Below are 57671 nucleotides of genomic sequence, written 5' to 3' on the forward strand. Positions count from 1 at the left end.
TTCGTGATTAATATAATATCTGTGAATGTATATTGTTCTTTGTTTTTCTGTCGCTATTACATCGCCATGTAATAGCGAGGGTGGAAATTAAACAGAAATTTAATTTATTGGTAGATCTGTCGCGTAATTGACTATGTGATAATTCAAAGGAGTTGGAATGAAAAGAACTGTCGTTGCCAGCATGATCGGATTGGCTCTATGTGCCGGGAGTGCATTATCAACCGTACAAGCCGCTGCGGATAAACGCCCTAACTTAGTCATCATTCTTGCAGATGATTTAGGTTATGGCGATCTGGCGACTTATGGCCATCGAATCGTTAAAACGCCTAATATCGACAAACTGGCTCAGGACGGGGTGAAATTTACCGATTATTATGCGCCAGCTCCTCTGTGTTCTCCCTCTCGAGCTGGGTTGCTTACTGGCCGAATGCCGTTTCGTACAGGGATTCGCTCCTGGATCCCTGAAGGCACTAATGTTGCGTTAGGTCGAAATGAACTGACTATTGCTAACTTGCTGAAGCAACAGGGCTACGATACGGCGATGATGGGTAAGCTGCATCTTAATGCTGGTGGCGACCGTACTGACCAACCACAGGCAAAAGATATGGGCTTTGACTATGGTCTGGTCAATGCTTCCGGCTTTGTGACCGATTCTACGTTGGATAATGCCAAAGAACGTCCACGCTATGGCACCGTGCATCCCACTGGGTTTGTGCGTAATGGCAAATCGATTGGCAGAGCGGACACCTATAGCGGTGAACTGGTCAGCTCCGAAGTTGTGAACTGGCTGGATAATAAGAAAGATGATAAACCGTTCTTTCTATATGTTGCGTTTACAGAGGTTCACAGCCCACTGGCTTCACCCCAAAAATACCTTGATATGTACTCGCAATACATGAGTGATTATCAAAAACAGCATCCGGATCTGTTCTATGGTGACTGGGCAGATAAACCGTGGCGCGGTACGGGAGAGTATTACGCTAACATCAGCTATATGGATGCTCAGGTCGGTAAAGTGATGGATAAGATCAAGGCGATGGGCGAAGAAGATAACACCATTGTCATCTTTACCAGCGATAACGGACCGGTAACCCGCGAGGCACGTAAAGTGTATGAGCTGAATCTGGCGGGTGAGACCGATGGCTTGCGTGGCCGTAAAGATAACTTGTGGGAAGGTGGGATCCGCGTTCCGGCAATCATCAAATATGGCAAACATATTCCACAAGGGATGGTCTCTGATACGCCGGTTTACGGTCTTGATTGGTTGCCGACGTTGGCCAACATGATGAATTTCAAACTCCCAACAGATCGTTCCTACGATGGGCAGTCTCTGGTGCCGCTGCTTGAGCAGAAAACGTTAAACCGTGAAAAACCGCTGATCTTCGGTATTGATATGCCATTCCAGGACGACCCTACCGATGAGTGGGCTATGCGTGATGGTGACTGGAAAATGATCATCGATCGTGAGAATAAGCCGAAGTATCTCTATAACCTGAAACAGGATCGGTTTGAAACGCTTAACTTGATTGGCAAACAGCCTGATATTGAAAAACAGATGTACGGTAAATTCCTGAAGTACAAAAAGGATATTGATAACGATTCATTGATGAAAGCTCGAGGCGAGAAACCGACTCCGGTCACCTGGGGCTAACCGGATAATAATAAAAATACAGTGTATGCCACTTAGGGCTATGCCCGCCTGGCTCAGCACTTTGGTGCTGGGCTGGGTTCTTTTATTTATGGACCTTCGCGATGTACAGGAAAAGTTGCCAGGTAATGATTAAGCCGACAGGGTCGGTATGCAATCTGGACTGTAAATACTGCTTTTACCTGGAGAAAGAAAAACTGTATCCAGACAGAAAAGGTAATTACAGGATGTCAGATTCCATGCTGGAATTATTCATCAAACAACACATTGCCGCACAGGATGTGGATGAAGTCATTTTTGCATGGCAAGGTGGAGAACCGACACTGATGGGGCGCGCATTTTATCAGCGAGCGGTTGAGTTTCAGCAACATTACGCGAGAGGGAAGAGCATTGTTAATACTTTCCAGACGAACGGTATTTTAATCGATGATGAATGGGCTGTTTTTTTCCGGCAGAATGATTTCCTGGTCGGGATCTCTGTTGATGGTGATGCCGCGCTACATGATGAATGGCGTGTGACTCGTTCGGGTAAACCGACGCACAGAAAAGTTGAACAGGCCATTGAATGTCTGGTACGCCATGGCGTCGAATTTAATACACTGACGGTTGTTAATCACACTAATATGCGTTTCCCACTGCAGGTCTATCAATACCTGAAAAGTATTGGCAGCCGATATATGCAATTTATCCCGCTCGTTGAACGATGCAGCGCTAGCGAGGATGGCAGGTTGGCACATCCTGATGATAAACAGATAACCATGATGCCGTGGTCTGTGGATTCCCTTGAGTTCGGCCACTTCCTCAATGCCATTTTTGATGTCTGGATCCGTGAGGACATTGGTAATATTGGCATACAACTCTTTGAGCAGACGCTTGGGGCCTGGTGTGGGCTACCTCCGCAAGTCTGCGTGTTTGCTCCCACATGCGGTAGTGCGTTCGCGATGGAAATGAACGGTGATGTCTATAACTGCGATCACTTTGTCTATCCACAGTACAAGTTGGGAAATATTCAGCATACGACGCTACGCGCAATGAACAATAGCGAGCAGAACCGGCAATTCGGCAATGATAAAAACCGTACAATGGCGCAAGAATGCTACTCCTGTCAGTGGCAATTTGCCTGTCATGGGGGATGCCCCAAACACCGTTTTTTACCTTCGGCCTCAGGGATGTTGAATCAGAACTATTTATGCGCTGGTTATCAGGCATTCTTTGCCCATACAGCATTGGCGATGGGGGCGATGAAGACGCTCTGTGAAAATAATATTTCACCCGCAGAGATAAAAACAATATTTGTATGACAGTAATATTCGCAGGGAGTGAATATGTTTTTCCAAATCAATGTCGATGCTTGTAAAACGCCTGAGTGCAAAAATATGGGTATCCTCAACAGCCCGGATTATTTGGTGCAAGGTAAGGACATTTTGTGCAGAGAATGTGGATTCTCATTCCCGGTCATTTCTGAACGTTCGCTCAATCTTTTCCGTCTGTCGGCTAACCTGCCCTGGAGAGGGCTAATTAAGGCTTGTCCTGGTTGTGGCAGTTCGTCATTGAAAAAGTACGGTTTTTCCGCCCAGGGAGAGGCCCGACTGTACTGTCTTCAGTGTCATAAAACCTTTGTTTTCCTTGGTCGGCATAAAGCGGATGTCCGCCAGGAAAGCCTTGCCAGACTTATCCTGGAAGGTGCCTCATTGGCAGATATCAGAACGACGCTTTCATTAGACAGCACAGGACTGAACCGTGCATTACAAAAATTATCTCGCAGCGTAAATCAATCCGAACGAGAATTCACATTTCCAGCATTCGATTTGGCCATGAGCACACGCGCTTTTCGGGTTAAATTTAACGGTGGCGACCACAGCCTGTATGTTCTGGTTACGGCAGAGGAAAACAGTGGTAGAGTTATTGCTGTGACAACCAATTATTCCACTCAGGCCGTAGAAGAAGAATATCAGTATATTTCTGACTATGAAGAACGCCTACCATCCGGCACGCTAGCGCATCTTGTCCAACGTAAAGAACTCATGACAATGCGACGAAACACATTATTTGATGTGGATTATGGTCCCGCCGCGTTGCACAAAAACGATCCCGGAATGTTGGTAAAACCCGTCCTCCCTGCATATCGACATTTTGAGTTGGTCAAAGAACTTACAGATGAACGAACCCTTAATGTTCAGCACTACATTGATCATGAATGTTTTATATTAGGGGGATGTATGATGGCGAATTTGAAATCTATTCGACAAAGCCGTTGTCATATCTCATTTGTAAGAGAAATGGGTGACTTGCCATCGGATGCAAACTTTCCCTATCGTGTATTTCGTAGCGGTGGAATACGTAATAATGTCTGGCGTTCTTTTTCGTCTCGCGGTTATGCTAAAGCCGTATGTAATCTAACAGGGAATAAAAAAACGAGTATGCTGCGTTATGCAACCCTAACCGGAGCAACAAAATTCATCCAGTTTTTACAGGTACATCCATTTTTCTTACAACTCAGTCGTTTGTCGCCAGCAAATGTCACAATGGTATTGAATTACTTAAAGTTTGAATATAACAAAAACATCACACTATAACATATTTTCCATTGATAGTAATTGATGCCTTTTTATTATCTGATTGATGATTTTCCATGTATTTGTTTTATTGTTCCGCTGTGGAACGGTGAAATGAATACAATGGAGATTTATAATGGAAAATATTCCTGCGCAGAATCTTAAGTTACCGACTCCTCGCCCGGCAGTGAATCAGGGTATCGACACTAATAATGAGATAGTTCTCAGTCATACAGCTATTTACCAAGATTGTCTGGCGCAGATCACTGACGAGAATACACTAGATAATGCACTTATTATTCTCAATCCTTATGGCACCGCTCCCTTAAGTGCTTATGCCGGTGTTTGGAGCGATGAAGTACGCACCATTACGTTAAACATTCAGGATTTGGCGCAAAATGCGATGTTGATTACCCAAGAGGTTACGTTGAGTGTGGGGGAAAATTTGCTGCCTGTACTGGGTCTGGTGGCTGATACCGATAACCAACTTACCCTATTGGTTGACGAGGAGGTCAATGCGACTTACACGATTGCAACTCAACCTTTGCCTGAAACAGATTCTGCAGATGTGCAGCTTGGGTTCCCCATTGTTAATGTGACGCAATCAGCGACTGACACAGATATGCTTGCGCCGGGCTGTTATTTTATTACACATTTCGATCGTTATAATTACGCTCTGGATCAGGATGGCGTGGTGCGCTGGTATGTTACACAAGACTTCCCATCCTTCAATTTGGTTCGTGTGGATAATGGTCATTTCCTGGCAACCTCAGAAGCCAAAAATACCTATCTGGATATGTATGAGTTTGACATGATGGGGCGGCTGTATACATTTTATATGTTGGACAACCAGTTCCACCATTCAATTTGGCAGTGGGACAGTAATACTATTGTTGCGCCCTCTGAATATACTTCTGGTCGCCCTGATTCGCTGAAAACGAATGAGGATGGCGTATCTGTGGTTGATCTTTCAACGGGACAGGAGATTGCTTATTACGATATGGCAACGATTCTGGATACCTCCCGTACAGCGCGTCCAACAGGGACCGCTCCAGGTGAAGACGCGACCGTTCAGGACTGGCTGCATATCAACCAGAGCTATGTTAATGAAACGAATAATTTGCTAATTGCCTCAGGACGCCATCAGAGTGCTGTTTTTGGTATCGATCTGGAAACTGAAGCGCTGCAGTTTATTATGTCCACGCATGAGGATTGGACAGAGGATTATCAGCCTTATCTTCTTACTCCTGTCGACAGCGAAGGCATTCCTCTTTACGACCTCAGTAATCAAGATGATGTGGATGCTGCAAACCGAGATTTTTGGTCGTGGGGGCAGCATAACGTGGTTGAGGTGGCTAATGACGAACCGGGAATTGTTGAGTTTATGGTCTTTGACAACGGTAACTTTCGCTCCCGTGAAGACAGTAAAAGTCTTCTCCCGCCAGATAACTACAGCCAGGTTGTGCATTTCATCGTTGATCTGAATTTGATGACGGTTATGCGTCCTTTCGCGTATGGGAAAGAGTTGGGATCTCGCGGTTATAGCAGCTGTGTGAGCGCTAAAGAAGTACAGCAAAACGGGAATATTGTGGTGCATTTTGGCGACTGTACGTTTGATGAAAATGGACTCGCTATTTCTTGCCAGCCGGGAGACAGTGATATTGATGACCCACGAGCGGGAAGTGAAGCAATGGGTAACTTGCTCCTGCAGGAGATCGATCCAGAGACGAAGTCGGTGCTTTTTGAAGCGACGATGACCTCCGGTTACTATAAGAGTGAAGACGTTAATGGCGCAGGTTATCGCTATGACATCACCAGTTTCCGTGTGTACAAAATGAATCTCTATGCTTAAGTGTGTGTTTTACGCTCCAGCGTGAATTTTTCTCAGCCCAACGAACAGTTGGGCTTTTTTGTTCGTAAAAACCGATCTATTCATCATGAATAATCTAATATTAACGATGAATTATGCGGAGTAAGATAGTAATTACGAAGTATTCACCCAATAGAGAGAATAAAAGTGAAACATCTACATCGTTTTTTTAGTAGCGACGCCTCGGGCGGCATAATTCTGATCATCGCTGCAGCGGTAGCCATGTTGATGGCCAATATCGGGGTCACCAGTGGATGGTACCACGCCTTTCTGGAGACGCCTGTTCAACTGCGGGTTGGCGCGCTTGAGATCAACAAAAATATGCTGTTGTGGATCAACGATGCCTTGATGGCGGTGTTTTTCCTGCTGATCGGTCTGGAAGTGAAGCGTGAGCTGATGCAGGGATCGCTTGCCAGTTTGCGTCAGGCAGCGTTCCCGATCATTGCGGCGATTGGCGGCATGATTGTCCCGGCGTTGCTGTATCTGGCATTTAACTATGCCGATCCCGTCACTCGTGAAGGGTGGGCTATCCCTGCCGCAACGGATATCGCTTTTGCGTTAGGCGTGCTGGCGCTGCTGGGCAGTCGTGTCCCGCTGGCGCTGAAAATCTTCCTGATGGCGCTGGCGATTATTGATGACCTCGGCGCCATTGTGATTATTGCATTGTTCTACACCAGCGATCTTTCACTGCTTTCGTTGGGGGTTGCCGCTCTGGCCATTGTTATTCTGGCTGCGTTGAATCTGTGTGGTGTAAGGCGGACGGGGATTTACATTCTGGTCGGCGTGGTGCTGTGGACTGCGGTACTGAAATCTGGCGTGCATGCGACTCTGGCCGGGGTGATTGTGGGCTTCTTCATTCCGTTAAAGGAAAAACATGGGCGCTCACCGGCGAAGCGTCTGGAGCACGTCCTGCATCCGTGGGTGGCTTACCTGATTCTGCCACTGTTCGCTTTTGCTAATGCAGGTGTTTCGCTGCAGGGCGTTACGCTGGATGGATTGACCTCGATTCTGCCGCTGGGAATTATCGCTGGCCTGCTCATCGGTAAGCCGCTGGGGATTAGCCTGTTCTGCTGGCTGGCGCTTCGCCTGAAGTTGGCACAGCTGCCAGAAGGCACGAATTTCCAGCAGATCATGGCGGTAGGTATTCTGTGCGGCATTGGTTTCACCATGTCGATTTTCATTGCCAGCCTGGCGTTCGGCAGCGTTGATCCAGAGCTGATTAACTGGGCAAAACTGGGGATTCTGATCGGTTCTTTGCTGTCGGCAGTGATCGGCTATTGCTGGTTACGCACTCGATTGAACGTGTCAGCCTGATCGGCTGACGCTTTTGTGACAATTTTCAGGGAGAGAGTATGTCTCATATCAATTACAACCACCTGTATTACTTCTGGCATGTGTATAAGGAAGGTTCGGTGGTTGGTGCAGCAGAAGCGCTTTATCTGACGCCACAGACCATTACCGGGCAGATTAAAGCGCTTGAGGAACGCTTACAGGGAAAACTGTTCAAGCGTAAGGGGCGCGGACTGGAGCCCAGTGAACTGGGAGAATTAGTCTTTCGCTATGCGGATAAAATGTTCACGTTAAGCCAGGAGATGCTGGATATCGTGAACTATCGCAAAGAGTCTAATTTATTGTTCGATGTCGGTGTGGCGGATGCGTTGTCTAAACAGCTGGTCAGCAGTGTGCTGGATGCCGCTGTGGTGGAAGATGAACAAATCCACCTGCGCTGCTTTGAATCTACGCACGAGATGCTGCTAGAGCAGCTCAGTCAGCACAAGCTGGATATGATTATCTCAGATTGTCCGATTGATTCGACGCAGCAGGAAGGTCTGTTCTCGGTGAAAATAGGCGAGTGCTGTGTCAGTTTTTGGTGCACGAATCCCTTACCTGAGAAGCCATTTCCGGCCTGTCTTGAAGAGCGGCGATTGCTGATTCCAGGCCGTCGTTCAATGCTGGGGCGTAAGTTGCTGAACTGGATTAACTCTCAGGGGCTGAATGTTGAAATCCTCGGGGAGTTTGATGATGCCGCATTGATGAAAGCCTTCGGTGCCACGCACAATGCTATTTTCGTTGCCCCAACGCTCTATTCGAACAATTTCTATGCCGATGATTCGATTGTGGAGATTGGACGTGTGGAGAATGTGATGGAGGAATACCATGCCATTTTTGCGGAGAGAATGATCCAGCACCCGGCGGTGCAGCGTATTTGTAATGCGGACTATTCCGCGCTCTTTACGCCAGTGAGCAAATAAGCAGACATAAAAAAACCCGCTTACGCGGGTTTTTTCACAAAGCGACAACAAGCAGACGATTAAGCCAGTTTGTTGATCTGTGCAGTCAGGTTTGCTTTATGACGTGCAGCTTTGTTTTTGTGGATCAGACCTTTAGCAGCCTGACGGTCCACGATTGGTTGCATTTCGTTAAATGCTTTCAGTGCAGTAGCTTTGTCGCCAGCTTCGATAGCTGCGTATACTTTCTTGATGAAAGTACGCATCATAGAGCGACGGCTAGCGTTGTGCTTGCGGGCCTTTTCAGACTGAACGGCGCGCTTCTTAGCTGATTTGATATTAGCCAAGGTCCAACTCCCAAATGTGTTCTATATGGACAATTCAAAGGCCGAGGAATATGCCCTTTTAGCCTTCTTTTGTCAATGGATTTGTGCAAATAAGCGCCGTTTAAATTGCAGCACTCGTTGCGTAGTGATGGCGCAGGATTCTACCAGCTTGCGTGGCGTGAATACAGCTTTTCGATGAGAAAAATTGAATTGGTTTACCGGTGAAGGGCATCAATTTGTTTCATAACAATGAAAACAATCTTCTTTCTGTTTCGAGGAAACAATCGCCGGTTAACCTTGACCGCTGTACAGGGTATACTTTCACGATTTTCACTGTTTTGAGCCAGACATGAAGCTGATACGAGGCATACATAATCTCAGTCAGGCCCCGCATGGGTGTGTGCTGACTATTGGTAATTTCGACGGCGTGCACCGTGGCCACCGTGCCTTGTTGCAGGGCTTGCAGGAAGAAGGGCGCAAACGCGGTCTGCCAGTGATGGTGATGATTTTCGAGCCACAGCCGCTGGAACTGTTTGCGACGGATAAGTCACCTGCGCGACTTACCCGCCTGCGGGAAAAACTGCGTTATCTGGCCGAATGCGGCGTGGATTACGTGCTGTGCGTGCGTTTTGACAGGCGTTTCGCCGCATTAACGGCACAGACCTTTATCAGCGACCTGCTGGTGAAGCGCCTTGGTGTACAATTTCTTGCTGTTGGTGATGATTTCCGCTTTGGCGCTAGCCGCGCGGGCGATTTCTTGTTATTACAGGAAGCGGGCGCTGAGTATGGTTTTGATATCACCAGTACCCAAACCTTCTGTGAAGGCGGTGTGCGGATCAGCAGCACCGCTGTGCGTCAGGCGCTGGCAGACGATAACCTGCAACTGGCCGAAAGTTTGCTTGGACACCCTTTTACCATTTCAGGACGCGTCGTACATGGCGATGAACTGGGGCGAACTATCGGTTTCCCGACGGCAAATTTACCGCTGCGTCGCCAGGTTTCCCCAGTGAAAGGGGTATATGCGGTTGAAGTGATGGGATTGGGTGAAAAGCCTTTTCCCGGCGTAGCTAACATTGGCACCCGTCCGACGGTTGCCGGTGTACGTCAGCAGTTGGAAGTGCATCTACTGGATGTTGCAATGGACCTCTACGGTCGCCATATAGATGTAGTACTGCGTAAAAAGATACGCAACGAACAGCGATTTGCTTCGCTGGATGAACTAAAAGCGCAGATTGCGCGTGATGAGTTAACTGCCCGCGATTTTTTTGGGCTAACAAAACCGGCTTAATGCCTATACGAGTTTTAAATACGGAACCGAGAATCTGATGAGTGACTATAAATCAACCCTGAATTTGCCGGAAACAGGGTTCCCGATGCGCGGCGATCTCGCCAAGCGTGAACCGGGAATGCTGGCGCGTTGGACTGATGATGACCTGTACGGCATCATTCGTGCGGCCAAAAAAGGCAAAAAAACCTTCATTCTGCATGATGGCCCTCCTTATGCGAATGGCAGCATTCATATTGGTCACTCGGTTAACAAGATTCTGAAAGACATTATCGTGAAGTCCAAAGGACTCACGGGTTATGACTCGCCTTACGTTCCGGGCTGGGACTGCCACGGTCTGCCTATCGAGCTGAAAGTGGAGCAGGAATACGGTAAACCCGGTGAGAAGTTCACCGCTGCGGAGTTCCGTGCTAAGTGCCGCGAATATGCTGCAACGCAGGTTGACGGTCAGCGTAAAGACTTTATTCGTCTTGGCGTGCTGGGCGACTGGTCGCATCCGTATCTGACCATGGACTTCAAAACTGAAGCCAACATTATTCGTGCGTTGGGCAAAATCATCGGTAACGGCCACCTGCATAAAGGCGCGAAACCCGTGCACTGGTGCGTTGACTGTCGTTCTGCGCTGGCGGAAGCGGAAGTTGAGTATTATGACAAAACGTCTCCATCTATCGACGTTGCGTTCCATGCGGCCGACCCGGACGCAGTAAAAGCAAAATTTGGCGTCTCTGATGTCAATGGCCCAATCTCTCTGGTTATCTGGACCACCACCCCGTGGACGTTACCGGCTAACCGTGCGATCTCTCTGGCACCTGACTTTGACTATGCGCTGGTACAGATGGACGGCCAGGCGGTAATTCTGGCAAAAGATCTGGTTGAAAGCGTCATGCAGCGTATTGGCGCGGCTGAATACACTATCCTTGGCACCGTAAAAGGCGCTGAGCTGGAACTGCTGCGCTTTACCCATCCGTTTATGGGCTTTGACGTGCCGGCTATCCTTGGCGATCACGTTACGCTGGATGCGGGTACCGGTGCGGTCCATACCGCTGGCGGCCACGGCCCGGATGACTACGTCATCAGCCAGAAATACGGTCTGGAAATCGCTAACCCGGTTGGCCCGGACGGCGCATACCTGGCGGGCACCTACCCGGAACTCGATGGTGTGAACGTCTTTAAAGCTAACGACAAAATTGTTGCGCTGCTGAGTGAAAAAGGCGCGCTGCTGCACGTTGAGAAGATGCAGCACAGCTATCCATGCTGCTGGCGTCACAAGTCGCCGATCATCTTCCGCGCAACTCCGCAGTGGTTCGTCAGCATGGATCAGAAAGGCCTGCGCGCGCAGTCGCTGAAAGAGATCAAAGGCGTACAGTGGATCCCTGACTGGGGCCAGGCGCGTATTGAATCGATGGTTGCTAACCGTCCTGACTGGTGTATCTCCCGTCAGCGTACGTGGGGCGTGCCGATGTCTCTGTTTGTCCACAAAGACACCGAAGAGCTGCACCCGCGCGCTATCGAACTGATGGAAGAAGTTGCCAAACGTGTTGAGGTAGACGGTATCCAGGCGTGGTGGGATCTCGACCCGAAAGATATCCTCGGCGATGAAGCTGATCAGTACGTCAAAGTACCGGATACGCTGGACGTGTGGTTTGACTCCGGTTCAACCCATTCATCCGTCGTTGACGTGCGTCCTGAGTTTGCAGGCCATGCGGCAGATATGTATCTGGAAGGCTCTGACCAGCACCGTGGTTGGTTCATGTCTTCTTTGATGATCTCCACCGCCATGAAAGGCAAAGCGCCTTACCGCCAGGTACTGACTCATGGTTTCACCGTTGATGGTCAGGGCCGTAAGATGTCCAAGTCTATCGGTAACACTGTTTCTCCGCAGGATGTGATGAACAAACTGGGCGCGGATATTCTGCGTCTGTGGGTGGCATCGACCGACTATACCGGTGAAATGGCTGTTTCCGATGAAATTCTGAAACGTGCCGCTGACAGCTATCGTCGTATCCGTAACACCGCGCGCTTCCTGCTGGCGAACCTGAACGGGTTCGATCCGGTGAAAGACATGGTGAAACCGGAAGATATGGTGGTACTGGACAGGTGGGCGGTAGGTTGTGCGCAAGCGGCTCAGGAAGAGATCCTGAAAGCTTACGAAGCCTATGACTTCCACGAAGTGGTACAGCGTCTGATGCGCTTCTGCTCCGTAGAAATGGGGTCGTTCTACCTTGATATCATCAAAGACCGTCAGTACACCGCGAAAGCAGACAGCGTGGCGCGTCGTAGCTGCCAGACTGCGCTGTTCCATATTGCGGAAGCGCTGGTTCGTTGGATGGCACCGATCATGTCCTTCACCGCAGACGAAATCTGGGGTTACCTGCCGGGTTCCCGCGAGAAATACGTCTTCACTGGTGAATGGTACGACGGTCTGTTTGGCTTAGGCGAAACCGAAGCCATGAACGACGCATTCTGGGACGAGCTGCTGAAAGTACGTGGCGAAGTGAACAAGGTTATCGAGCAGGCGCGTGCGGATAAGAAAGTCGGCGGTTCTCTGGAAGCGGCAGTGACCCTGTACGCCGAACCTGAACTGGCGGCGAAACTGACCGCACTAGGCGAAGAGTTGCGTTTTGTCCTGTTGACCTCCGGTGCGACTGTTGCGGATTATGCCGCAGCACCTGCTGATGCTCAGCAGAGCGAATTGCTCAAAGGGCTGAAGATCGTACTGAGTAAAGCCGAAGGTGAGAAGTGCCCGCGCTGCTGGCATTACACCACCGACGTCGGCCAGGTGGCGGAACACGCAGATATCTGCGGACGCTGTGTCAGCAACATCGCCGGTGATGGCGAACAACGTAAGTTTGCCTGATGAGTAAGCCTCTTTGTTCAACAGGGCTACGCTGGCTGTGGCTGGTGGTAGCCGTGCTGATTATTGACTTAGGCAGCAAATACCTGATCCTCCAGAACTTTGCTCTGGGGGATACGGTGTCGCTGTTCCCGTCGCTTAATCTGCACTATGCACGTAACTACGGTGCGGCGTTCAGCTTCTTAGCCGATAGCGGTGGCTGGCAGCGTTGGTTCTTTGCCGGCATTGCCATCGGTATTTGCGTCATCCTGATGGTGATGATGTATCGCTCGAAGGCGACGCAGAAGCTGAATAACATCGCGTATGCGTTAATCATTGGCGGTGCGCTGGGCAACTTGTTCGACCGCCTGTGGCACGGCTTTGTGGTTGATATGATTGACTTTTACGTCGGAGACTGGCATTTCGCGACCTTCAACCTGGCAGATACGGCGATTTGTATCGGCGCGGCGTTGATTGTTCTTGAAGGCTTCTTACCGTCGAAAGAGAAAAAAGCCGCATAAAAAATGCCGGATGGCGCTATGCTAATCCGGCCTACAATATACTGCGATCCTTGTAGGCCCGGTAAGCGTAGCGCCACCGGGCAAACAGTCGGCAGCAATTTTAAAGAGCAACCTGCATGTCTAAATCAGTACAGAGTAACAGTGCGGTGCTGGTGCACTTCACCCTCAAGCTCGACGATGGCTCCACCGCAGAGTCAACCCGCAATAACGGCAAGCCTGCGCTGTTTCGCCTGGGCGATGGTTCTCTGTCTGAAGGACTGGAGCAGCACCTGCTGGGGTTAAGAGAGGGCGATAAAACCACGTTCTCCCTGGAACCGGATGCGGCCTTTGGCATCACCAGCCCGGACTTAATTCAGTATTTCTCGCGTCGGGAATTTATGGACGCGGGTGAGCCAGAAATTGGCGCAATCATGCTCTTTACCGCAATGGACGGCAGTGAGATGCCAGGTGTTATCCGCGAAATCAACGGTGATTCGATCACGGTTGATTTCAACCATCCGCTGGCTGGGCATACCGTTCATTTTGATATTGAAGTGCTGGAAGTCGAACCAGTACTGGAGGCGTAAAATGCAGATCCTGTTGGCCAACCCGCGCGGTTTCTGCGCTGGCGTAGACCGCGCTATCAGCATTGTAGAAAACGCGCTGGCTATTTACGGCGCGCCGATTTATGTCCGTCACGAAGTGGTGCATAACCGCTACGTGGTGGATAGCCTGCGTGAGCGCGGCGCTATTTTTATTGAGCAAATCAGTGAAGTGCCAGACGGCTCAATTTTGATTTTCTCAGCCCACGGCGTATCTCAGGCAGTGCGTAACGAAGCCAAAGGCCGCGACCTTACAGTTTTTGATGCGACCTGTCCGTTGGTGACCAAGGTGCACATGGAAGTCGCCCGGGCCAGCCGTCGCGGCGAAGAGTCGATCCTGATCGGTCACGCCGGGCACCCGGAAGTTGAAGGTACGATGGGCCAATACAGCAACCCGCAAGGGGGGATGTATCTGGTTGAATCACCGGAAGATGTGCTGAAACTGGACGTGAAAAATGAAGGTAAACTTTCCTTCATGACGCAGACCACGCTCTCCGTTGACGATACTTCGGATGTCATCGACGCGCTGCGCCAACGCTTCCCGAAAATCGTCGGGCCGCGAAAAGACGATATCTGCTATGCCACCACTAACCGTCAGGAAGCGGTACGTGCGCTGGCGGAGCTGGCGGATGTTGTGTTGGTTGTCGGCTCGAAAAACTCGTCTAACTCTAACCGTCTGGCTGAACTGGCGCAGCGGATGGGGAAAGCCGCGTATCTGATTGATGATGCGACTGATATCCAGGAAGAGTGGGTGAAAGCCGCGAAATGTGTGGGCGTAACGGCCGGTGCTTCGGCACCCGATATTCTGGTTCAGAATGTGATTGCTCGTCTGCAGGAGTTGGGCGGTGGAGAAGCTATCCCGCTTGAAGGCCGTGAAGAGAATATCGTTTTCGAAGTGCCTAAAGAACTGCGTGTGGATGTTCGTGAAGTAGAGTAAGTCTTTCACGTCACGATTATGCGAAGATGCCAGACTTAACGTCTGGCATTTTTTTTGGAGAAACCATGCGCTTACCGATCATTCTTGATACCGATCCCGGCATTGATGATGCCGCTGCAATTGCCGCTGCGTTGTTTGCCCCTGAGTTGGATCTACAACTAATGACCACGGTAGCAGGCAATGTTTCGGTGGAAAAAACCACCCGTAACGCATTGCAGTTGCTGCATTTCTGGAATGCGGATATTCCCCTGGCGCAGGGCGCATCCATGCCGCTGGTGCGCCCGTTGCGCGATGCTGCTTCTGTACACGGGGAGTCCGGCATGGAAGGGTACGAATTTGTCGAGCACGACCGCCAGCCGCTGGCAAAACCTGCTTTTCAGGCTATCCGTGACGCGTTGATGCATGCCCCACAACCGGTGACGTTGGTCGCCATTGGCCCCTTAACGAATATTGCGTTGCTCCTCACTCATTATCCTGAGTGTACCTTCAATATTCACCGCCTGGTGATTATGGGCGGTTCGGCTGGGCGCGGGAACTTCACGCCAAACGCTGAGTTTAATATTGCTATCGACCCGGAAGCGGCAGCGAAAGTATTCCAGAGTGGGCTGGAGATTGTAATGTGCGGGCTGGACGTGACCAACCAGGCCATGCTTGCGCCGGATTATCTGGCGACGTTACCAGGGCTTAATCAGACCGGAAAAATGCTGCATGCGCTGTTCAGTCATTACCGTAGCGGTAGCATGAATACGGGGCTGCGAATGCACGACCTCTGTGCGATTGCCTGGCTGGTGCGCCCGGATCTCTTTACGCTCAAGCCCTGTTTTGTCGCCGTTGAAACGCAGGGGGAATATACCGCTGGTACAACGGTAGTAGATATCGAAGGGCGGCTGGGGCAACCCGCTAATGCCCAGGTGGCACTGGGGCTGAACGTTGAGGGATTCCAGCAGTGGGTGGCGCACGTTCTGGCACTGGCCCCCTGATTTCCACGCTATATAACGATATGACGCTGCTTATTCTGTGGCGTCATGCCTTTTACTGATATCTTTCCCTGTTTATCATTAAATTCTAATTATCGACGTTTTCGGCTGGCGGCGCAGCGATACGCTGGTTAATCTGAAAACGATTTACGTAAAATTAACAAAAGAGAATAGCTATGCATGATGCACAAATCCGCGTTGCCATCGCGGGAGTCGGAGGACGCATGGGGCGTCAGTTGATTCAGGCCACGCTGGGTATGGATGGCGTACAGCTTGGTGCGGCGCTGGAACGTGAAGGCTCTTCCTTACTGGGTAGCGATGCCGGGGAACTGGCGGGCGCAGGAAAGACGGGCGTGACCGTGCAAAGCAGCCTTGAAGCGATAAAAGATGATTTTGATGTTTTTATCGATTTTACCCGTCCTGAAGGTACGCTGACACATCTGGCGTTTTGTCGCCAGCACGGCAAAGGCATGGTAATTGGTACCACAGGTTTTGATGATGCGGGAAAACAGGCTATTCACGATGCCGCACAGGATATTGGCATCGTCTTCGCCGCTAACTTTAGCGTCGGCGTTAACGTCATGCTGAAGTTGCTGGAGAAAGCCGCGAAAGTCATGGGTGACTATACCGACATTGAAATTATTGAAGCTCACCACCGCCATAAAGTGGATGCGCCGTCTGGTACCGCGCTGGCGATGGGGGAGGCGATAGCCGGGGCACTGGATAAAGATTTAAAAGACTGTGCCGTCTATGCGCGTGAAGGTTATACCGGTGAACGTGTGCCGGGCACTATCGGTTTTGCTACGGTGCGTGCGGGAGATATCGTTGGGGAACATACCGCGATGTTTGCTGATATTGGTGAGCGCATCGAGATTACGCATAAAGCCTCCAGTCGTATGACATTCGCCAACGGTGCTGTGAGATCGGCGATTTGGCTGAAATCTAAATCAAATGGTCTTTTTGATATGCGAGATGTGCTTGATTTACGCAATTTGTAAGGTTTATTACCCTTCGTGATGTGGTTATTGTAGTCGTAATTATTTGATTACATAGGGCAATATTTTATTGCCCTTTATTTTATCTGTTTAGTGTTGTTTTTAAATCGAGTTTCTTGTTTTTATAAGTTTTATTGCCTTTTTTTGTTGGTTAAATGTAAATTTTGACCATTTGGTCTGCTTTTTATCTCTTGTTTCTGAGATTTGATACTCTTCCTGCTCCGCAAGCGTTTTCTACTCTAAGTTAGTTGATCTTTTTGATGCCTGGAGGCGGGTTAATTCGTCAATGGCGCAAAATAATAATAAAAATTGTCCTTTTGGGTAGACTTTTACGTGGGCTATCTCTAGAATGCCGCCGTTTGCCAGAAATCCATAGGTAAGCAAATTTGCATTGATTCATGGTGTGTTAATGAATTAATATGCAAATAAAGTGAGTGAATATTCTCTGGAGGGTGTTTTGATTAAGTCAGCGCTATTGGTTCTGGAAGACGGAACCCAGTTTCACGGTCGGGCCATAGGGGCAACAGGTTCGGCGGTTGGGGAAGTCGTTTTCAATACTTCAATGACCGGTTATCAAGAAATCCTCACTGATCCTTCCTATTCCCGCCAAATCGTCACTCTTACTTATCCTCATATCGGTAATGTCGGCACCAATGAAGCCGATGCAGAATCTTCTCAGGTACATGCGCAAGGCCTGGTCATTCGCGACCTGCCGCTGATTGCCAGCAACTTCCGCGATACTGAAGACCTTTCTTCTTACCTGAAGCGCCATAACATCGTGGCGATTGCCGATATCGATACCCGTAAGCTGACGCGCCTGCTGCGTGAGAAGGGCGCACAGAACGGCTGCATTATTGCGGGTGACAACCCGGATGCGGCACTGGCGCTGGAAAAAGCCAAAGCATTTCCGGGCCTGAACGGTATGGATCTGGCGAAAGAAGTGACCACTGCGGAGCCGTATAGTTGGACGCAGGGTAGCTGGACGCTGGCAGGTGACTTACCGGAAGCAAAATCTGCTGATGAACTCCCGTTCCACGTTGTGGCTTATGATTTTGGTGCCAAGCGCAACATTCTGCGTATGTTAGCGGATCGCGGCTGTCGCCTGACGGTAGTACCGGCGCAGACCTCTGCAGAAGAGGTCCTGAAGATGAATCCGGACGGTATCTTCTTGTCCAACGGTCCTGGCGACCCGGCGCCGTGCGATTACGCGATTACCGCGATTCAGAAATTCCTCGAAACCGATATTCCGGTATTTGGCATCTGCCTCGGTCATCAACTGCTGGCGCTGGCGAGCGGTGCAAAAACCATCAAGATGAAGTTTGGCCACCACGGCGGCAACCATCCGGTGAAAGATATTGATAACAATACCGTGATGATCACCGCGCAGAACCACGGTTTTGCGGTTGATGAGGCCTCCATGCCTGCCAACCTGCGCGTGACCCACAAGTCACTGTTCGACGGCACCCTGCAGGGGATTCATCGTACCGATAAACCGGCATTCAGCTTCCAGGGACACCCGGAGGCGAGCCCAGGTCCGCACGACGCTGCGCCGTTGTTTGACCACTTTATCGAGCTTATTGAGCAATACCGTCAGTCCGCGAAATAATCAGGAGTATAAGAGCCATGCCAAAACGTACAGACATAAAAAGTATCCTGATTCTGGGCGCGGGTCCGATTGTAATCGGTCAGGCGTGTGAGTTTGACTATTCCGGTGCGCAGGCGTGTAAAGCGCTGCGTGAAGAGGGTTACCGCGTCATTCTGGTGAACTCCAACCCGGCAACCATCATGACCGACCCGGAAATGGCCGATGCAACCTATATCGAGCCTATTCACTGGGAAGTGGTACGCAAAATTATCGAAAAAGAGCGCCCGGATGCGGTGCTGCCGACCATGGGCGGCCAGACGGCGCTGAACTGTGCGCTGGAACTGGAACGCCAGGGCGTACTGGCTGAGTTCGGCGTGACCATGATTGGCGCGACGGCAGATGCCATTGATAAAGCAGAAGATCGTCGTCGCTTCGACATCGCGATGAAAAAAATCGGCCTCGACACCGCGCGTTCAGGCATCGCCCACACCATGGAAGAAGCGTTGGCGGTTGCCGCTGATGTTGGCTTCCCGTGCATTATCCGTCCCAGCTTCACCATGGGCGGCACCGGCGGCGGTATCGCCTATAACCGCGAAGAGTTCGAAGAAATCTGCGAACGCGGTCTGGATCTTTCCCCAACCAACGAGCTGCTGATTGATGAATCACTGATTGGCTGGAAAGAGTACGAGATGGAAGTGGTGCGTGATAAAAACGACAACTGCATCATCGTCTGCTCCATCGAAAACTTCGACGCGATGGGCATCCATACCGGTGACTCCATCACCGTAGCACCTGCCCAGACGCTGACCGACAAAGAATATCAAATCATGCGTAACGCCTCGATGGCTGTACTGCGTGAAATCGGCGTTGAAACCGGTGGTTCCAACGTGCAATTTGCGGTGAATCCGAAAAATGGTCGCCTGATTGTCATCGAAATGAACCCGCGCGTTTCCCGCTCTTCAGCGCTGGCGTCTAAAGCAACAGGCTTCCCGATTGCGAAAGTAGCGGCGAAACTGGCGGTGGGTTACACCCTCGATGAGCTGGTGAACGACATCACTGGCGGTCGTACTCCGGCATCTTTCGAGCCGTCCATCGACTACGTTGTGACGAAGATTCCACGTTTTAACTTCGAGAAATTTGCGGGCGCAAACGACCGTCTGACTACCCAGATGAAATCTGTTGGTGAAGTGATGGCGATTGGCCGCACCCAGCAGGAATCACTGCAGAAAGCGCTGCGTGGCCTGGAAGTGGGCGCGACCGGTTTTGACCCGAAAGTAAGCCTGGATGACCCGGAAGCACTGACTAAAATCCGCCGTGAGCTGAAAGACGCAGGCGCTGAGCGTATCTGGTACATCGCTGATGCGTTCCGTGCTGGCCTGTCCGTCGATGGTGTGTTCAACCTGACCAACATTGACCGCTGGTTCCTGGTGCAGATTGAAGAACTGGTGCGTCTGGAAGAAAAAGTGGCAGACGTGGGCATTAACGGCCTCGACGCTGACTTCCTGCGTATGCTTAAACGCAAAGGCTTCGCCGATGCGCGTCTGGCTAAACTGGCTGGCGTGCGCGAAGCAGAAATTCGCAAACTGCGTGAACAGTATAAGCTGCACCCGGTTTACAAGCGCGTTGACACCTGTGCCGCAGAATTTGCTACCGATACTGCTTACATGTACTCCACGTATGAAGAAGAGTGTGAAGCGAATCCGTCCGTAGACCGCGATAAAATTATGGTTCTGGGTGGTGGTCCGAACCGTATCGGCCAGGGGATTGAATTCGACTACTGCTGTGTACACGCTTCATTGGCGCTGCGTGAAGACGGTTACGAGACCATCATGGTCAACTGTAACCCGGAAACCGTTTCAACCGACTACGACACGTCTGACCGTCTGTACTTCGAGCCGGTGACGCTGGAAGATGTGCTGGAAATCGTGCGTATCGAGAAGCCGAAAGGCGTTATCGTTCAGTACGGTGGTCAGACTCCGCTGAAACTGGCTCGTGCGCTGGAAGCTGCAGGTGTTCCGGTTATCGGTACCAGCCCGGATGCGATTGACCGTGCCGAAGACCGTGAACGTTTCCAGCAGGCGGTTGACCGTCTGAAGCTGAAGCAACCGGCCAACGCCACCGTAACCGCTATCGAGCAAGCTGTTGAGAAAGCAAAAGAAATCGGTTATCCGTTGGTGGTGCGTCCGTCCTACGTTCTCGGCGGCCGCGCGATGGAAATTGTCTACGACGAAGCCGACCTGCGTCGTTACTTCCAGACGGCAGTTAGCGTGTCCAACGACGCGCCAGTGCTGCTGGACCGCTTCCTCGACGATGCGGTAGAAGTTGACGTGGATGCTATTTGTGACGGTGAAATGGTGCTGATTGGCGGCATTATGGAACACATCGAACAGGCGGGTGTGCACTCTGGTGACTCCGCATGTTCTCTGCCTGCTTATACGCTGAGTCAGGAAATTCAGGACGTCATGCGTCAACAGGTGCAGAAACTGGCCTTCGAACTGCAGGTGCGTGGCCTGATGAACGTCCAGTTTGCCGTGAAGAACAACGAAGTTTACCTGATTGAAGTTAACCCACGTGCAGCGCGTACTGTACCGTTCGTCTCTAAAGCCACTGGTGTACCGCTGGCGAAAGTGGCGGCACGTGTGATGGCGGGTAAAACATTGGCACAGCAGGGCGTAACCAAAGAAATTATCCCGCCGTACTACTCCGTGAAAGAAGTGGTGCTGCCGTTCAACAAATTCCCAGGTGTTGACCCGCTGTTAGGGCCAGAAATGCGCTCTACCGGTGAAGTCATGGGCGTGGGGCGTACCTTTGCCGAAGCGTTCGCTAAGGCACAGTTGGGCAGCAGTTCTACCATGAAAAAACAGGGCCGTGCGCTGCTCTCCGTACGTGAAGGCGATAAAGAACGTGTAGTAGACCTGGCGGCGAAACTGTTGAAGTTTGGTTTCGAGCTGGATGCTACACACGGCACGGCGATTGTGCTGGGTGAAGCGGGTATTAATCCACGTTTGGTAAACAAAGTGCATGAAGGCCGTCCGCACATTCAGGACCGTATCAAGAATGGCGAATACACCTACATCATCAACACCACTGAAGGTCGTCAGGCGATTGAGGACTCCAAGCTGATTCGCCGCAGTGCGCTGCAGTATAAGGTGCATTACGACACAACGCTGAACGGCGGTTTTGCCACGGCGATGGCGCTGAATGCAGATGCGACCGAGAAGGTGACTTCTGTCCAGGAAATGCACGCGCAGATCAAAAAGTCATAAAAAATAGGTTCGGTGATAATTGCGTTAACCTGACCTGCAATATAATTTTGAAAGGGTTTCTGTAAAGAAACCCTTTTTTAAATTCGAGTAAGGTCATTCCTGGCCAAATGCACTTTCATAACCACATTTTCAATGTAATAAGCACGATATAGCTCACACTAATCAACATTCAAGTCGCATACTATCCTTTATATCCACAATTTTAATATGGCTTAGTTTTTATTAATTTGGACAGGCCGTAGCCAGATTTTTAATTTGTGAAATGGTGTGCTTATGTGTGAAAAATATGTTGAAAGACCGCTTTATTTGTTAATTGCTGACTGGATGATGGCTGAGGATCGTTGGATCACTGCAAAGGAAATTTCCCGCCATTTTGATATTGAACACTGCAAAGCGATTAATACGCTCTCCTATATTCTGTCCGAAGTGGGGGAAATCGTTTGTGAAGTTAAGATGATCCCTAACCAGATTGCCGGTCGGGGCTGTCAGTGCCAGCGACTGGTGAAAGTTGTGAGTATTGATTCTCATCTTTACAGCAGGTTGAATCACAATTTGCAGGAAAAAAAGGTGAGCATGGCGAAAACGCCGCGCCTGTCAGCGGTTCCTCCAACAGAACTTAACCGTGAGCAGAAATGGCAAATGATGCTCTCCAAGAGTATGCGTCGCTAATGATCAGTTTGCCTGATGGCGGTACAAACGGTGATTGACGCGTAGGCCGGATTAGCGTGAGCGCATCCGGCATCAATTACTGTGCTGATTTCGGCTTCACATCCGTCGTGCCTTTCAGGCGCGGTCGGTTTTTTTCGACCTGCGTTAGTGGCTGCGTTTCGTGTAAGCCAGTCTGACAGCGAATGGCAAGATCCTGATACTCTTTGGTGTTCAGCCGTTTCCAGTGTAGTTCCTGATCGGTGACTTCGCGCAGTACGCGAGCCGGTGAGCCAACCAGCATCTGTCTTGCCTCCCCCTGAAATCCGGCTTTGACAAAGCTCATGGCGGCAACAATGCTCTCTTCGCCAATCACTGCGCCGTCCATAATGACGCTGTTCATGCCAATCAAAGCATCCCGACCGACCACGCAGCCATGTAAAATAGCGCCATGGCCGATGTGTCCATTCTCATGCACGATGGTATCGGTGTCGCAATAGCCGTGCATGATACAGCCATCCTGCAGATTAGAGCCTGCCTCGAGGATCAGACGACCATAATCACCACGCAGTGACGCGTGCGGGCCTATATACACACCGGCCCCCACAATGACATCGCCAATCAGCACGGCGCTGGGGTGGACATACGCATCCGGGTGTACGACCGGAATCAGTCCTTCAAAGGCGTAATAGCTCATGGTTGTTCCTCGCTTTTTTGCCGGATGGCGCTTATCGGGCTGAGATGCCGTGTTCGTAGGCCGGATAAGGCGTTTATACCGCTATCCGGCATGTCTTGATTAACGGCCCTTCCACACCGGATCGCGTTTTTCCGCAAATGCCTGTGGCCCTTCCAGCGCATCTTCAGAGTGCAGGACAGCCGGATAGTGTTTCAGTACGCCGCTACGGATGTAACGGTAGCCTTCTTCCACCGGCATTTCGCTGGTCGCACGGTAAATCTCTTTCAGCGCGGCGATAGCCAGCGGGGCGCTATTAACCAGTTGTTGCGCCAGTTCGCGGGCGCTGTTCATCAATTCACTCTGGCTAACGACACGGTTCACAATCCCCCAACGCAGCGCTTCTTCGGCGCTCATGCGTCTGCCGGTCATCACCATTTCGTTGACGATAGCCGGCGGCAGCAGTTTCGGCAGACGCAGTACGCCGCCACTGTCCGGCACGATACCGAGTTTTGCTTCCGGCAGGGCGAAGCTGGCGTTCTCTGCGCAGACGATAAAATCGGCCGCCAGCGCCAGTTCGAAACCACCACCAAATGCATAGCCGTTTACCGCAGCGATGACCGGTTTATCGAGATCGAATATTTCGGTTAAACCGGCAAAGCCGCCTGGGCCAAAATCGGCATCAGGTGCTTCACCTTCCGCTGCGGCTTTTAAGTCCCAACCTGCGGAAAAAAACTTCTCACCGCCACCAGTGATGATGGCGACGCGTAATTCAGGATCGTCACGGAAATTAAGAAAAACTTCGCCCATTTTAAAGCTGGTTTTGGCGTCAATGGCATTTGCTTTGGGCCTGTCCAGCGTAATTTCCAGAATCGGGCCATTGCGGGTCAGATGTAATGATTCACTCATGGTTCATCTCCAGATAAATAGGTTTTCAGGCAGGAGATATTCCTGCCAGAGAGGTTATTTCAGATTTTTTTTAATTATTTTCCCTGAACAATTTCGCGGCAGGTCGGTTCTGATCTCCATAAAAGAGGGAACCTTAAATTTCGCCATATTGTGTTCGCAGAAGCTGAAAAACTCGGCCTCGCTTAATGTTTCACCTTCATTCAGGACAATAAATGCTTTAATCGCTTCATCACGGATAGTGTCCTTGATACCGACAACAACAATGTCCTGAATTTTCGGATGTGCAGAAATGATATTTTCCAGCTCAACGCAGGAGACATTTTCTCCGCCGCGTTTAATCATATTGCAGCGTCTGTCGACAAAATAAAAAAAGCCATCCTCATCCTGGTAACCCGAATCACCCGTATGTAGCCAGCCCTCCGGCTCCAGCGCTTTAGCCGTTGCTTCTGGCTGAGCGTAATACTCTTTAAAAATCGTTTTACCCGGCACGCCTTTAATGCATATTTCACCAATTTCACCGGCGGGCAGGGGGAGGTTTTGGTCGTCGCGGATTTCTGCTTCATAGCTAAAGCCGACACGACCAATTGAAGGCCAGCGCCGTTTGTCTCCTGGACGGTCGCCAATAATGCCGACGATAGTTTCTGTCATACCGTAGGAGGTCAGCAGCCTGACACCAAAGCGACCGGTAAAGTCGTCTTTTTCCTGCTCTGATAAGTTGAGGTAGAACATCACTTCACGCAGATGATGTTGCCTGTCCGTCGGTGAGGCGGGCTGTACCATCAGCGTTCTGATCATCATCGGGATGCATTCCGTCACCGTCGCTTGATATTTACGTACCTGGTCCCAGAAGCCCCGGGCGCTGTACTTCTCAATCAGCACGAAGGTGCTCCCTGATGAAAATGCCGGCATTGCAGCCGTGCACTGGCAGTCGATATGGAAGGCGGGCATCACCGTCATGTACACATCATCATCGCGCAGGGCGATCTGCCAGGCAGAGTAGTAACCTGCAAAACGCAGGTTGTAGTGGGTAATCACCACCCCTTTAGGCCGCGAGGTGGTGCCTGAGGTAAACAGAATTTCTGCCGTGTCGTCAGTGGATAGCGCGGGTGTATAGCATAGCGTGGCCGACTGTCGGTCTTTCAGGAGGGAAAAGTGGCTCACGCCGTCATCCGCCGGAAGCCGATCGCCAATCAGACAGATGTGATTCAGTGGTGTCTCGTTTTCCAGGCGTATCTGGCGGTACATAGGATAAAACTGGGCGCTGGTGACCAGCAGGCGCACCTGACTGTTTCGCAGGATCCAGGCGCTTTCTTCACCCAGCAGACGGGCATTGATCGGGACCATAATGGCACCGATTTTTGCCAGTCCAAACCAGCAAAAAATAAACTCCGGACAGTTATCCAGATGCAATGCGACCTTATCGCCCTTGCGAACCCCTAAGGAATGGAACAGGTTTGCCGTGCGGTTAATCTCTTCATTGAGCGAGGCATAGCTAAACTGCTGAACGTTTCCTTCGCAGGATTCGAAAATAAGTGCCGTTTTATCTCCGTACGCCCCGGCCAGGTCGTCCCACATCTGACGTAAGTTTTGTCCGCCAACGATATCCATATTGCTTTATCCACTGAAAACAGGCGTGAGCGCTAACCAAACCCGTGGGTTAGCGCGTCGCGTTTATTCCTCAACCCTGGCCAGGCCTTTGCCGACCAGCTCATTTATGTCTGCTTCGCTATAACCGATATTTTTCAGAATGGCGGCGGTATCCATGCCGTGTGATGGCATGCCACGCCAGATTTTCCCCGGATTATTTTTGAATTTCGGCATGATGTTTGGCCCTTTGCAGGTGCGACCATCCATCGTTTGCCACTGAGTAATGGATTCACGGGCAACGTACTGCGGGTTGCCTTCCAGTTCTGGAATAGTCAGTACTTTCGCGCAAGCGATGTTCAGCTCGGCAAAGCGTGCCTGGACCTCGGCAATCGTGTGTTCCGCCAGCCAGGCATCCAGTTTTTCTTCGACTAATGGGCCGTATGGGCATTCAACGCGATGGATAAGCTGAGTGCCTTCCGGGACTTCAGGGGTACCGAGGATGTGAGCCAGACCAATATCTTTAAAGCACTCGTTGATTTGCGTGATACCAACCAGTTCCATAACAATGTAGCCATCAGCACATTTGTACAGACCACAACCGGCGTAGTAGGGGTCTTTACCTTTGGTCATGCGTGGGCAAATTTCGCCGCCGTTGAAGTAATCCATCATGAAGTACTGACCCATACGCAGCATCACTTCGTACATGGCAACGTCAATACTTTCCCCTTTCCCTGTTTCGCGCACTTTGTGCAGCGCAGCCAGCGCGGCGGTGGTTGCGGTCATGCCAGAAAAGTAATCGGCGGTGTATGGGAAGGCGGGCATAGGTTGATCAACGTCGCCGTTTTGGATCAGATAGCCGCTGAATGCCTGCGCGATGGTGTTATAAGCCGGAAGATTGGTGTACTCCTCGGTGCCAAACTGACCGAAGCCGGAAAGGTGGGCGATAACCAGTTTCGGGTTATGCTCCCACAATACCTCATCAGTAATGCCGCGACGGGCAAAGGCCGGGCCCTTACTGGCTTCGATGAAGATGTCGGTGGTTTCCATTAATTTCAGAAACGCTTCCCGGCCTTCATCTTTGAAAATATTGAGCGAGAGTGCGTGCAGGTTACGGCGTGAAAGCTGCGGGTAGTTGGGTTGCACGCGGATGGTATCGGCCCATGCCACGTTCTCTATCCAGATAACTTCCGCACCCCATTCGGCAAACATTTGCCCGGCGAACGGCCCGGCAATTTCAATTCCTGAAAAGACAACCCGCAGCCCGGCAAGCGGCCCAAAGGTTGGCATTGGTAAATGATTCATTCTTTTGCTCCTGGCAGTTAGTTGTAGGCCGGATAAGCACAGCGCCATCCGGCATCCCACTTAGCGGTATTGCTTGAGTACCGCACGACCCAACGTCAGGATCTGCATTTCGTCAGAACCACCAGAAACACGGTCAACACGCAGGTCACGCCAGAAACGGGTAATGCGATGGTTGCCCGCGATACCCACGCCACCCAGTACCTGCATAGCGCTGTCTACCACTTCGAACGCGGCATTGGCGCAGAAGTATTTGCACATTGCCGCGTCACCCGAGGTAATGGTGCCGTTATCCGCTTTCCATGCGGCTTCCAGTAACATGTTTTTCATGGAGTTCAGTTTGATCGCCATATGCGCAAACTTCTCCTGAATCAGCTGGAAACGGCCGATAGTTTCGCCAAACTGTACACGCTGATTAGCGTAGCGCGCTGCGTCTTCAAAGGCGCACATTGCCGTACCGTAGTTGGTCAGAGCGACGAGGAAACGTTCGTGGTCAAACTCTTCTTTTACGCGGTTGAAACCATTACCTTCCCGACCGAACATGTCTTTCTCATCCAGTTCGACGTCATCAAAGGTGATTTCACAGCAGCTATCCATGCGCAGACCAAGTTTCTCCAGCTTGTTGACCTTGATACCTGCTTTGCTCATATCAACAAACCACTCGGTATAAACAGGTTTATCCGGCGATGCACCATCTCTCGCCATCACCACGATATACGGGGTATAGGCGCTACTGGTGATAAAACACTTACTGCCATTAAGATAAACCTTACCATTTTTGCGTGTATAAGTGGTTTTCAGACTACCAACATCCGATCCCGCTCCCGGTTCGGTGATCGCGGAGTTCCACATCTGCTTACCGGTTCCCTGGAACGCCATGATTTTATCAATTTGCTCCTGTGTGCCTTCACGCAGGAAAGTGTTAAAACCTCCTGGCAATTGGTACAACACGTAAGTCGGTGCGCCAAGACGACCCAGTTCCATCCAGACGGCGGCAACGGTGACGAAACCCGCTTCCAGACCACCGTGTTCTTCCGGGATCAGCAGGCTATCAATCCCCATATCCGCCAGTGCTTTTACAAAACGTTCTGGATAGACGCTGTCGCGATCGCACTCGGCAAAATAAGCTTCCCAGTTCTCACTGGCCATCAGTTCACGAATACCGGCGACAAACAGTTCCTGTTCGTCATTTAAGTTGAAATCCATCTTTCAGCCTCTTGATCAATTGGGTTAATGAGAATTACTTGTCTTTCCAGTGCACTTTGGCGTCTTTAATAAAGGACAGCGTTACCATGATGTTGACGAAGAACAGCGGACATCCCCCGGCAATGATGGCAGTTTGAATCGGCTTCAATCCTCCCAGTGCCAGCAGAACAATACCGATGATGCCCACCAGGACGGACCACCCGATACGGACCAGCAGCGGTGGTTCTTCACCGTCGCGAACTTCGCGACAGGTCGACATCGCCAGGGTATAGGAACAGGCGTTAATCAGAGTGACAGTGGCAATGAAGCAGAGGATAAAGAATCCCCACATCGTGGCGGTGCTAAATGGTAAGGCGGCCCAGGTTTCGATAATGGCGCGCGCCACACCGTGTTGTTCAATCAACTGCGGGATATTGAGGATGTTTTTATCCATCAGCAGCAGCGTGTTACTGCCAAGGACAGTCCACAGGATCCAGGTCGAAGCGGTCAGACCCAGCACCATCCCGAAACACAGTTCACGTACGGTACGACCACGAGAAATACGTGCAAGGAAGATACTCATCTGGATGGCGTAAATGACCCACCATGCCCAGTAGAAGACGGTCCAGCCCTGCGGGAAGCCGCCTTTGCCGATAGCATCGGTATAGAACAACATGCGCGGCAAATACATCAGCAGCATCCCGACGGAGTCGGTGAAGTAGTTCATGATGAAGCTGGCACCGCTGACGATAAACACCCAACCGAGCATCAGGAAACTCAGGTAGCTACGCACATCACTGGCGATCTTGACCCCTTTTTGCAGGCCACAGGCTACGCAAATAGCGTTCAGGATGATCCAGCAGGTAATGATGATGGCATCTAATTGCAGCGTATGCGGAATGCCGAACAGGTACTGCATACACTCGGTTACCAGCGGTGTCGCCAGACCGAGACTGGTACCCATCGCAAAGATCAGCGCCACCAGATAGAAGTTATCGACGATCGTTCCGAACAAGCCCTTTGCATGCTTTTCGCCAACCAGAGGCACCAGTGTAGAGCTGGGGCGGATGACGTCCATTTTGCGCACAAAGAAGAAGTAGGCGAAGGCAACGGAGAGGAAGCTATAGGTTGCCCATGGCAGCGGCCCCCAGTGGAACAGGCTGTATGCCAGGCCTATCTCTTTCGCACCTGTAGAGTTCGGGGCGAGAGCAAAGGGGGGCGTAGAGATATAGTAGTAGATCTCTATCGAGCCCCAGAACAGTACGGCAGCGGATGTACAGGAGGCGAACATCATAAAAATCCAGCTGGCGGTGCTAAATTCTGGTTTTTCGTCGCCTAATTTCTTTTTGGCGTACGGACCAAAAACCAGCCAGAACCAGCCGAAGAGCATGATGACCATATACCATTCAAATGCCCAACCCCAGACATTGGTGACATAACTAAATACCGCATTAATAACCACATTAGCAGCATCAAGATCTCTTACTGTTAGCCAGCAAAGTATCCCGACAATTATTAATGGCGGAAAGAAAACCTTAGGTTCAATTCCCGACTTTCTCTTTTCATTTTTCATAATTGAATTCCAGTGTGAAAACGAAATTTATTTAGCGTTCCCGTTTGTAATCTTTTGTTTATTTATTATTAATGATTTGTTGATAACTATTTAACCTCTGGGGCGCCTCAGTGAGTAACTCATAATGGGTATTCGTAACGGCTGGTTCTGTGATGTATATCACGATTTTTTTATGCTGGTAATTTTGGCTTAAATATCAATATTAATCCTTAATATTCAATTAGTTATGATTGGTTTTTTAACTTTTTTAAGTGTTTATCTTTCAATATTGTTGAACCAGCAAACAATATTGAAAATTTTCCTGTTTGACACGTTTCTTTCAATATTGGTGAGATGCATAACACTATTGAAAGTTATGAATATCAATGTGTGACATTTTCAATATTGGTGATTAATGTTTTATTTCCGAATTAAAGAGCGTGATATTTGTATTTAACACCGCCGATATAAATAACGTTTCCTTCATGATTTCTGGAGATGCAATGAAGATAATTACTTGCTACAAATGCGTACCTGATGAACAGGATATTGCAATTAATAATGCTGACGGTTCCCTGGATTTCAGCAAAGCGGATGGCAAAATCAGCCAATATGATCTGAATGCAATCGAAGCTGCGTGTCAGTTAAAACAGCAGCAAGGAGAAGCACAGGTTGTCGCCATGAGCGTGGGGGGGAAAGCACTGACTAACGCCAAAGGGCGTAAAGATGTGCTCTCCCGTGGCCCTGATGAGTTGATTGTGGTGATTGACGATCAGTTTGAACAGGCGCTGCCACAACATACCGCGAGCGCGCTGGCCGCTGCCGCACAAAAATCAGGCTTTGATCTGATTATCTGTGGTGATGGTTCTTCCGATTTGTACGCACAGCAGGTTGGTCTGCTGGTGGGCGAAGCACTGAATATCCCGGCGATTAACGGTGTAAGCAAGATCCTGTCCCTAACGGATAACACCCTTACAGTAGAACGCGAACTGGAAGATGAAATTGAGACCCTGAGCATACCGCTGCCGGCGGTGATTGCGGTCTCAACTGACATCAACACGCCACAAATCCCTTCGATGAAAGCCATTCTCGGTGCAGCGAAAAAGCCGGTTCAGGTCTGGTCGCCAGCGGACATTGGATTTACTGGCGCACAGGCGTATTCCGTACAACAGGTTGCCGCACCGAAACAACGCGAGCGTCAACGCGTTGTGATTGAAGGCGACGGTGAAGAACAGATTGCCGCATTTGTCGAGAATCTTCGCAAAATCATTTAATTATCAGGGGATGTTATGAACAAGTTTTCCAGTGTCTGGGTATTCAGCGATACCCCTTCTCGTCTGCCGGAACTGATGAGTGGTGCGCAGGCTTTAGGTGAAAAGGTTAACACATTCGTACTGAATGACGCTGATAGCGCGATGGCATTCCAACTGGGTGCGGATCATGCCTGGTTGCTCAGCGGTAAACCAGAAGATCGCATGGTGGAGGATTATGCCGGGGTAATGGCTGAGACGATTCGTCAGCACAGCGAAGGGGGTGCGGTACTGCTGCCGAATACGCGTCGCGGCAAGTTGTTAGCGGCAAAACTGGGTTTTCGTTTGTCAGCGGCAGTTTCCAATGATGCCAGTGCAGTGACATTGCAGGACGGAAAAGCAGCGGTCAAACATATGGTCTACGGTGGCCTGGCAATGGGAGCGGAAACCATCGCGTCACCGTTTGCCGTACTGACGCTTAGTAGCGGAACGTTTGACGCCCAACAGCCAGACACCTCCCGTAGCGGCGAGATGCACACGGTGCAATGGCAGGCTCCGACCATTGCCGTGACGCGTACGGCAACTCAGGCGCGTCAGAGCAACAGCGTTGATCTTGATAAAGCCCGTCTGGTGGTCAGCGTGGGACGTGGTATTGGCAGCAAAGAGAATATCTCTCTGGCTGAAGCGCTGTGCCAGACGATTGGCGCTGAGCTGGCCTGTTCCCGCCCGGTAGCAGAAAACGAGAAGTGGATGGAGCACGAACGCTACGTCGGCATCTCCAACCTGATGTTGAAACCTGAACTGTATCTGGCCGTGGGGATTTCCGGGCAGATCCAACATATGGTTGGCGCCAACGGCGCGCAGACGATCTTCGCTATCAACAAAGACAAAAATGCACCGATCTTCCAGTACGCGGATTTCGGCATCGTTGGTGATGCACTGAAGATCCTGCCTGCGCTGACGGCTGCCTTAGCGCGCTAAACCATATCGGGCAGGGTACGAGAGTACCCTGCTGCAGAGAGGAGTTTGTTATGTCCGAAGATATCTTTGATGCCATCATCGTGGGTGCAGGCCTGGCCGGTTCGGTTGCGGCGCTGGTGCTCGCTCGCGAAGGTGCACAAGTGTTGGTTATCGAGCGCGGAAATTCTGCTGGCGCGAAGAATGTCACCGGTGGGCGCATGTATGCGCATAGCCTGGAGCGTATTATCCCAGGCTTTGCCGAACAAGCCCCGATTGAACGTGTGATTACCCACGAAAAACTCGCCTTTATGACCGACAAAGGGGCGATGACTATCGACTATTGCAACGGTGAGGATGCTGCATCGTCGCAGGTTTCTTACTCCGTATTACGCAGTAAGTTTGACGCCTGGCTGATGGAGCAGGCCGAAGAAGCCGGCGCTCAGCTCATCACCGGTATTCGTGTGGATAACGTCGTACAGCGCGATGGCAAAGTCGTGGGCGTGGAAGCCGATGGCGATATTCTGGAAGCGAAAGTGGTGATCCTTGCCGATGGGGTGAATTCTCTGTTGGCAGAAAAGTTGGGAATGGCAAAGCGCGTTCAGGCTGCGCATGTCGCCGTTGGCGTGAAAGAGCTGATCGAGTTGCCAAAGTCGGTGATTGAGGATCGCTTTCAGTTGCAGGGTAACGAAGGCGCCGCCTGTCTGTTTGCCGGGTCGCCAACCGATGGCCTGATGGGAGGCGGCTTCCTGTATACAAATGAAACAACGCTCTCTCTGGGTCTGGTCTGTGGTCTTCATCATCTGAAAGACGCGAAAAAATCGGTCCCGCAAATGCTGGAAGATTTCAAACAGCATCCGGCTGTAGCGCCGCTGATTGCCGGTGGCAAGCTGGTGGAATACGCCGCGCACGTCGTACCTGAAGCCGGAATGAATATGCAGCCTGAGCTGGTAGGCGATGGCGTTCTGATTGCCGGTGATGCTGCCGGGATGTGTATGAATCTCGGCTTCACCATCCGCGGTATGGATTTAGCGATATCGGCAGGTGAGGCCGCGGCGAAGACAGTGCTTTCTGCCATGACGCGTGATGACTTTAGCAAGCAGTCGCTGGGTGAATACCGTCAGCATCTGGACGAAGGTCCGATGCGCGATATGCGCATGTATCAGAAACTGCCGGCTTTTCTTGATAATCCCCGCATGTTTACCGCTTATCCCGAAATGGCGGTCAGTATTGCCCGCGATCTATTCACCGTCGATGGTTCCGCCCCGGTACCCATGCGTAAAAAAATCCTGCGCCATGCGAAGAAAGTGGGTTTCATCAACCTGATGAAAGATGGCCTGAAAGGAGTGACCGTATTATGACATCTCCCGTCAATGTGGACGTCAAACTGGGCGTCAATAAATTCAATGTGGATGAAGAGAGCCCACATATCATTCTGAGAACGCAGCCGGATAAACAGGTACTGGAGGTGCTAATTAAGGCCTGTCCGGCGGGGCTGTATAAAAAGCAGGATGATGGCAGCGTGCGTTTTGATTACGCCGGGTGCCTTGAGTGCGGGACGTGCCGAATTCTCGGACTTGATACGGCGCTGGAGAAATGGGAATACCCGCGCGGAACGTTTGGCGTGGAGTTCCGCTACGGCTAATAAGTACGAGGTTGTGCCCCGTAGGCCGGATAAGATGCGGTAGCATCGCCATCCGGCAATCATGTGGCGCCAATGCCGGATGGCGGCGTAAACGCCTTATCCGGCCTACAGATGACGCTTTGCCCGTGTTGAAACAGGAAGTCGCTATGCAGCAGCCCAGGAACTTTGATGACATCAAATTTACCTCTATTCACCGCCGGATAATGCTGTGGGGCAGCGGTGGACCATTCCTGGATGGATATGTGCTGGTGATGATTGGTGTTGCGCTGGAGCAGCTCACGCCAGCGTTAAAACTGGATGCCGAGTGGATTGGCCTGCTGGGTGCCGGAACGTTGGCCGGGCTATTTGTCGGTACGTCGCTGTTTGGTTACATTTCCGATAAGGTCGGGCGGCGCAAAATGTTCATCATCGATATTATCGCCATTGGCGTGATATCGGCGGCGACGATGTTTGTGACCTCGCCCGTTGAGTTGTTAGTGATGCGTGTATTAATTGGGGTGGTTATTGGCGCCGATTACCCGATTGCGACCTCGATGATCACCGAGTTTTCCAATACCCGTCAACGCGCGTTCTCCATCGGTTTTATTGCCGCGATGTGGTATGTCGGTGCCACCTGCGCCGATCTGGTCGGCTACTGGCTGTATGATGTTGAGGGCGGATGGCGCTGGATGCTCGGCAGCGCCGTGATCCCCTGCATTTTGATCCTGATTGGCCGTTTTGATCTTCCTGAATCGCCGCGCTGGCTATTGCGAAAAGGCCGGGTGAAAGAGTGTGAAGCGATGATGATCAAACTGTTCGGTGAACCGGTGGTGTTCGATGAAGAAGCGCCACAGGAAACCCGTTTTCTTCAGCTGTTTAATCGTCGTCACTTTCCATTTGTTTTGTTTGTCGCGGCTATCTGGACCTGCCAGGTGATCCCGATGTTTGCTATTTACACTTTTGGTCCGCAGATTGTTGGCTTGCTGGGCCTTGGTGTTGGAAAAAGCGCCGCGTTGGGGAATGTGGTGATCAGCCTGTGTTTCATGCTGGGCTGTATTCCACCGATGTTCTGGCTCAATAGCGTAGGTCGTCGGCCGTTGTTGATTGGCAGCTTTATCATGATGACGCTGGCGTTGGCCGCTCTGGGGTTGATCCCGGATATGGGGGCCTGGCTGGTGGTGGTGGCTTTCGCTGTGTATGCGTTTTTCTCTGGGGGGCCAGGGAACCTGCAATGGTTGTATCCTAATGAACTGTTCCCTACCGATATTCGTGCGTCTGCCGTTGGTGTGATCATGTCGTTGAGCCGCATCGGAACCATTGTTTCAACATGGGCACTGCCGATCTTCATCACGAAATATGGGATCAACTCCGTGATGTTAATGGGGGCAGGGATTTCGTTGATTGGCCTGCTGGTTTCTATTGCCTTCGCGCCAGAAACGCGAGGATTGACGCTGACGCAAACCAGTCAAATGACGATTCGTAGAAAACCGATGTCCAGAGCGAGTGGCTAAGAGTGTTCTGTATTTTCCCTGTGACTCAGTTAGTTAGCCTACAGTTAACGGGTATATCACTGAAAATGACTGAAAAGCAGGGAGAACACCATGCAAAAACATATTCTGATCACCTCCATTTTTACCGCCGCAGCACTGTTTACCGTTGCCGGTTGTTCCTCTAATCAGGCGGTCAAAACGACCGACGGTAAAACGATCGTCACCGATGGCAAACCGCAAGTGGATGAAGATACGGGCCTGGTCTCGTATAAAAATGCGGAAACGGGTAAGACGGAACAAATTAACCGCGATCAGGTTAAGAATATGAGCGAGCTGGACAACTAGTTCAGTTTTCTACATTCATCTACTCAATAATATTGACTTTTAGCCTGCGGATTAACTGACTAAACTCACTGTTATTACAATAATGCAGTGAAGCAGGCTAATCATGATTCTCATCATTTATGCACATCCCTATCCGCAGCATTCGCATGCGAATAAGCGGATGCTTGAGCAGGTAAGGACACTGGAGGGAGTGGAGGTTCGTTCGCTCTACGAACTCTATCCCGATTTCAATATCGATATCGCCGCAGAACAGGACGCGCTGTCACGTGCGAGCCTGATTATCTGGCAACATCCCATGCAATGGTACAGCACACCTCCGTTACTCAAACTGTGGATGGATAAGGTCCTCTCCCACGGCTGGGCGTATGGTCACGGCAGCACCGCGCTGCATGGCAAACACCTGATGTGGGCAGTAACCACTGGTGGCGGTGAAAACCACTTTGATATCGGTTCCCACCCCGGGTTTGACGTGCTTTCCCAGCCTTTACAGGCCACGGCGTTATATTGCGGACTCAAATGGCTGCCACCGTTTGCCATGCACTGTACGTTCATCTGTGATGATGAAACGCTACAGGCGCAGGCGCGCCACTATAAACAACGTCTGATGGAATGGCAGGAGGAACACCATGGATAGTCATACGCTGATACAGGCGCTGATTTATCTCGGTTCGGCAGCGCTGATTGTACCCATCGCCGTGCGCCTGGGTTTAGGGTCGGTGTTGGGCTATCTCATCGCCGGGTGCATTATCGGCCCGTGGGGCTTGAGGCTGGTGACGGACGCCGAATCTATCCTGCATTTTGCGGAAATCGGCGTAGTGCTGATGCTGTTTGTTATTGGTCTGGAGCTGGATCCACAGCGTCTGTGGAAGCTGCGGGCCTCGGTGTTTGGCGGCGGTGCATTGCAGATGGTGGTCTGTGGAGGGCTGATTGGCCTGTTCTGTATGTTCCTCGGACTGCGCTGGCAGGTGGCGGAGCTGATCGGTATGACGCTGGCGCTTTCATCCACCGCGATTGCGATGCAGGCAATGAATGAACGTAACCTGATGGTTTCGCAAATGGGGCGTAGCGCGTTTGCCGTGCTGTTGTTCCAGGATATCGCGGCCATTCCGCTGGTGGCGATGATCCCATTACTGGCGGCGAGCGGTGCATCGACAACACTGGGGGCATTTGCGCTGTCGGCGCTTAAAGTGGCGGGGGCGCTGACGTTGGTGGTGCTGTTAGGGCGTTATGTCACGCGTCCGGCATTGCGTTTTGTCGCCCGCTCGGGCCTGCGAGAAGTGTTCAGCGCCGTCGCGCTGTTTCTTGTTTTCGGCTTTGGCTTGCTGCTGGAAGAAGTCGGGTTATCAATGGCGATGGGCGCGTTTCTGGCGGGCGTTCTGTTGGCGAGCTCTGAGTATCGTCATGCGTTGGAAAGCGACATTGAGCCGTTTAAAGGCCTGCTGTTGGGGCTGTTTTTCATCGGCGTGGGTATGTCTATCGATTTTGGTACGCTGATTGATAACCCATTGCGTATTATCGTTCTGTTGGTCGGTTTCCTGGTAATTAAAACCGTGATGCTGTGGCTTATTGCCCGGCCATTACAGGTGCCGGGTAAGCAGCGTCGCTGGTTTGCCGTATTATTAGGGCAGGGCAGTGAATTTGCTTTCGTGGTATTTGGCGCGGCGCAAATGGCAAATGTGCTCGATCCCGAATGGGCGAAAGCACTGACGCTGGCGGTGGCATTATCGATGGCGGCTACACCGATTTTACTGGTTGTCCTGACGCGTCTGGAAAAATCGGCTACCGGTGAAGAACGTGAAGCAGATGAAATTGATGAAGAGCAACCGCGAGTCATCATCGCTGGATTTGGACGCTTCGGGCAGATAACCGGTCGTCTGCTGCTGTCGAGTGGTGTCAAGATGGTGGTCCTTGATCACGATCCGGATCATGTTGAGACGTTGCGCAAATTTGGTATGAAGGTTTTCTATGGTGATGCGACGCGAATGGATCTGCTGGAGTCTGCGGGAGCAGCCAAAGCGGAAGTGATCATTAATGCCATCGACGATCCCCAAACCAGCCTGCAACTGACCGAGATGGTGAAAGATCACTTCCCGCATCTGCAAATTATTGCCCGAGCGCGCGATGTGGATCACTACATTCGTCTGCGCCAGGCCGGGGTGGAAATGCCGGAACGTGAAACCTTCGAAGGCGCATTAAAAACCGGACGACTGGCGTTGGAAAGTCTCGGGCTTGGGCGCTATGAAGCACGTGAGCGCGCTGACGTCTTCCGGCGCTTCAATATATTGATGGTTGAGGAGATGGTGAAAGGCGAAGATGACGCGATTTCCCGTGCGGCTGTATATAAGCGTACCAGCGCAATGCTGAGTGAAATTATTGCCGAAGATCGTCAACATTTATCGTTAATTCAACGCCATGGCTGGCAAGGCACGGATGAAGGTAAACATACGGGCGACACCGCCGATGAGCCGGAAGTGAAACCGTCAGCGTAGGGGAAAAATGTGATGTTCTGCAAACTTTACTGCTAGTTGACTGTTTTTGAACGACTGTAATGCTGGGAGTCCACTCAGAATTCACGGACTCGCCAGCAGAACAGAAAATTTTCCTGCACATCTTCCTTTGGCTAGTCGACGAAAGATTGCGCTTTCCGTATAGTGGCGACAATTTTTTTGTATCCGGGAAATAATCAATGATCAGTCTGATTGCGGCGTTAGCGGTAGATCGCGTCATCGGTATGGAGAACGCCATGCCGTGGAACCTACCTGCCGATCTCGCCTGGTTTAAACGTAATACCTTAAACAAACCGGTTGTCATGGGACGCCATACCTGGGAATCCATCGGGCGACCGCTGCCTGGGCGTAAAAATATCGTCATCAGCAGCAAACCCGGCACCGACGATCGCGTGCAGTGGGTGAAGTCTGTTGATGAGGCGATTGCAGCCTGTGGCGATGAACCTGAAATTATGGTGATTGGTGGTGGGCGCGTGTATGAGCAGTTCCTGCCGAAAGCGCAGAAACTGTATCTGACACATATTGATGCGGAAGTGGAAGGGGATACGCATTTCCCGGACTACGAACCGGATGACTGGGAATCGGTGTTCAGCGAATTCCACGATGCCGACGCGCAAAACTCCCACAGCTACTGCTTCGAGATTCTGGAGCGTCGTTAATCATGTCACTGCCGGATGGCGCTGCGCTTATCCGGCCTACAGGGTGACATATGCGTAGGCCGGATAAGGTGCGAGCACCGCATCCGGCAGACGACTTATCAGGCGTTGACCGCCTCGCCCGGGTCCAGATTCAGATGGCGGTTTGACGGCTGTACAAAGTACTGCTTGTCTTCCCAGCGCAGACAGGTGAGATCTCCCCCCCAACAGCAGCCCGTATCCAGCGCGTAAATACCTTCCGGTGTGCCTTTTCCCTCCAGCGATGCCCAGTGCCCGAATGCAATGCTATAGGCTTCACTGACGGGGCCGGGGATAGCAAACCACGGCTTTAGCGGGGCAGGTGCATCTTCTGGCGACTCTTTACTGTACATATCTAACTGGCCATTGGGGAAGCAGTAACGCATGCGGGTAAACGCGTTGGTAATAAAGCGCAGGCGGGCCAGCCCCGTCAGCTCTGGCGTCCAGTTGTTCGGCATGTCGCCGTACATAGCATCAAGGAAAAACGGATAAGAGTCACTCGACAGCACGGCTTCCACGTCCCGTGCACAGTCTTTCGCGGTCTGCAAATCCCATTGCGGGGTAATGCCAGCATGCGCCATGACCAGTTTTTTCTCTTCGTCTACCTGCAGCAGCGGCTGACGGCGAAGCCAGTTAATTAATTCGTCAGCATCCGGTGCTTCGAGCAGCGATGTGACTCTGTCTTTTGGTTTATTACGACTGATTCCGGCAAACACAGCCAGCAGGTGTAAATCGTGATTACCCAATACCAGGCGCACGCTGTCGCCCAGCGATTTCACATAGCGCAGGACGTCCAGCGATCCTGGCCCACGCGCGACCAAATCGCCGGTGAGCCATAAGGTGTCTTTTCCAGGGGTAAAGTCTACTTGATGCAGCAATGCTGCCAGTTCATCGTAGCAACCATGAACGTCGCCAATCAGGTATGTTGCCATAGAAATTGTTTTAATGAATGAGTGTTGGAACGGCAAGTCGGAATACGGGAATATCGATAGTAAAGGCGATGCCCTGCTCATCGATCATTTCGTAATGACCCTGCATGGTGCCCAGCGGCGTTTCAATAACGGCGCCGCTGGTGTACTGGTACTCTTCGCCAGGTTCGATGTGAGGCTGTACGCCAACCACACCTTCACCCTGAACTTCGGTTTCGCGCCCATGACCATTGGTTATCAACCAATAACGTCCCAACAGCTGCACTGGCGCTCGCCCCAAATTGCGGATAGTCACGGTATAAGCAAAAACGTAACGTTCATCATCAGGTGAGGATTGCGCCTCAATGTAGACGCTTTGTACCTGAATACACACTCGGGGCGAATTGATCATGCTTAACTCTCCTTCGAAGGCGCGTTTTCTGACAGATAGTTAGCCATCCGGCAGTATTGCGCGACAGAGATATTTTCCGCTCGCATTGCCGGGTCAATGCCCAACTCTGTCAGCACTTCAACGCTGAACAGATTACCGAGGCTATTACGTACCGTTTTACGGCGCTGATTAAACGCTTCGGTGGTAATTCGGCTCAGGACGCGAACATCTTTAACCGGGTACGGCATCGTCGCGTGAGGGACCAGGCGTACAACGGCGGAATCTACTTTCGGTGCTGGTGTGAAAGCCGACGGTGGAACCTCGAGCACCGGGATCACATTGCAGTAATATTGCGCCATGACGCTTAATCGACCATACGCTTTACTGTTTGGCCCTGCAACCAGACGATTGACCACCTCTTTTTGCAACATGAAATGCATGTCGGCAATGGCATCAGTATAGGTAAAAAGATGGAACATCAGCGGTGTGGAGATGTTGTACGGCAGGTTGCCAAATACGCGCAGCGGCTGACCCATCGTTTGTGATAGCTCACCGAAGTTCATGGTCATGGCATCTTGCTGATAAATAGTCAGCTTTGGTCCTAAAAACGGGTGTGTTTGCAGACGTGCAGCCAGATCGCGGTCCAGTTCGATGACCGTGAGCTTGTCCAGACGTTCGCCAACTGGCTCGGTCAATGCAGCAAGGCCCGGGCCGATTTCGACCATTGCCTGACCCTTTTGCGGGTTGATAGCAGAGACAATACTTTCGATCACAAACTGATCGTTGAGGAAGTTTTGCCCGAAACGTTTACGGGCTAAATGGCCCTGATGGACTCGATTATTCATTGGTATTAACAATCATTTTGATGGCGAGATTAAGCGCCGTAATAAAACTGCCGACATCTGCTTGCCCACGACCCGCCAGTTCGAGTGCGGTGCCGTGATCAACGGATGTGCGAATAAAGGGCAGGCCCAGCGTGATATTCACTCCGCGACCAAATCCCTGGTATTTTAGCACGGGGAGGCCCTGATCGTGGTACATTGCCAGCACGGCATCCGCGCTGTTGAGATATTTGGGCTGAAACAGGGTATCTGCAGGCAGTGGACCGTTTAATTTCATCCCCTGCGCACGCAGTTCATCCAGTACCGGGATGATGGTGTCTATTTCTTCCGTCCCCATATGACCGCCTTCTCCCGCATGCGGATTCAAGCCGCAAACCAGAATATGCGGATCGTTCAGGCCAAATTTGGTACGTAAATCATGATGCAGAATGCCGATCACTTCCCGCAATAATGCCGGGGTAATGGCGTCAGCAACGGCTTTAAGCGGCAGATGTGTGGTCGCCAGAGCAACACGCAGCTCTTCCGTTGCCAGCATCATCACGACTTTCTTCGCCTGTGAGCGGTCTTCAAAAAACTCAGTATGCCCGGTAAACGGCACGCCAGCGTCATTGATCACGCCTTTGTGGACGGGGCCGGTTATCAGCGCTGCAAATTCGCCCTGTAGACAACCATCGCAGGCGCGAGCCAGCGTGTCGACGACGTATTGCCCATTCTCTACCATCAGTTGACCCGCGACGACAGGCGTGCGGCGCAGCGCAACCGGCAATAGCGTCAGCGTACCGGCTGATTGTGGTTTGGCTGGGGTATCTGGAGAGTAGGGTAGGAGCGAGAGCGGTAAACCGAGCATGGCTGCCCGGTCACGGAGTAGCGTGGCATCAGCACAAACAACGAGTTCTACTGGCCACTCGCGCTGTGCAAGCTGGACCACAAGGTCCGGACCAATCCCGGCAGGTTCGCCGGGAGTGATCACAACACGTTGAGTTCGAGTCATTAGTTGCTCAGAATTTTAACGTACGCACTGGCGCGTTGTTCCTGCATCCAGGTCGCTGCTTCTTCCGAGAATTTACGGTTCATCAGCATGCGATAAGCCCTGTCTTTCTGTGCCGCGTCAGTTTTATCAACATTTCGCGTATCCAGCAGCTCGATCAGATGCCAGCCGAAGGAAGAGTGCACCGGCGCGCTCATCTGACCTTTGTTCAGGCGGGTCAGTGCATCGCGGAAAGCAGGATCGAAAATATCGGCTGCAGCCCAACCCAGGTCACCGCCCTGGTTTGCTGAGCCCGGATCCTGAGAGAACTCTTTTGCTGCTGCTGCAAAGGTCGTTTTACCGCTCTTAATATCAGCCGCGATTTGTTCCAGTTTCAGGCGAGCCTGTTGATCGGTCATGATCGGCGACGGTTTCAGCAGAATATGGCGGGCATGAACTTCAGTCACGGAGACGCTCTGGCTCTGGCCACGCATGTCGTTGACTTTCAGAATATGGAAGCCGACACCTGAACGAATTGGGCCAATGATATCGCCCTTTTTCGCGGTGCTTAACGCCTGAGCAAAGATACCAGGCAGTTCCTGAATACGTCCCCAGCCCATCTGGCCGCCTTTCAGCGCCTGCTGGTCAGCAGAATAGGTGATGGCCAGCTTGCCAAAATCGCTACCGCTACGCGCTTCGTCAACCACAGAACGCGCCTGGCTTTCCGCCTGGTTAACCTGATCTGACGTTGGGTTTTCCGGTAACGGAATCAAAATGTGGCTCAGGTTCAGCTCAGTGCTGGCATCATTTTGGTTGCCAACTTGCTGCGCCAGGGCATCAACTTCCTGTGGCAGGATCGTGACGCGACGGCGAACTTCATTATTACGCACTTCAGAGATGGTCATCTCTTTACGGATCTGGTTGCGATAGGTCGAATAACTCAGACCATCCTGAGCCAGACGGCTGCGCATTTGATCCAGCGTCATATTGTTCTGCTTGGCAATGTTGGCAATGGCCTGATCTAACTGCTCATCAGAGATTTTTACACCCATCTTCTGACCCATCTGTAGAACGATTTGATCCATGATCAAACGTTCCAGGATCTGATGACGCAGCGTGGCATCGTCCGGTAATTGCTGACCTGCCTGACCCGCATTAAGTTTTACTGACTGCATTAAGCCATCGACGTCGCTTTCCAGAACGACGCCGTTATTGACGACGGCTGCGACTTTATCGACCACCTGTGGGGCAGCGAAACTGGTATTCGCAACCATGGCGATACCGAGAAGCAGCGTTTTCCAGTTCTTCATACTTTTTCCATTTCAATTAACCGCAATGCGGATTACGTTGTAAATCAATCAGATCATAAAGAGCTTTGATACGGCAAAATGTTCGAACGCAGCATCTGGTTGGTGCCAAGGCCATAGTTAGAGCTCAGGCCGCGCAGTTCGATATTAAAGCCGATCGAGTTGTCATATATCGCGTGTTGCTGGGTGTCATCCCAACCATTCAGCTTACGTTCGTAGCCGACGCGAATGGCATAACAGCAGGAGTTGTACTGCAAGCCCAGCATGGAGTCCGCCACTTTGTTGGCATTGGTATCGAAGTAGTAAGCCCCGACGATTGACCAACGTTCAGCGATCGGCACGCTCGCCACTGCACCCACCTGAGAAATCCCGTCCTTATACTGAGGGGCGTTCCAATAGTTATTGTCATCTTTCTTCGGTAAAGTAGCCTGAATATATTCCGGGCTGGCATAGCGGTAGTTCAACTGCAGCATGCTGTTTTCGTCGCGGCGGTATTCGATGCTGCTGCTGCTGGTGGCGATACTGTCCAGACGCGTGTCGTACTGGATCCCACTGCGTAAACCCCAACGATCGGAGATGCGCCAGTAGGTATCGCCTGCCCATACCAGTGAACCGGTTTTGTCGTCATTCTCCCATTTAATGTTGTCATCGCCAGTGCGAGACTCGGTGAAATAGTAGATTTGACCCACAGAAATATTAAAACGTTCAACGGCCGTGTCATCATAAACGCGAGATGTGACGCCGGTCGTTACCTGGTTTGCGGAGGCAATACGGTCCAGACCGCCATAGGTACGGTCACGGAACAGGCCGCTGTAGTCAGCTTGCAGCAGGGAAGAGTCATAGTTATAGATATGACTTTGGTTGCGATAGGGCACGTACAGATACTGCGCACGCGGCTCCAGCGTCTGGGTATAGCCTGGTGCCAGCATTTGCATATCACGTTCGAAGACCAACTTACCGTCGACTTTGAACTGCGGCATCACGCGGTTAGCGGAGTCGTCCAGCTTCGTGGGGTTATTCGCGTTATACCAATCCAGATTGGTCTGCTGATAGTGCGTCGCCATCAGCTTCGCTTCAGTGTTGATACTTCCCCACTGATTGGACAACGGCAGATTGATGGCCGGCTCAAGGTGCACACGCGTCGCTTCCGGCTTGTAGTCCTTGGTATTAACGAAATGCACCGCCTGACCATAAATGTGGGTATCGAACGGACCGACGTCATTTTGATAGTAGTTGACGTCTAACTGCGGTTCTGCGGAATAACTGCTGTTGTTCTGATCTGCAAAGACCTGGAACTGTTTGGTTGAGATCGTTGCATCAAAGTTTTGCACCGCATAGCCAACACTGAATTTCTGTGTCGCATAACCGTCGGTGCTGGAACCGTACTTATTGTCAAAATCATTAAAGTAGCTGGAGTCGCTGACTTTGGTGTAGTCGACGTTGAAACGCCACACCTGGTCCATCACACCGGCGTGTTGCCAGTAAAACAGCCAGCGGCGTGAATTATCATCATTCGGATGTTCGTCGTCGTAGACCCGGTCGGAATTCAGATAATCGAACTCCATCAGCCCCATACCTGCCTGGGTCAGGTAACGGAATTCGTTCTCCCACATCACACCGCCACGACGATGCATATAATGCGGCGTAATGGTGGCGTCCATGTTGGGCGCGATATTCCAGTAATACGGCAGGTAGAACTCAAAATAGTTCTTGGTGGAGTATTTTGCGTTCGGGATCAAGAAACCGGAACGGCGCTTATCGCCGACAGGGAGTTGTAAATAGGGACTGTAAAACACAGGAACCGGGCCCAGTTTAAAACGGGCGTTCCAGATTTCAGCGACCTGTTCTTCACGGTCATGAATCACTTCGCTACCGACGACGCTCCAGGTATTGGAACCCGGAAGACAGGAGGTAAAACTGCCGTTTTCCAGAATAGTGTAGCGATTTTCACCACGCTGTTTCATCAGGTCCGCTTTCCCGCGCCCCTGGCGTCCCACCATCTGGTAGTCACCTTCCCAGACGTTGGTGTCTTTCGTATTCAGGTTTGCCCAGCCCTTTGGTCCCTTCAGAATGACCTGGTTGTCATCATAATGGACGTTGCCCAGCGCATCGACGGTACGAACGGGAGCGGGTTGACCTTCGGCCTGTTTTTGATGAAGCTGCACTTCATCGGCTTGTAGGCGGCTGTTACCCTGCGCAATATCCACGTTGCCGGTAAACACGGCGTCATCAGGGTAGTTCCCTTTTGCGTGATCGGCATTGATGGTGACAGGTAACTCATTGGTATCGCCCTGCACCAGAGGACGGTTGTAGCTTGGCACGCCCAACATGCACTGTGAGGCGAGATCGGCTGCCAGGCCCTGTTGACTATAGAGGGCGCTGGCAATCATGGTGGCCAGAAGAGTGGGAATACGTTTTTTCATACGTTGTATTTATTGTTCCATCATCAGTAGCGTCGCGCGTGACAAACGGTCACAGCCTAACTTATCTCATCTTCACTTCGCTAGTATTAATCCTGCCCATTTTATGCCCGTCACCTTTCAAGCTGCATATTCGTTGTCTTCTTCGTTTTCCCCAGTTACCTGCACTGTAAAGCGTCAGGGGATGCGATGAGGGATTTCTTTATCCCTCTTCGGCGGCAGTCTGCGGTTGTTCAAATTCGTTCCAGACGAATTTGTCACTGCGTTGCTGCCTTGTCGTAACTCGAAATCCAACGGGTATAGCGTTTGTGGTGTTAGGCACGGCATTGAATGACAGGTATGATAATGCAAATTATAGGCTATGTCCCACAATTGACCGCAGCCGTAAAACGGTAAAAGCACCTTATATTGTGGGACATAGCCTGGCCAAGAGCATAAAGATTTGGGGAATGTATGCAGTATTGGGGAAAGATTATTGGTGTGGCCGTGGCCTTAATGATGGGCGGCGGCTTCTGGGGTGTGGTGTTAGGCCTGTTAGTTGGCCATATGTTCGACAAAGCCCGAATGCGCAAAATGGCATGGTTCGCCAACCAACGAGAGCGTCAGGCGCTGTTTTTTGCCACCACTTTTGAGGTGATGGGGCATCTGACTAAATCCAAGGGACGTGTTACTGAGGCGGATATTCATATCGCCAGCCAGTTGATGGATCGCATGAATTTGCACGGTGATTCGCGTACTGCGGCGCAGCATGCTTTCCGCGTGGGAAAATCAGACAATTACCCATTACGTGAAAAGATGCGTCAGTTTCGTAGTGTCTGCTTTGGTCGATTCGATCTGATCCGCATGTTTCTGGAAATTCAAATTCAGGCCGCATTTGCCGATGGTTCTCTTCATCCTAACGAGCGTGAAGTGCTGTACGTCATCGCTGAAGAACTGGGGATTTCGCGTACCCAGTTTGATCAGTTCCTCCGCATGATGCAGGGTGGAGCGCAGTTTGGTGGCGGATATCAACAGCAATCTGCGGGCGGTGGCTGGCAGCAGGCGCAACGTGGACCCACGCTGGAAGATGCCTGTAACGTGTTGGGGGTAAAAGCAACAGATGATGCAACCACCATTAAGCGCGCCTATCGTAAGCTGATGAGCGAGCATCACCCTGACAAGCTGGTCGCAAAAGGCCTGCCGCCAGAAATGATGGAAATGGCGAAGCAAAAAGCGCAGGAAATTCAAAAAGCTTACGAGCTAATTAAAGAACAGAAAGGCTTTAAATAATCAGTATGCCGGATGGCGGCCAGCGCCTTATCCGGCCTACGTTGATAACTGTAGACCGGGCAAGCGAAGCGCCCCCGGCATAAATGGGAACTGAATTTAAAAATCCGCCGGGACTTTAAACGTCATACTGTTGCCGTATTCGGGATGGGTGATGGTTAACATCTCTGCGTGCAGCAGTAGCCTCGGTGCCATTGCCAGCGCCTCCGGTGGCGCATAGAAGCGGTCACCCAGAATCGGGTGTCCTAACGCCAGCATATGTACGCGTAGCTGATGGGAACGTCCAGTAATAGGTTTTAGCACCACCCGGGAGGTATTATCCGCGGCAAACTCCACGACTTCGTATTCTGTTTGCGCGGATTTTCCGGTTTCATAGCACACCTTTTGCTTTGGCCGGTTGGGCCAGTCACAAATCAGCGGTAAATCAACCAAACCTTCGGCAGGTGCAGGATGTCCCCACACCCGCGCCACGTACTGTTTCTTCGGCTCACGCTCGCGAAACTGGCGTTTGAGTTCGCGCTCTGCTGCTTTGGTCAGCGCCACTACAATCACGCCGCTGGTAGCCATATCCAGACGATGTACGGATTCGGCTTGTGGATAGTCGCGCTGAATACGTGTCATCACGCTGTCTTTATGCTCATCCAGGCGACCCGGTACGGACAACAAGCCGCTCGGCTTGTTGACCACCATAATGTGCTCATCTTGGTACAGGATAACCAACCAGGGCTCCTGCGGCGGATTGTAGTTCTCCATCCCCATTTTCAGCTCCGTTACTGATGCGTCACGACGATCAGGCGTAGCGCATCCAGTCGCCAGCCAGCCTGATCGAGGCTTTCCATCACCTGCTGACGGTTGCTTTCTATGGCTGCAAGCTCGTCATCACGGATGTTCGGGTTTACGGCTCGTAACGCTTCGAGGCGCGACAGTTCCGCAGTCAGCTTCTCATCTGCTTCTTTACGGGCTGCATCGATAAGCGCTCGGGCCGACTTCTCAACCTGCGCTTCGCCCAGTTGCAGAATGGCGTGAACATCCTGCTGCACGGCGTTGACCAGTTTGCTACCGGTGTGACGGTTAACCGCGCTGAGCTGACGGTTGAAGGTTTCGAATTCAACCTGGGCGGCGAGGTTATTGCCGTTTTTATCCAGCAGCATGCGCACCGGCGTAGGGGGCAGAAAACGGTTCAACTGCAGTTGCTTCGGTGCCTGCGCTTCCACCACATAGACCAGCTCAACCAACAGAGTGCCGACCGGCAATGCTTTGTTTTTCAGCAGAGATATTGTGCTGCTACCCGTGTCACCAGAGAGGATTAAATCCAGACCGTTGCGGATCAGCGGGTGCTCCCAGGTAATAAACTGAGCATCTTCACGAGACAAGGCCACATCACGTTCAAACGTAATGGTACAGCCATCTTCCGGAAGTCCTGGGAAGTCCGGAACCAGCATATGATCGGACGGTGTCAGCACGATCAAATTGTCGCCACGGTCATCCTGATTAATACCAACGATATCAAACAGGTTCATGGCGAAGGCGATCAGACTGGTATCGTCGTCCTGTTCTTCAATACTTTCAGTAAGCCGCTGAGCTTTTTCACCGCCGTTCGAATGGATCTCCAGCAGGCGATCGCGCCCTTGCTCCAATTGAGCTTTCAGCGCGTCATGCTGTTCGCGGCAGGTCTTGATCAGGTCATCAAAGCCATCGGTGTTTTCTGGCTCAGCCAGGAAGCCGATCAGATTGTTATAAACCGTATCATAAATGGTGCGTCCGGTCGGACAGGTGTGTTCGAACGCATCCAGACCTTCGTGGTACCAGCGCACCAGCACGGATTGCGCGGTTTTTTCCAGGTACGGAACGTGAATCTGAATATCATGCGCCTGACCAATACGGTCCAGACGGCCAATACGCTGTTCCAGCAGATCCGGGTTGAACGGCAGGTCAAACATCACCAGATTGCTGGCGAACTGGAAGTTACGCCCTTCGGAGCCGATTTCAGAACACAGCATTACCTGGGCGCCGCTATCTTCTTCGCTAAACCAGGCGGCGGCACGGTCGCGCTCAATGATCGACATCCCTTCATGGAACACGGCGGCGCGGATACCTTCGCGTTCGCGCAGCACTTGCTCAAGTTGCAACGCGGTGGTGGCTTTCGCGCAGATCACCAGCACTTTCTGTGAGCGGTGGCTGGTCAGGTAACCCATCAGCCATTCAACGCGCGGGTCAAAGTTCCACCAGGTTCCGGTATCGCCTTCAAATTCCTGATAAATCTGTTCGGGGTAGAGCATGTCGCGTGCGCGATCTTCCGCACTCTTACGTGCGCCCATAATGCCCGAGACTTTGATGGCTGTCTGGTATTGGGTTGGCAGCGGCAGCTTGATGGTATGCAGTTCGCGTTTCGGGAAGCCTTTCACACCGTTACGGGTGTTACGGAACAGCACGCGGCTGGTGCCGTGTCTGTCCATCAGCATCGAAACCAGCTCCTGACGCGCGCTTTGGGCGTCATCACTGTCGCTGTTCGCAGCCTGCAACAGCGGCTCAATATCCTGTTCGCCAATCATGTCGCCGAGCATGTTTAGCTCATCGTTACTCAGCTTGTTACCTGCCAGCAGCATGGCAACCGCATCGGCAACCGGGCGATAATTTTTTTGTTCTTCAACGAACTGGGCAAAATCGTGGAAGCGGCTTGGGTCCAGCAGGCGCAAACGCGCAAAGTGACTTTCCATGCCGAGTTGTTCCGGCGTTGCGGTCAGCAGCAGGATACCCGGCACGCGCTCTGCCAGTTGCTCTATCGCCATATACTCGCGGCTGGGCGCATCTTCGCTCCATACCAGGTGATGGGCTTCATCGACAATCAACAGGTCCCATTCCGCATCACACAGATGCTCCAGACGTTGCTTATTACGACGGGCAAAGTCCAGAGAGCAGATAACCAGTTGCTCAGTTTCAAACGGGTTGTAGGCGTCGTGTTGCGCTTCTGCATAGCGTTCGTCATCGAACAGCGCAAAACGCAGGTTGAAACGACGCAGCATTTCGACCAGCCACTGGTGCTGTAAAGTTTCAGGGACGATGATCAGTACACGCTCGGCAGCACCAGATAGCAGTTGCTGATGCAGGATCATCCCGGCTTCAATGGTTTTACCTAAACCAACTTCATCAGCCAGCAGAACGCGAGGCGCATGGCGGCGGCCGACATCGTGGGCGATGTTAAGCTGGTGTGGGATCAGGCTGGTGCGCTGACCGCGCAGACCACTCCACGGCATGCGGTACTGCTCGCTTTGAAATTTCCGCGCACGATAGCGCAGTGCGAAGCGGTCCATTCGGTCAATCTGGCCAGCAAACAGGCGATCCTGGGGTTTACTGAACACCAGCTTGCTGTCGAGCAGCACTTCACGCAACATGACGCCCGTTTCTTCGGTATCGAGGCGGGTTCCGATATAAGCAAGCAGGCCGTTTTCTTCTTTTACTTCATCGACATGCAGTTGCCAGCCTTCGTGGCTTGTTATCGTATCACCAGGATTGAACATCACGCGGGTCACGGGGGAATCACTGCGCGCATACAGACGGTTTTCGCCCGTCGATGAGAAAAGTAAAGTGACGGTTCGCGCATCCATGGCGACAACGGTACCAAGTCCCAATTCGCTTTCTGTATCGCTGATCCAGCGTTGACCAAGTGTAAAAGGCATATGTGTTCGGCTCTATATCTTTAATTGCAGGTAATACTCGTCATTTTTCGGGCTAGCCCGAGGTTTTGAGAGCATACGACCCCGCTACCAGGCTAATAAATCAGTGGTAGTGGTGTTAAATGGGTCCAGGAATGGAAAGGGCGCTATGGTACTGGATGGCGGCGGTTTCGTCACGCGTCAAAATAACCCCAGTTGTCCTGTGAGTAGTGTAGCAAAGTTATCATCAATAAAGGGAAGAATTCCCTCGGCTACGGGCTGTATTTGCCGGGTCAGATAGTGCTCGTAATCCAGGGGGGATTGTTGATAATCCACGGGTTCTGGGCCATTTACCGTCCAGACATATTTGATCGTCCCGCGATTTTGATACTGCGGTGGGCGACCGAGTTTTGCATTCTGTTCATCGGCGAGTCGCGCCGCGCGAACGTGCGGTGGGACATTACGCTGGTATTCGCTTAACGGGCGGCGCAGGCGTTTGCGATAAATCAGTTGTTCATCGAGTTCACCCGCCATCAATTTGTCGATGGTCTCGCGGACAAACTCCTGGTAAGGCTCGTTGCGAAAAATTCGCAGGTACAGCGCCTGCTGAAACTGCTGTGCCAGCGGTGTCCAGTCTGTACGCACCGTTTCCAGGCCTTTAAACACCATGCGTTGTGCATTACCTTCCTGGATCATCCCGGCATAACGCTTTTTGCTGCCGGTATCGGCACCGCGGATGGTGGGCATAAGAAAGCGACAGAAATGAGTTTCAAACTCCAGCTCCAGCGCGCTGGTCAGGTTTTGCTGTTGTAGTGATTGCGCCCACCAGTTATTGACGTGACTGACCAACTCACGACCAATTCTGGCGGCATTCTCTTCTGTGTGCGCACCTTTGAGCCAGACAAAGGTCGAGTCAGTATCGCCATAGATGACATCGTAGCCCTGTGCTTCTATCAGCGCTTTTGTCTGGCGCATGATCGCATGGCCGCGCATGGTGATCGACGAGGCCAGCCGCGGATCAAAGAAGCGACAAGCGGTGGTGCCAAGTACGCCATAAAACGCATTCATGATGATTTTTAGCGCCTGAGAGAGCGGTTTATTACCGTGGCGTTTCGCTTCGTCGCGCCCGTGCCAGATTTGGGTAACAATCTCTGGCAGACAGTGCTTTTCGCGGGAGAACCACGCGTCGAGGAACCCTTCTGTGCTGTGCAACGGATCTGGATGAGCCATCCCTTCGATGAGTCCCACAGGGTCGATCAAGAAAGTACGGATAATTGAGGGATACAGGCTTTTGTAATCCAGTACCAATACAGAGTCGTACAAACCCGGGCGCGAGTCCATCACATAGCCGCCGGGACTGGCATGAGGGGGAACTTCCCCCAGATTGGGCGCGACGTAACCGGCGCGGTGCATCCGGGGTAAGTAAAGATGCCCGAAAGCGGCAACCGAACCGCCGTGCCGGTCGACAGGCAGACCGTTTACCGTCGAACGTTCCAGCAGAAACGGCATGATCTCGGTTTTATGAAAAATACGCGTGACCAGCTCACAGTCTTTGAGGTTGTAAGTAGCAAGAGCGGGCTTATCCTGGGCAAAACGGCGGTCAATTTCGTCCATTCTGTCCCAGGGATTATCAATCGACTTCCCTTCGCCAAGGAGTTCCTGCGATACCGTTTCCAGCGAGAATGACGAGAAATTCCAGAATGCGGATTTCAGCGCCTCAATGCCGTCAATAATCAGACGCCCTTTAGCCTGCGCGAAAAAAACACCGTTTTTAAAACCGTGCTCACGCCACTCCAGTTCGCTGTTGTCGCGGCCAAAACGCAGTGGGATACGATAACGTTCAGCATGATTTTGCAGGACGCGTAAATCGAACTGCACCACATTCCAACCGATGATCACATCGGGATCGTGACGGGCCATCCAGTCGTTAAGTTTTTCCAGCAACAGCGGGCGACTGGCGACGTACTCAAGTTCAAAATCCAGCCGGGAGGCATCGCCATTCGGCGGGCCGAGCATATAGACAATACGCTGCCCGCAACCTTCAAGGCCGATGCAGTACAGCTCGCCGTGACGCGTTGTTTCGATATCCAGCGATACCCATTTCAACGGTGGTCGGTAGTCCGGATTCGGCTTCAGTCGGGCATTAATGAGTGTGTTGTTTTGAGGAGTACCTTCGACCCAAACCGGGGAGGTAATAAAGCGTTCCATCAGATAACGTTCTGGTGGGCGGACATCGGCCTCGTAAACCGTCACACCATTTTCACGCAGCAGTTTTTCCAGCCGCATAAGCTGGCGGTGCGAGCGGCAATACAGGCCCGAAACGGGCTGGCGGTGGAAATCTTGTAGCTGAAGCGGCGTCAGGCGATAGTCGTTTTCTGTACGCAATAATGATGTAACGCGCGGAACCTGACTGGTTGGTATAAACGCGACGGATTCCTGAGGCGCGAGCGTGACCAGCAGCGGCCCGTCGTCTGTAGCCAGCCAGAATGAGACCTCAGTTCCCTGTGGGGTGTCCCGCCAGTGCCGGGTTAAAATAAAGCCTGCCTGCGCCACGCTGTGTATCCATTAAAAAACCAGGCATGATTATAGCCTGGTTCTGATAGGTTGGCTGTGATTTTATACAGTTGTCATGCTCAGAAGAGGTTACTGCCCAAAATACGCTTTCCTGAGTAAAATTCTTATTTCTACCTGACAATGTTATCTTCATATTCAATATATGAATAAAATGTCTTGGATAGGCTACAGATAGATATCTTATAGCTGGCATTTGTACCTTAGCCTCCATTACATACGTTGTTTATGTTTTGATTATTAATTACAAGTTCGCTTTCATACTTTTCCTGATTTTTAGGAAAAGTGCTCGTTTGATTTTGCCACATATTTCTCAGATTAGTGAAAAAATTATATTTTTATTTGTTTTTATTAGCTGTTAGTGTAAAGCTTTCATTCGAAATGTTTGGGCCATTATCTTAAATATAATATATTTAAACGGGGTTGTTATTGCTCTAAATAAGCATTTTCAATTCAATTTTGTCGGGAAATTCTCTGTGAATATAATTTTATTTTGCCTATGGCTTGTGCATTTTTTTGTCCTTTTAATATTAATTTTGAAAAAATGGAGTTTTTATGAACATTCTTTCCAAACATCAGCTTGGAATTAAGTATCAGAACTATATGTTTATTAACACAATGATTTCTAATCCAGCCATTAAAACTGTGAGTAAGTATATTTTATATAAAACATGGGACGGTAAATTGTGGAATGCTGAAATTATTGAAAATGGTAGCGCTTTTTTTCACTGGCAGGGTAATGACAAAAGTAAGGGGCACAAAGATACAGTGATTAATTATCTGCTGAACGGGCAGAAGTGGCAGGCGACGATTACAGATTATGTCTTTTTCCATTGTCTGGAAGGAAATAAGGCTCATGGACACTATGATAATGTAATCGATTATATCAGTTCAAATGATTGTGTATACCAAGGTTCATTCGCCGAATATTATGGCGAATAACTATAAAGGAGCGCGTAGATTATCTGCGCGCTTATTTCTTTTACTGTCCGTAATACGCTTTAGCACCATGTTTGCGCAGGTAATGTTTATCCAGCAACGTTTGTTGCATATCCGGTAACTGCGGTGCGAGTTGGCGACAGAAGATGCCCATATAGGCGACTTCTTCCAGCACAATCGCGTTATGTACTGCATCCTCGGCATTTTTTCCCCACGCAAACGGACCGTGAGAATGCACTAATACGCCAGGCATCTGTGCGGCATCAATCCCTTGTTTCTCAAAGGTTTCGACGATCACATTCCCGGTTTCCCATTCATATTCGCCGTTAATCTCGACATCGGTCATTTTACGCGTGCAGGGGATGGCGCCATAGAAATAGTCCGCATGCGTTGTGCCCGTGGCCGGGATTGACTGGCCTGCCTGCGCCCAGATGGTTGCGTGACGAGAATGGGTATGAACAATGCCGCCAATCGTCGGGAATGCCTGGTACAGCAGACGGTGCGTTGGTGTATCAGAAGAGGGTTTCTTCTGGCCTTCCACCACTTCGCCCGTGGCGATACTGACTACCACCATATCGTCGGCAGTCATGACGCTGTAATCGACACCGGATGGTTTAATCACAAATACGCCACGCTCACGATCGACGGCGCTAACGTTGCCCCAGGTCAGGGTGACCAGATTGTGCTTAGGCAACGCCAGATTGGCTTCCAGTACCTGACGTTTAAGATCTTCTAACATGTTAACTCCTGAATGCCGGATGGCGCTTCGCTTATCCGGCCTACAGTGGTTTGCAGGCCCGGTAAACGAAGTGCCACCGGGCAATCCGTTTCGACGATTAACGTTTGAACCCGTAATACACTTCGTTCCAGCGCAGCGCGTCCTTAAAGGCCGGTAGGCGGGTGTCGTTATCGATCACTGCGATCTCGATATCGTGCATTTCAGCAAACTGACGCATATCGTTCAGATCCAGCGCGTGGCTAAAGACGGTGTGATGTGCGCCGCCGGCGAGGATCCAGGCTTCAGATGCGGTTGGCAGATCCGGTTGGGCTTTCCACAGTGCGTTTGCCACCGGCAGTTTCGGCAGATCATGTGGGGTGGGTACGGTGTCGATGCAGTTAACCAGCAGACGATAGCGATCGCCGAGATCGATCAGGCTGGCAACAACAGCAGGGCCTGTTTTGGTATTGAAGATCAGGCGGGCCGGATCGTCTTTACCACCAATGCCGAGATGTTGTACGTCGAGGATCGGTTTCTCTTCCACCGCGATAGACGGGCACACTTCCAGCATGTGCGAGCCGAGCACCAGATCGTTGCCCTTCTCGAAGTGGTAGGTGTAATCCTCCATAAATGAGGTGCCGCCCTGCAGACCGGTTGACATCACCTTCATGATGCGAAGCAGAGCGGCAGTTTTCCAGTCGCCTTCGCCCGCAAAGCCGTAGCCCTGCTGCATCAGACGCTGTACGGCCAGACCCGGAAGTTGTTTCAGGCCGTGCAAATCTTCGAATGTTGTCGTAAAGGCGTGGAATCCACCCTGTTCCAGGAAACGCTTCATGCCGAGTTCAATACGGGCAGCTTCCCGCACGTTTTGACGTTTGTCACCGTGGATCTGAGTGGCCGCTGTCATCGTGTAGGTGCTTTCGTACTCGTCGATCAGCGCGTTGATTTCGCCGTCGCTGATTGCGTTCACCACCTGTACCAGATCGCCCACGGCCCAGGTATTTACTGAAAAGCCGAATTTGATTTGTGCCGCCACTTTATCGCCGTCAGTGACCGCAACCTCACGCATGTTGTCGCCAAAACGGCACACTTTCAGGTGACGGGTATCCTGTTTGGAGACGGCCTGGCGCATCCAGGAACCGATACGTTCGTGCGCCTGTTTATCCTGCCAGTGACCGGTGACCACGGCATGCTGTTGACGCATACGCGCGCCGATGAAACCGAACTCGCGGCCGCCGTGCGCGGTCTGGTTCAGGTTCATAAAGTCCATATCAATGCTGTCCCATGGCAGAGCAGCGTTAAACTGGGTGTGGAACTGCATCAGCGGTTTATTGAGGATCGCCAGGCCGTTGATCCACATTTTTGCCGGGGAGAAGGTATGCAGCCAGACCACCATCCCTGCGCAGCGATCGTCATAGTTGGCGTCACGACAAATAGCGGTGATTTCGTCAGGCGAGGTACCCAGCGGTTTTAAGACCAGTTTGCAGGGCAGTTTAGCTTCAGTATTCAGTGCGTTAACGACGTGCTCGGCATGTTGGGTTACCTGACGCAGTGTTTCAGGGCCATACAGATGCTGGCTACCAATCACAAACCACACTTCATAGTTATCAAAAATCGTCATTGTCGTGTCCTTAATGTGTCAGGGTTGCCTGGTTTACCGGTGTTTTTTGCGCCGGCATGGCAGTCGGAAGGTATTGTTGTTCAGCGCTTACTGCCCATTGCTGGTAGCGGCGGTAAAGCTGTTCAAAACGTTGAGCCTGTTCTGGGCGAGGTTGCATCGTCTTTTCCACGGCGCTCGCCATTTTTTGTTGGGCGGCTGGGATGTCTGCGTGGACCTTAGCGGCAACAGCGGCGAAGATCGCGGCACCGAGTGCGCAGCACTGGTCTGAAGCAACGATTTGTAGCGGACGGTTCAGCACGTCACAGCAGGTCTGCATGATGACCGGGTTTTTACGCGCGATACCGCCCAATGCCATGACGTTGTTGACCGCTATGCCTTGTTCGGTAAAGCATTCCATGATGGCGCGTGCGCCAAACGCCGTGGCGGCAATCAGACCACCAAACAGGGCCGGAGCATCGGTCGCAAGGTTCAGGTCGGTGATAACCCCTTTCAGACGCTGGTTCGCGTTTGGCGTACGGCGGCCGTTGAACCAGTCGAGTACCACCGGCAAATGATCCAGCGATGGGTTTTTTGCCCACGCTTCAGTCAGCGCAGGCAGCAGTTGTTTTTGGCTGGCTTTAATCTGAGTTTTCAGTTCAGGATGTTGTGCCGCAAGCTGATCCAGCGGCCAGCTCAAGACGCGGCTAAACCAGGCATAGATATCGCCGAAAGCAGACTGACCCGCTTCCAGACCGATAAAGTGTGGGACGACGCTGCCATCAACCTGGCCGCAAATCCCCTTCACTGCGCGTTCGCCCACGCTTTGCTTGTCGGCAATCAGAATGTCGCAGGTCGAGGTGCCGATGACTTTTACCAGCGTATTGGGTTGCGCACCAGCGCCTACGGCACCCATATGGCAGTCAAATGCACCGCCTGAAATGACGACGCTTTCTGGCAGACCCAGACGCTGTGCCCACTCAGCGCATAACGTGCCAACCGGTAGGTCGGCGGTGACGGTGTCGGTAAACATTGGGTATTGCAAATGGCGGTTGATGACGGGATCGAGTTCATCAAAGAAACTGGCTGGTGGCAGTCCACCCCAGCTTTCATGCCACAGTGATTTGTGTCCGGCGCTGCAGCGTCCGCGGCGAATATCCTGCGGGCGTACGGTATTGGAGAGCAGGGCCGGAACCCAGTCACATAGCTCAATCCATGAGACCGCTGCCTCGGCGACCGCGTGGTCCTGGCGAGTTACGTGCAGGATTTTTGCCCAGAACCATTCGCTGGAATAAATGCCACCGATATAACGGGAGTAATCGACTTTGCCCGGTGTGTGGCACAGGCGGGTAATCTCTTCAGCTTCTTCGACTGCGGTGTGATCTTTCCACAGCACAAACATGGCGTTCGGGTTGTCAGCGAACTCTGGACGCAGCGCCAGCACGTTGCCGTCGGCATCAATAGGTGCCGGAGTCGAACCAGTGCTGTCAACGCCAATCCCGACCACGTCCGCACGTTGCTCAGCGCTCAGTTCGGCCAGCACGGTTTTCAGTGCCGCTTCCATGGATTCGATGTAGTCGCGCGGGTGATGGCGAAACTGATTGTTTGGGCCGTCGCAATATTGCCCTTCCTGCCAACGCGGGTACCACTCTACGCTGGTGGCGATTTCTGCGCCGGTGGCACATTCCACCGCTAAAGCACGTACTGAATCACTACCAAAATCGAGGCCAATTGCAATCGCCATCGTCTTACTCCATCCAAAAATACGGGTATGGATAAACAGTAGAT

The 57671-nt window shown here is 51.5% G+C and carries 46 protein-coding genes and 1 pseudogene; 28 read left to right on the plus strand and 19 right to left on the minus strand.

The window, feature by feature from the left end:
• Nucleotides 1-157 precede the first annotated feature (157 nt).
• From NNN64_RS03145 to nhaR, 6 genes are all read left to right on the plus strand, one after another.
• Nucleotides 158-1651 (plus strand): sulfatase family protein, encoded by a 1494-nt coding sequence (locus NNN64_RS03145; RefSeq protein ID WP_271440447.1) that lies wholly within the window; start codon nt 158-160, stop codon nt 1649-1651.
• 101 nt (nt 1652-1752) lie between these two features.
• The gene (locus NNN64_RS03150; RefSeq protein WP_271440448.1) at nt 1753-2949 is read left to right on the plus strand and encodes an anaerobic sulfatase maturase; all 1197 of its coding nucleotides are present in this window, start codon (nt 1753-1755) and stop codon (nt 2947-2949) included.
• 24 nt (nt 2950-2973) lie between these two features.
• A complete protein-coding gene (locus NNN64_RS03155; RefSeq protein ID WP_271440449.1) occupies nt 2974-4224 on the plus strand; it encodes an IS1/IS1595 family N-terminal zinc-binding domain-containing protein in 1251 nt (416 codons plus the stop codon).
• Between the two features lie 115 nt (nt 4225-4339).
• On the plus strand, nt 4340-6055 hold the full coding sequence (locus NNN64_RS03160; protein WP_271440450.1) for an aryl-sulfate sulfotransferase: 1716 nt from the start codon (nt 4340-4342) through the stop codon (nt 6053-6055).
• Between the two features lie 165 nt (nt 6056-6220).
• Nucleotides 6221-7387, plus strand: a complete 1167-nt coding sequence (gene nhaA / locus NNN64_RS03165; protein ID WP_271440451.1) for a Na+/H+ antiporter NhaA — start codon at nt 6221-6223, stop codon at nt 7385-7387.
• A 38-nt stretch (nt 7388-7425) separates the two neighbouring features.
• Nucleotides 7426-8325 (plus strand): transcriptional activator NhaR, encoded by a 900-nt coding sequence (gene nhaR, locus NNN64_RS03170; protein WP_137383775.1) that lies wholly within the window; start codon nt 7426-7428, stop codon nt 8323-8325.
• Nucleotides 8326-8384: 59 nt separating this feature from the next.
• Here nhaR and rpsT read toward each other — a convergent pair whose 3' ends face one another.
• Nucleotides 8385-8648: a 30S ribosomal protein S20 gene (gene rpsT, locus NNN64_RS03175; RefSeq protein ID WP_003018940.1), complete on the minus strand. Its 264-nt coding sequence runs from the start codon at nt 8646-8648 to the stop codon at nt 8385-8387.
• Nucleotides 8649-8753: 105 nt separating this feature from the next.
• Between rpsT and NNN64_RS03180 the strand changes: the two are divergent.
• From NNN64_RS03180 to caiF, 11 genes and pseudogenes are all read left to right on the plus strand, one after another.
• A pseudogene (locus NNN64_RS03180) lies at nt 8754-8969 on the plus strand (DUF2575 domain-containing protein).
• Nucleotides 8970-8976: 7 nt separating this feature from the next.
• The gene (gene ribF / locus NNN64_RS03185; RefSeq protein ID WP_271440452.1) at nt 8977-9915 is read left to right on the plus strand and encodes a bifunctional riboflavin kinase/FAD synthetase; all 939 of its coding nucleotides are present in this window, start codon (nt 8977-8979) and stop codon (nt 9913-9915) included.
• A gap of 37 nt (nt 9916-9952) precedes the next feature.
• Nucleotides 9953-12769, plus strand: a complete 2817-nt coding sequence (gene ileS / locus NNN64_RS03190) for an isoleucine--tRNA ligase (protein WP_271440453.1) — start codon at nt 9953-9955, stop codon at nt 12767-12769.
• Nucleotides 12769-13266 (plus strand): signal peptidase II, encoded by a 498-nt coding sequence (gene lspA, locus NNN64_RS03195; RefSeq protein WP_048212740.1) that lies wholly within the window; start codon nt 12769-12771, stop codon nt 13264-13266. Before ileS ends, lspA begins: the two co-directional genes overlap by 1 nt.
• Nucleotides 13267-13382: 116 nt before the next feature.
• On the plus strand, nt 13383-13832 hold the full coding sequence (fkpB, locus tag NNN64_RS03200) for an FKBP-type peptidyl-prolyl cis-trans isomerase (RefSeq protein ID WP_271440454.1): 450 nt from the start codon (nt 13383-13385) through the stop codon (nt 13830-13832).
• 1 nt (nt 13833) lies between these two features.
• The gene (gene ispH / locus NNN64_RS03205) at nt 13834-14784 is read left to right on the plus strand and encodes a 4-hydroxy-3-methylbut-2-enyl diphosphate reductase (protein WP_271440455.1); all 951 of its coding nucleotides are present in this window, start codon (nt 13834-13836) and stop codon (nt 14782-14784) included.
• Nucleotides 14785-14849: 65 nt separating this feature from the next.
• Nucleotides 14850-15764 carry a ribonucleoside hydrolase RihC gene (rihC, locus tag NNN64_RS03210; RefSeq protein ID WP_271440456.1) on the plus strand — a complete coding sequence of 305 codons (915 nt, stop codon included), beginning with the start codon at nt 14850-14852 and terminating at the stop codon, nt 15762-15764.
• Between the two features lie 173 nt (nt 15765-15937).
• Entirely contained in the window at nt 15938-16759 is an 822-nt protein-coding gene (dapB, locus tag NNN64_RS03215) for a 4-hydroxy-tetrahydrodipicolinate reductase (RefSeq protein WP_271440457.1), read from the plus strand.
• A 454-nt stretch (nt 16760-17213) separates the two neighbouring features.
• On the plus strand, nt 17214-18362 hold the full coding sequence (carA, locus tag NNN64_RS03220; protein ID WP_271440458.1) for a glutamine-hydrolyzing carbamoyl-phosphate synthase small subunit: 1149 nt from the start codon (nt 17214-17216) through the stop codon (nt 18360-18362).
• 17 nt (nt 18363-18379) lie between these two features.
• On the plus strand, nt 18380-21607 hold the full coding sequence (carB, locus tag NNN64_RS03225; protein ID WP_271440459.1) for a carbamoyl-phosphate synthase large subunit: 3228 nt from the start codon (nt 18380-18382) through the stop codon (nt 21605-21607).
• A gap of 273 nt (nt 21608-21880) precedes the next feature.
• A complete protein-coding gene (caiF, locus tag NNN64_RS03230) occupies nt 21881-22276 on the plus strand; it encodes a carnitine metabolism transcriptional regulator CaiF (protein WP_003829705.1) in 396 nt (131 codons plus the stop codon).
• A gap of 76 nt (nt 22277-22352) precedes the next feature.
• Here the strand turns inward: caiF and caiE are convergent, their stop codons facing one another.
• The 6 genes from caiE to caiT all read right to left on the minus strand — a co-directional run bounded on the left by caiE (nt 22353) and on the right by caiT (nt 29478).
• Complete coding sequence (gene caiE, locus NNN64_RS03235; protein ID WP_271440460.1) at nt 22353-22949, minus strand: carnitine operon protein CaiE; 597 nt, start codon at nt 22947-22949, stop codon at nt 22353-22355.
• 99 nt (nt 22950-23048) lie between these two features.
• On the minus strand, nt 23049-23834 hold the full coding sequence (gene caiD / locus NNN64_RS03240) for a crotonobetainyl-CoA hydratase (RefSeq protein WP_271440461.1): 786 nt from the start codon (nt 23832-23834) through the stop codon (nt 23049-23051).
• A gap of 54 nt (nt 23835-23888) precedes the next feature.
• A complete protein-coding gene (gene caiC, locus NNN64_RS03245) occupies nt 23889-25442 on the minus strand; it encodes a crotonobetaine/carnitine-CoA ligase (protein WP_271440462.1) in 1554 nt (517 codons plus the stop codon).
• Between the two features lie 63 nt (nt 25443-25505).
• Complete coding sequence (gene caiB, locus NNN64_RS03250) at nt 25506-26723, minus strand: L-carnitine CoA-transferase (RefSeq protein WP_271440463.1); 1218 nt, start codon at nt 26721-26723, stop codon at nt 25506-25508.
• A 60-nt stretch (nt 26724-26783) separates the two neighbouring features.
• Nucleotides 26784-27926 (minus strand): crotonobetainyl-CoA dehydrogenase, encoded by a 1143-nt coding sequence (gene caiA, locus NNN64_RS03255; RefSeq protein ID WP_137383761.1) that lies wholly within the window; start codon nt 27924-27926, stop codon nt 26784-26786.
• A gap of 34 nt (nt 27927-27960) precedes the next feature.
• Nucleotides 27961-29478 carry an L-carnitine/gamma-butyrobetaine antiporter gene (gene caiT / locus NNN64_RS03260; protein ID WP_271440464.1) on the minus strand — a complete coding sequence of 506 codons (1518 nt, stop codon included), beginning with the start codon at nt 29476-29478 and terminating at the stop codon, nt 27961-27963.
• 482 nt (nt 29479-29960) lie between these two features.
• Between caiT and NNN64_RS03265 the strand changes: the two genes are divergently transcribed.
• The 9 genes from NNN64_RS03265 (at nt 29961) to folA (ending at nt 38289) form a co-directional block, all read left to right on the plus strand.
• Nucleotides 29961-30731, plus strand: a complete 771-nt coding sequence (locus NNN64_RS03265) for an electron transfer flavoprotein FixA (protein ID WP_271440465.1) — start codon at nt 29961-29963, stop codon at nt 30729-30731.
• A gap of 15 nt (nt 30732-30746) precedes the next feature.
• Nucleotides 30747-31688 (plus strand): electron transfer flavoprotein subunit alpha/FixB family protein, encoded by a 942-nt coding sequence (locus NNN64_RS03270; RefSeq protein ID WP_271440466.1) that lies wholly within the window; start codon nt 30747-30749, stop codon nt 31686-31688.
• 50 nt (nt 31689-31738) lie between these two features.
• Nucleotides 31739-33025, plus strand: a complete 1287-nt coding sequence (locus tag NNN64_RS03275) for an FAD-dependent oxidoreductase (protein ID WP_271440467.1) — start codon at nt 31739-31741, stop codon at nt 33023-33025.
• Nucleotides 33022-33309 carry a ferredoxin-like protein FixX gene (fixX, locus tag NNN64_RS03280; RefSeq protein WP_271440468.1) on the plus strand — a complete coding sequence of 96 codons (288 nt, stop codon included), beginning with the start codon at nt 33022-33024 and terminating at the stop codon, nt 33307-33309. Before NNN64_RS03275 ends, fixX begins: the two co-directional genes overlap by 4 nt.
• A gap of 146 nt (nt 33310-33455) precedes the next feature.
• Entirely contained in the window at nt 33456-34799 is a 1344-nt protein-coding gene (locus tag NNN64_RS03285; RefSeq protein WP_271440469.1) for an MFS transporter, read from the plus strand.
• Between the two features lie 90 nt (nt 34800-34889).
• The gene (locus tag NNN64_RS03290; protein WP_271440470.1) at nt 34890-35123 is read left to right on the plus strand and encodes a YgdI/YgdR family lipoprotein; all 234 of its coding nucleotides are present in this window, start codon (nt 34890-34892) and stop codon (nt 35121-35123) included.
• A 103-nt stretch (nt 35124-35226) separates the two neighbouring features.
• Complete coding sequence (kefF, locus tag NNN64_RS03295; protein ID WP_271440471.1) at nt 35227-35757, plus strand: glutathione-regulated potassium-efflux system oxidoreductase KefF; 531 nt, start codon at nt 35227-35229, stop codon at nt 35755-35757.
• Nucleotides 35750-37612: a glutathione-regulated potassium-efflux system protein KefC gene (gene kefC / locus NNN64_RS03300; protein ID WP_202039529.1), complete on the plus strand. Its 1863-nt coding sequence runs from the start codon at nt 35750-35752 to the stop codon at nt 37610-37612. Before kefF ends, kefC begins: the two co-directional genes overlap by 8 nt.
• Before the next feature lie 197 nt (nt 37613-37809).
• Nucleotides 37810-38289: a type 3 dihydrofolate reductase gene (gene folA, locus NNN64_RS03305; RefSeq protein WP_003018873.1), complete on the plus strand. Its 480-nt coding sequence runs from the start codon at nt 37810-37812 to the stop codon at nt 38287-38289.
• Between the two features lie 98 nt (nt 38290-38387).
• On the opposite strand, the gene apaH is transcribed toward folA, so the two are convergent.
• Genes apaH through lptD form a run of 6 tightly spaced genes read right to left on the minus strand, consistent with a single transcriptional unit; the run spans nt 38388 to nt 45142 of the window.
• A complete protein-coding gene (apaH, locus tag NNN64_RS03310) occupies nt 38388-39236 on the minus strand; it encodes a bis(5'-nucleosyl)-tetraphosphatase (symmetrical) ApaH (protein ID WP_137383753.1) in 849 nt (282 codons plus the stop codon).
• Nucleotides 39237-39246: 10 nt separating this feature from the next.
• Nucleotides 39247-39624, minus strand: coding sequence for a Co2+/Mg2+ efflux protein ApaG (gene apaG / locus NNN64_RS03315; RefSeq protein ID WP_003018867.1), 378 nt, complete (start codon nt 39622-39624; stop codon nt 39247-39249).
• A gap of 2 nt (nt 39625-39626) precedes the next feature.
• The gene (gene rsmA / locus NNN64_RS03320) at nt 39627-40448 is read right to left on the minus strand and encodes a 16S rRNA (adenine(1518)-N(6)/adenine(1519)-N(6))-dimethyltransferase RsmA (RefSeq protein WP_048212723.1); all 822 of its coding nucleotides are present in this window, start codon (nt 40446-40448) and stop codon (nt 39627-39629) included.
• Complete coding sequence (pdxA, locus tag NNN64_RS03325; protein WP_271440472.1) at nt 40441-41436, minus strand: 4-hydroxythreonine-4-phosphate dehydrogenase PdxA; 996 nt, start codon at nt 41434-41436, stop codon at nt 40441-40443. The genes rsmA and pdxA overlap by 8 nt, the downstream gene beginning before the upstream one ends.
• Nucleotides 41436-42722: a peptidylprolyl isomerase SurA gene (gene surA, locus NNN64_RS03330; protein WP_271440473.1), complete on the minus strand. Its 1287-nt coding sequence runs from the start codon at nt 42720-42722 to the stop codon at nt 41436-41438. Before surA ends, pdxA begins: the two co-directional genes overlap by 1 nt.
• A gap of 53 nt (nt 42723-42775) precedes the next feature.
• Nucleotides 42776-45142: an LPS assembly protein LptD gene (gene lptD, locus NNN64_RS03335; RefSeq protein ID WP_271440474.1), complete on the minus strand. Its 2367-nt coding sequence runs from the start codon at nt 45140-45142 to the stop codon at nt 42776-42778.
• 450 nt (nt 45143-45592) lie between these two features.
• On the opposite strand from lptD, the gene djlA reads away from it, so the two are divergent.
• Nucleotides 45593-46408: a co-chaperone DjlA gene (gene djlA / locus NNN64_RS03340; RefSeq protein ID WP_202039525.1), complete on the plus strand. Its 816-nt coding sequence runs from the start codon at nt 45593-45595 to the stop codon at nt 46406-46408.
• Nucleotides 46409-46504: 96 nt separating this feature from the next.
• Here the strand turns inward: djlA and rluA are convergent, their stop codons facing one another.
• From rluA to polB, 3 genes are all read right to left on the minus strand, one after another.
• Entirely contained in the window at nt 46505-47164 is a 660-nt protein-coding gene (rluA, locus tag NNN64_RS03345; protein ID WP_271440475.1) for a bifunctional tRNA pseudouridine(32) synthase/23S rRNA pseudouridine(746) synthase RluA, read from the minus strand.
• Between the two features lie 11 nt (nt 47165-47175).
• Nucleotides 47176-50082 carry an RNA polymerase-associated protein RapA gene (gene rapA, locus NNN64_RS03350; RefSeq protein WP_271440476.1) on the minus strand — a complete coding sequence of 969 codons (2907 nt, stop codon included), beginning with the start codon at nt 50080-50082 and terminating at the stop codon, nt 47176-47178.
• Between the two features lie 177 nt (nt 50083-50259).
• Nucleotides 50260-52611, minus strand: coding sequence for a DNA polymerase II (polB, locus tag NNN64_RS03355; protein WP_271440477.1), 2352 nt, complete (start codon nt 52609-52611; stop codon nt 50260-50262).
• Between the two features lie 573 nt (nt 52612-53184).
• Between polB and NNN64_RS03360 the strand changes: the two genes are divergently transcribed.
• Complete coding sequence (locus tag NNN64_RS03360) at nt 53185-53571, plus strand: DUF4751 family protein (RefSeq protein ID WP_271440478.1); 387 nt, start codon at nt 53185-53187, stop codon at nt 53569-53571.
• 40 nt (nt 53572-53611) lie between these two features.
• Here NNN64_RS03360 and araD read toward each other — a convergent pair whose 3' ends face one another.
• The 3 genes from araD to araB all read right to left on the minus strand — a co-directional run bounded on the left by araD (nt 53612) and on the right by araB (nt 57627).
• The gene (gene araD, locus NNN64_RS03365) at nt 53612-54307 is read right to left on the minus strand and encodes an L-ribulose-5-phosphate 4-epimerase (protein WP_271440479.1); all 696 of its coding nucleotides are present in this window, start codon (nt 54305-54307) and stop codon (nt 53612-53614) included.
• A 97-nt stretch (nt 54308-54404) separates the two neighbouring features.
• Complete coding sequence (gene araA / locus NNN64_RS03370) at nt 54405-55907, minus strand: L-arabinose isomerase (protein WP_271440480.1); 1503 nt, start codon at nt 55905-55907, stop codon at nt 54405-54407.
• 10 nt (nt 55908-55917) lie between these two features.
• Complete coding sequence (gene araB, locus NNN64_RS03375; RefSeq protein WP_271440481.1) at nt 55918-57627, minus strand: ribulokinase; 1710 nt, start codon at nt 57625-57627, stop codon at nt 55918-55920.
• Nucleotides 57628-57671 lie beyond the last annotated feature (44 nt).

Origin of the sequence: Citrobacter sp. Igbk 14 (assembly GCF_028069825.1) — a bacterium.
Classification (GTDB): domain Bacteria; phylum Pseudomonadota; class Gammaproteobacteria; order Enterobacterales; family Enterobacteriaceae; genus Citrobacter.

Excerpts from the sequence above, each read along its gene's own strand:
- caiB (WP_271440463.1), bottom strand. The coding sequence starts at position 26,723 with ATGAATCATTTACCAATGCCAACCTTTGGGCCGCTTGCCGGGCTGCGG.
- carB (WP_271440459.1), top strand. The coding sequence starts at position 18,380 with ATGCCAAAACGTACAGACATAAAAAGTATCCTGATTCTGGGCGCGGGT.
- fkpB (WP_271440454.1), top strand. The coding sequence starts at position 13,383 with ATGTCTAAATCAGTACAGAGTAACAGTGCGGTGCTGGTGCACTTCACC.
- NNN64_RS03155 (WP_271440449.1), top strand. The coding sequence starts at position 2,974 with ATGTTTTTCCAAATCAATGTCGATGCTTGTAAAACGCCTGAGTGCAAA.
- rsmA (WP_048212723.1), bottom strand. The coding sequence starts at position 40,448 with ATGAATAATCGAGTCCATCAGGGCCATTTAGCCCGTAAACGTTTCGGG.
- NNN64_RS03270 (WP_271440466.1), top strand. The coding sequence starts at position 30,747 with ATGAACAAGTTTTCCAGTGTCTGGGTATTCAGCGATACCCCTTCTCGT.
- fixX (WP_271440468.1), top strand. The coding sequence starts at position 33,022 with ATGACATCTCCCGTCAATGTGGACGTCAAACTGGGCGTCAATAAATTC.
- araB (WP_271440481.1), bottom strand. The coding sequence starts at position 57,627 with ATGGCGATTGCAATTGGCCTCGATTTTGGTAGTGATTCAGTACGTGCT.
- NNN64_RS03360 (WP_271440478.1), top strand. The coding sequence starts at position 53,185 with ATGAACATTCTTTCCAAACATCAGCTTGGAATTAAGTATCAGAACTAT.
- rluA (WP_271440475.1), bottom strand. The coding sequence starts at position 47,164 with ATGGGGATGGAGAACTACAATCCGCCGCAGGAGCCCTGGTTGGTTATC.
- ispH (WP_271440455.1), top strand. The coding sequence starts at position 13,834 with ATGCAGATCCTGTTGGCCAACCCGCGCGGTTTCTGCGCTGGCGTAGAC.
- caiC (WP_271440462.1), bottom strand. The coding sequence starts at position 25,442 with ATGGATATCGTTGGCGGACAAAACTTACGTCAGATGTGGGACGACCTG.
- surA (WP_271440473.1), bottom strand. The coding sequence starts at position 42,722 with ATGAAGAACTGGAAAACGCTGCTTCTCGGTATCGCCATGGTTGCGAAT.
- kefF (WP_271440471.1), top strand. The coding sequence starts at position 35,227 with ATGATTCTCATCATTTATGCACATCCCTATCCGCAGCATTCGCATGCG.
- NNN64_RS03265 (WP_271440465.1), top strand. The coding sequence starts at position 29,961 with ATGAAGATAATTACTTGCTACAAATGCGTACCTGATGAACAGGATATT.
- NNN64_RS03150 (WP_271440448.1), top strand. The coding sequence starts at position 1,753 with ATGTACAGGAAAAGTTGCCAGGTAATGATTAAGCCGACAGGGTCGGTA.
- araA (WP_271440480.1), bottom strand. The coding sequence starts at position 55,907 with ATGACGATTTTTGATAACTATGAAGTGTGGTTTGTGATTGGTAGCCAG.
- NNN64_RS03275 (WP_271440467.1), top strand. The coding sequence starts at position 31,739 with ATGTCCGAAGATATCTTTGATGCCATCATCGTGGGTGCAGGCCTGGCC.
- araD (WP_271440479.1), bottom strand. The coding sequence starts at position 54,307 with ATGTTAGAAGATCTTAAACGTCAGGTACTGGAAGCCAATCTGGCGTTG.
- djlA (WP_202039525.1), top strand. The coding sequence starts at position 45,593 with ATGCAGTATTGGGGAAAGATTATTGGTGTGGCCGTGGCCTTAATGATG.
- NNN64_RS03290 (WP_271440470.1), top strand. The coding sequence starts at position 34,890 with ATGCAAAAACATATTCTGATCACCTCCATTTTTACCGCCGCAGCACTG.
- caiA (WP_137383761.1), bottom strand. The coding sequence starts at position 27,926 with ATGGATTTCAACTTAAATGACGAACAGGAACTGTTTGTCGCCGGTATT.
- caiE (WP_271440460.1), bottom strand. The coding sequence starts at position 22,949 with ATGAGCTATTACGCCTTTGAAGGACTGATTCCGGTCGTACACCCGGAT.
- nhaR (WP_137383775.1), top strand. The coding sequence starts at position 7,426 with ATGTCTCATATCAATTACAACCACCTGTATTACTTCTGGCATGTGTAT.
- pdxA (WP_271440472.1), bottom strand. The coding sequence starts at position 41,436 with ATGACTCGAACTCAACGTGTTGTGATCACTCCCGGCGAACCTGCCGGG.
- kefC (WP_202039529.1), top strand. The coding sequence starts at position 35,750 with ATGGATAGTCATACGCTGATACAGGCGCTGATTTATCTCGGTTCGGCA.
- folA (WP_003018873.1), top strand. The coding sequence starts at position 37,810 with ATGATCAGTCTGATTGCGGCGTTAGCGGTAGATCGCGTCATCGGTATG.
- lptD (WP_271440474.1), bottom strand. The coding sequence starts at position 45,142 with ATGAAAAAACGTATTCCCACTCTTCTGGCCACCATGATTGCCAGCGCC.
- lspA (WP_048212740.1), top strand. The coding sequence starts at position 12,769 with ATGAGTAAGCCTCTTTGTTCAACAGGGCTACGCTGGCTGTGGCTGGTG.
- rihC (WP_271440456.1), top strand. The coding sequence starts at position 14,850 with ATGCGCTTACCGATCATTCTTGATACCGATCCCGGCATTGATGATGCC.
- NNN64_RS03285 (WP_271440469.1), top strand. The coding sequence starts at position 33,456 with ATGCAGCAGCCCAGGAACTTTGATGACATCAAATTTACCTCTATTCAC.
- caiT (WP_271440464.1), bottom strand. The coding sequence starts at position 29,478 with ATGAAAAATGAAAAGAGAAAGTCGGGAATTGAACCTAAGGTTTTCTTT.
- NNN64_RS03145 (WP_271440447.1), top strand. The coding sequence starts at position 158 with ATGAAAAGAACTGTCGTTGCCAGCATGATCGGATTGGCTCTATGTGCC.
- apaG (WP_003018867.1), bottom strand. The coding sequence starts at position 39,624 with ATGATCAATTCGCCCCGAGTGTGTATTCAGGTACAAAGCGTCTACATT.
- dapB (WP_271440457.1), top strand. The coding sequence starts at position 15,938 with ATGCATGATGCACAAATCCGCGTTGCCATCGCGGGAGTCGGAGGACGC.
- caiD (WP_271440461.1), bottom strand. The coding sequence starts at position 23,834 with ATGAGTGAATCATTACATCTGACCCGCAATGGCCCGATTCTGGAAATT.
- apaH (WP_137383753.1), bottom strand. The coding sequence starts at position 39,236 with ATGGCAACATACCTGATTGGCGACGTTCATGGTTGCTACGATGAACTG.
- rapA (WP_271440476.1), bottom strand. The coding sequence starts at position 50,082 with ATGCCTTTTACACTTGGTCAACGCTGGATCAGCGATACAGAAAGCGAA.
- NNN64_RS03160 (WP_271440450.1), top strand. The coding sequence starts at position 4,340 with ATGGAAAATATTCCTGCGCAGAATCTTAAGTTACCGACTCCTCGCCCG.
- caiF (WP_003829705.1), top strand. The coding sequence starts at position 21,881 with ATGTGTGAAAAATATGTTGAAAGACCGCTTTATTTGTTAATTGCTGAC.
- ileS (WP_271440453.1), top strand. The coding sequence starts at position 9,953 with ATGAGTGACTATAAATCAACCCTGAATTTGCCGGAAACAGGGTTCCCG.
- ribF (WP_271440452.1), top strand. The coding sequence starts at position 8,977 with ATGAAGCTGATACGAGGCATACATAATCTCAGTCAGGCCCCGCATGGG.